Genomic DNA, 57,034 nt, shown 5'->3' on the forward strand with positions numbered 1-57,034 from the left:
AGATCGCCCAACTGCGCTGGGCTCGTCGTCGATGGATTGGGCTCTCCGCTTTGTGGTGGCGACTGACGCAAGGGCGCCACCTCGCTTTCCGAAAACTCGTTTGACATTGAATCCTCCCATGCATGGTTAACGGCGGCTGCCATATCCCGCGAACTATCGACTGGAAGATTTGTTCCTCCTCGGTGATATGGTTTGTGGAACCTCTCCCTGCGGCCCTTTCTGATCACGAAGCATCCTAAGGGGAACTCGTTGATCGAGCGATTTGAACTTGCATACTCTCCCTGCGCGATCATCAATGCCGCGCCCCCGCGCGGCACGCGAGCTGCTCCACGCGGCATTTAATTGCGTGGAAGCTCGTGGCAAGCATGCTAGATAGATCTTCCTCTGGATCGCTCCCGTCTCCGTGAGCTGAACCATGATCTCCTGCGATGGATGGCTTCGTCGCCATCAGGGTGTCAGTCACTCATGTGCAAGGAGACGAGCTCGCGGCCCCTCTCCTCTGACCGTCATAGCGCCATCGATTATAAGAGTGTCGATGAGCTGCATTGCTCCTCTCCCTTCCGCCGCAATTAAGCTACGCCAGGGTCCGCAAGAAAGCCCGGCGACAGCCGGGCTTTCGCAGATTCCCAAACCGGGAATCATGGTCCTCAATATCTCCATCACCGTCGGAGGATTTGCTTCCCCGCTGAAAGAGACAAGGCATATGGTCATCGCAGCAGGCCGGATTTCCTTTTGCCGCACCGGAGTTCCTGTGGCCTGATGGGGGCCCGCTGATCTGCCTATTACAATGATCGGCAAGGATAGCGCGGGCTGATATCCACCAGCCTGTTCAATCCGAGACTTTCCTGAAGCTGTAGGAACAAGTTCCCGGGTTCTTTGTTCGAATGGCTGCACAAAGGAGAAACCCGATGCGATCGATTGTTTTGATGGCCGCCGGTCTTATGGTGGCAACATCTGCCTTGGCGCAGTCTGCGGCGGAAAAATCTGGCGTCAATTCGGCGCTGGCAATCCCTCCCAAGACTGAGGACTTCGTCAAAGAAGTCTCGATGAGTGACATGTTCGAGATCGAGTCGAGCAAACTCGCGCTCGAGCGAGCGGATGAAGCCACGAAGGCGTTTGCTCAGCAAATGGTTCAGGATCACCAGAAGACGACAGCCGAGCTGAAGGGACTTATCGACAGTGGCAAAGTAAAGGCAATGCCAGCTACTGCTATGTCGGACGGTCAGCAGGAAACCCTTAACAAGCTCAAGAAACTTGAGGGAGCAGATTTCACGGAGCAATATCACGACGATCAGGTCGACGCGCACGAGGATGCTGTCGACGTCTTCAAGCGTTACGGGAATGAAGGCGACAACCCGGATTTGAAAGCCTGGGCCGCAAAGACCGTTCCCGCACTGGAACATCACCTTCAGATGGCCGAGGATCTGGAAAAGAAATGAAGATGCTTCACCTTTGACAATCACAAAAACAGCCGCCTCCAGGCGGCTGTTTACTGATGCATGGCCAAAGCAAACTTCCGACGCGACACCCCCCGTGGCGCAAGGCTGAAGCCAAATTGAACGCGGTGACGGTCACTAGGTCAACGATCGAGGTTCAGCTCCGTTCTCTAGATGAGATCCAAATGATGGGATGACGCTAGCGCTATTGTCGAACTAGCGGGACACCGCCGTAGAGCACTCGTTCCATGACGATACATTAGCCGAAACCAGCTTCGTCTCACCCATCGATTGACTTGCGTGAATTCAGAAGGCCCGCTCCGGTTCCGAAGTCGCTCTCCTGCGAAGGCGACAGGCACGCTAAATCCTCTCTCCCTGGCAGGATGAGGCACCGACTCTGGTCGGCGAATAACTGTAGGCAACCGCCGCATTTCCACGCGTCACTCACATCCAGGTAGGCTCAGTCGCCTGATGGATCGGCTGGGTCTATTCGATGCCGAAGGCAGGAGACTGGCGTTTCAGATAGGCCGAGCTGATTGCAGTCCGGGCGACGCGGAACGGCTATCCTGTTGCGGCGCATATCGCGCAACCATCTCATCGCAGAATTGGGCGAACTCCTCCGGGACCAAGGGGGGGCTCGTGTGGTGTGGCGCTATACCCCGATGTTCGGGTGTAAAACAGAATGTCGCCGTCACGTCAAAATCTTCGAGAGCACGCATCTGCCTGTCAAACCAGTCCAGCGCATTCGGACGAAAGCGGTCAGCCCACGACAAGCCGGTGCGAACAGATTTGACACCAAGGCGCTTCATCCAAGCGACAGCATTGTCAAGCCTCGGATCTTCGAAGCGGAACCATTGCACGAGACCCAGTTCGGGAGTGTGTTGGGCGAACTCATCGAGGGCGGGCTTTGGCGCACCGTCCTCGCGAAGAAGGCCCATATAGAAATGGCGATAATAGGAGGAGCCTTCCGCCTCGCGATGTCGTGTTGTTGCTTCCCAGGCTTTGGGAAGATCGTAGAGGCTGTACCATTGGCATCGCTCGACTTTGCCTTTCAACAATTCGGCCGTTCGCTTTAGCCCCCACAGCTGAACTTCCTCTGCCCCGAAGGTCGACACGCCGACCTCAGTGACCCAGATCGGGAGATCGGTAACACCTCGAATTGCATCGATCTTCTGGGGCCATTCGTGAATCTGCCACAGGTTCCAATCAAGCGGAAAGCCGTGGATTGCCACGGCATCGACATGGTCGAGCACGCCGTAATCTCTCATGCGCGTCATGAAGCCGGGATCAATTGGAGATAACCCGCCGAGGACTTTTGTGAGGGCCGGATTTCGTGTTGCGATCGCGTCGGCCGCAAGAATAGCCATTTGAGCGAAGCGGCTCCAATCCGGGTCGAATTCCGGATCCCAATGAGATTTGTTGTTCGGTTCGTTCCAGATCATTGCGGCCTCGATCATGTGTTTTTCCCCCGCTGCTCTAAGAGACGATTTCGTTGAGTGTCACGACCTTAGCGCCCCAGTCCCCAGCGACCACCACAGTGATGGACGCCGGCGCGATGTCGAATTTCGGCCAGGCGTCGACCGAAAGGCCAAGGACATGGCAGACTGCCGCTTTGATGACATCCGCATGCGAAACGAGAGCTATCCTGGGGCCATGCCCGCTGCTCGTCAGGGTTTCAATCAGTTCCAGAACTCGCCGCTGAACGTCCAGCATCGTTTCACCCCCGGGCGTGCGCACTAGGCTGCGAACGGTGTTCCATCGGCACCAGTGAGGATCCCCATCGAGCGCCTCGAATGTCTGCCCCGACCAGCTGCCGAAATTCACCTCATCTAGTGCTTCAGTGATCTGCGGTGGCCCGATGGCAGACGCTGATGCGATTGCCTCGGCCGTTTGCCGGGTGCGATCCCGCGGACTGGTGTAGATGGCGGTTAGATGCTCGCCTCTCATTCGCTCTCCGAGACGCCGAGCCTGCTCCAAGCCGGCAGCGCTGAGCGAAACGCCCTCGCATCTGCCGGCCAGAAAGCTTCCGACACTGTCGTGTGCCGCATGGCGCACCAAAAGAAACGTGGCGCTCATTGCGCGGCTCCGCGCAGAATATCCTCCTGATCGTCGATGAATTCCTGTGTCCGGCGATGCGCCTCATGGTCTGTGAATTGTTGAGGCGGAGATTTCATGAAGTAGCTCGCAGGGCCGGTCAGAACACCACCGATGCCGCGATCGAGCGCCAGCTTGGCGCATCGTACCGCGTCTATGACCACGCCGGCGGAGTTGGGAGAGTCCCAGACTTCCAGTTTGAGTTCGGCATTGAGGGGTACGCCACCGAAGGTCGTGCCTTCGACCCGGATATAGGCCAACTTCCTGTCTGCAAGCCACGGGACATAGTCGCTGGGCCCGACGTGCACGTCGTTGGCGGCAAGTGGAATATCAAGCTGGCTCGTCACGGCCTGTGTCTTTGAAATCTTCTTCGACTCCAGCCGTTCGCGTTCCAGCATGTTCAGGAAATCAGTGTTGCCACCGAAATTCAGCTGGTACGTCCGATCGACTCTGACGCCGCGTTCTCGGAAGAGATTTACGAGCGCCCGGTGGATGATTGTTGCTCCCACCTGGCTTTTTATATCGTCGCCAATGATCGGAAGGCCGCGATCGGCGAACTTCTGTTGCCATTCAGCCGTTGAAGCTATGAAGACCGGAATGCAGTTGATGAAGGCGCAACCAGCATCGAGGGCCTGCTCCGCGTACCACTTGGCAGCCTTTTGGGAACCGACGGGAAGGTAACATACGAGCACATCGGTTTCGTTTTCGCGAAGGATGTTAGCCACGTCGGCGACGGGTTCGCGGGCCTCTTCGACTATATCCTCCAGATACTTGCCAATTCCGTCCAGCGTTGGGCCGCGCCTCACTTCGACCCCTGTCGGAGCGATGTCCGCAAAACGCTCGGTATTGTTCGGTTCGGCATAGATTGCTTCCGCCACGTCGCGGCCCACCTTGGAGGCGGCGATATCAAAGGCGGCCGATATCTTGATGTCCCTCACATGGTAACCTCCAAGATCGACATGCATCAGGCCGGGCACCGGTTCATTGCCCAGTACATCGCGGTAATAGGTCAATCCTTGGACGAGCGACGACGCGCAATTACCAACCCCGACCAGACCGACACGAATTTCTCTCGAGCCCATGTCATACTCCAAGCATCTACAATGCTTGCCCAAACAGATTGCAGCGTCATCTGTTCCCAAAGACCTGATGGTTAATTCTGCGAACCGCCAACGACGATCATGTCAGGAGCTCGCAATGAGATGGAGAACCGTCCGATGCTGGTCTACGGCGATATCAGGCGCATTGAACGACCGGCGACAGTATGCGCCGCTCTTGCTGCTGCGATGGTTGCTTGCACAAGAATGCCGCCAGGATTGCAACGCCATGCAGCGCTGGTCAGAGCCTTCATCGCCACGGGCGAGCTGGTCCAGGGATTGGCCGATCAAGAGTTCGAGAGGAAAGGGGCCGATGATGTGTCGAAGGTCCAGGAAGCCGGCGCGAGGCTCTTGCTGACGCATGCTCAAGCCGTCATGCAATCGTGGCAAAACAATTTCGGCGGAGAATTGCTGCTTGCGAATGCCTGGAAAAGCCTTCTTGAGCACCTGGACAGCGGTGAACCCGTTCAGATGAAGGAGACCGAAGGTTTTGCCTTTTACGCTCTTTATCCAGAAAGCTACCTTCAAGCCGCTCTCAGCTCGCAACTCACATCTAACACGGTTGTCATCGGCCTTCGAAGCATCGGGGTCACCCTGGCTGCCCTGGTCGCCGCCGCCTTGGGCTCGGGCCCAGCTTTTTCATTGCGGCCGACTGGACATCCCTTTCAGCGGCGCATGCAGGTCACGGCGGAGCTTTCCGGCCGTATCCTCGCGGATCCGGAGAGCAATTTTGCCATCGTAGACGAAGGACCGGGCCTATCCGGAAGCTCGTTCGGGAGTGTCGCCGATTGGTTGGAAGCGCATGGAGTGAAACCTCACAGGCTTCATTTCTTCCCGAGTCACGCCGGGGAACCGGGGCCGCGGGCGAGTACAGACCAACGCCAGCGCTGGAGAGAACGGGCAAGATATGTTGTCAGCATGGACGATGTCATCATCCGGTCGCCGAAGCCAGTGCGAAACCTTCAGACATGGGTGAGCGAGCTTGTGGGGGTTGAAGGCGTTTCTTGGCAGGATCTATCGGGTGGGGTTTGGCGTGGCATCCACTATGCGAAGCCCGGCGATTGGCCGCCGAGCCATATCCAGATGGAGAAACGCAAATTCCTCATGCGGGCTGGGGACCAATCCTGGCTTATCAAATTTGCCGGCCTATCCGATGCGGGTTCGACCAAGGCGCGAAGAGGCACCTTGCTTAACGAGGCAGGATTCACACCCGATATCGTCGGTGCATGCTACGGATTTACAGTCGAAAGATGGGTGAGAGGAACGCCTGCGGATGCCGCTGACCTGGACAGATCGAACATCATCGATCAGCTGGCCCGGTATCTCGGTTTCCGCGCCCGCCATATGTCTGCCCCGAACAGCGGCGCGTCCCTCGATGAGCTATGCCATATGGCTGTTTTCAACGTCGAGAAAGCCCGTGATAGCGAAGCGGCGGGCAAGCTTCGTCAGCTGATCGGCAATCCGGATCGGCTGGTGCGTCGATTGCGCCGCATCGATAGCGACAATCGGTTTCACAGGTGGGAATGGCTGGTCACGGCAACCGGTCAGCTGCTGAAAACCGATGCTCTTGACCACAATTGCGCTCATGACATGATCGGTTGCCAGGACGTGGCTTGGGACGTCGCTGGCGCGTGCGTGGAATTTGACCTTTCAGCGGTTGAGCGCGACCGCCTTGCGGACATCGTTTCGCAGCATGCAGATTGTGACTTGAGAGATGATCTCCTCACCGCCTTTGAAGCCTGTTATCTCGCCTTCCAGATTGGCCTGTGGACGGGAGCACGAAATGGCATTCCCAGGGCTGAGACAGCGAGGATCGACAAAGCCGCGGAAAGCTATCTGCGGCGCTTGCAACTGTTACTTAGCGGCTAACCTTTCAGGTTCCTCTCCGCAGGTGTGGTTCAAGTTGTCGTTCCACTGGTTTGACCTCTGTGCTCCCGCCGGGACTTTCTGCTGGCGGACCGTATCAACTTGACCGAGGCTTTCCCAATTCCCGGGAGTTTCAGGAGATCCGCATCGCTCATGGATGCCGCCTCTGCCAATCGCCGGATACCATTCGCCGCAAGCGCCCGCGCCACCCACCCAGGAAGATAGCTGGTGACTGGAGGATCCCTATTATCCTTTTGACCGGTTTTCATACTGCTTTGAGACGACCGCGGCATGCTGATCATGCCTCACCAGCTAATGAACGAACCGAACAACCCAAGGGCCTATTGGTTCCCGCATTCCATTGAATACTTGCTGGCGCGGTTTCGGCACCGTCGAGGGCGGCGCGATCGGGCCGGATCAAAACCGTGCATAGCCCGAACCTACGGGGCGGGCGCCTCGACTTGCCGCCTGGCCGAGTGGCAGCAGACAGTCTCTGCGTAGCTGCTTCAAGTGAGAGCCTAACTCAAGCCTCACTCGATCATCACTATCGCACCCAGTTCCTAACGGCGTTATAACTTGGGTGGGCCTGCTGCTGCCAGTACCACGCGGCGAAGGTGACCGGTCGATGGCCTCCGGGGCTTCGCTGATCCAGCGGCGGGATCGTTGTGAAAGGTGCCAAGGTCTGAGGACGTGGAGGGTGGCGGCTCGTTCGCCATGTCGGCTGGAACTTTTGAGGGCGCAGGCGGTTCCGGCTAGGAAAGCGTAAAAATAGAGGAGAAGCAGATGAGCGGCTCGAAGACCACGACAAACCACGACGAGATTCGCAGGTGGGCAGAGGAGCGGGACGGACATCCCGCTGTCATCAGAACGAAAGGCAAGGGCGGAGTTCTTCGCATTGATTTCCGAGAGCCCGAAGAAGAATTCGACGAGATCGAATGGGATGAGTTCTTCAAGATATTCGATCAAAACAAACTCGCCTTCCTCTATCAGGAAAAAACGCAGGACGGGAGCACCAGCCGCTTCAACAAGTTTGTCGAACGCACCTGAGCCGCACGCGTGAGCGGACGAAATGAGCCCCTGGAAGTCGAACTCGGAACTGAGCTGTTCATATGCTCCACCAGGTTTGACGCAGGAAGCGCACCTGGACCGTTGTGGAGATAACGCCGACACGGGAGATTTCCCGGTCGGGAGGGGCCGACTTGTTGACCCGCTTCACTTGATGGAATTGGCGAAAAGGTCGCTAACGTCGACAAAATCTTACGCGATTTTCGGCGGTGGATCGGCCGCAAATGGGCGCTGGCCGCGACGTACGAGATAGACTTCGCGCTCGGGGTTTTGCTGGATGACAAAACCGGAACTGCGCAGCATGGCTTCGATCGCGGCCTTGTTTGGAATGAACCAGTTTGTCGGGTCGTTGGAAAACCGTTCCTCGACGAAGAAGAGCTTCGGATAACCCGGCTGCTCAAAGATTCGCCATTCGGAAAAGTCGTAATCGTGTTGCAGCTCCGGAATGGTCACATCGCCGCGCTGCAGGCACTGGAAGAGCATCGTGTCGCCGACGACATGCTCGTAAAGCAGGTCGAGTGCCAGCATCGGATGGCGCAGGTGATAGAGCACACCCATGAAGACAACGAGGTCGAAGCGCTGCCCAAGCTTGGCGACATCATAGACGGACATGAGCCGGAACTCGATTTCAACGCCGGCATGATCGGCCGCGAATTCCGCCTGGCGCAGATAATGAGGATCGGTGTCGATTGCGACGACCGTCCCTGCGTTGCGCTTTTTCATTTCCAGCGAGTAGAAGCCGGCGTTGCAGCCGATATCCAGCACGCTGCGCCCCTCCAGATCTTCCGGCAGGACGTGTTTGAAGCGAGCCCATTTGAACGCCGGATAATCGCCCAGGAAATGGTTGGGAGCCGTTTCGATGCCCCCTATACGCATGTTGTGGAACCAGGGGCCGAGTTCCTTGATCTCGCGCTCCAAATCGTCCTTTCTCGAAAATTTCACCTCCATGATGATGCCCCTGGCGCGACGGAGGCAGGTCGGGTGATATCCAGCCGTGGGCGCTTTATGTTCCTGCGCGCGGGGTGATTCGACAGGATGTGGCGGAACCAGGCAATAGTGTGCTCCAGCCCTTCAGCAAGCGGAATCTTCGGCTCCCAGCCGAGTAGTTGGCGGGCTCTTGTGATGTCCGGCCGGCGGCGCTGCGGATCATCGGCCGGCAGCGGCATGTGAATGAGCTTGGAACGTGTGGGAACCATCGACTGCACGAGGTCCGCGAGTTCCGCGATTGTGAATTCCCCGGGATTGCCGACATTGACCGGCACCCCCGGATTCGGCTGCACATTCATGAGTCGAGTGAGTCCATCCAGGAGATCGGAGATATAGCAGAACGATCGGGTCTGTTCGCCGCTGCCATAGATCGTCAAGGGCTCATTGCGCAAAGCCTGAACGATGAGGTTGGAGACGATTCGGCCATCGCTCGGCTGCATGCGCGGGCCATATGTGTTGAATATCCGGACGACACGGGCATCCACCTTTCCAGCCCTGAGGCTATCGAAGCAGAGCGCCTCGGCCGCACGCTTTCCTTCGTCATAGCAGGCACGCGGGCCCGTGCAATTGACATGACCCCAATAGTCTTCTCTCTGCGGGTGCACTTCGGGGTCGCCATAAACCTCGCTTGTCGACGCCTGCAGCAAGGATGCACCATCTCTTTCAGCGAGCCGAAGCAGATTTCCCGTTCCGCTGACGCTGGTCATCATGGTGTGGATCGGGTCTGCCTGATACTGCGGAGGAGACGCGGGGCAAGCGAGATTGTAGATCTGGTCCACCTTCTCGTCGATCGCGATCTCGTCGCAGATATCCTGCTCGATCATGGTGAAGGCGGGATGGTTGTGCAGGGGAAGGACATTAGCCGGGAAACCCGTCAGATAGCTATCGACGCAGATCACCCGGTCCCCGCGCGCAAGCAGCGCATCGCAGAGATGCGAGCCAACGAAGCCGGCGCCGCCGGCCACGACGACGGTTTTCCCCTCGAAAGCCTGTGTTTTATGCAGCATCCACCAATCTCCTCAATTTCAAACCGACACCCGTGGGCTCTTGAGCGGTGCTTCCCTGTCAAAGTGCAGCGCGTTGCCGAAAAGCGTGCGTGCGAATTCGCGCGCCCTGGCAACGCCGGTGTGGCTATTAATCACCCGACGGTACGCTTCGCTCGCAAGCGCACTCCTTGCCTTCGCATCCATGCCGCTCAATGCCGAGACGACATCGCTGGTCTGACAGGCAATGATGGCGGCTTGCCCGTGCGGCAGGAGTTCGTCCAAGCCGGGCCAGAAATCGCTGATGATTGGCGTTTCGCAGGCGGCGGCTTCGAAGAGACGGACGCTCGGCGACCATCCCGCCGCGATCATCGCGGCGCGGGTCACGTTCAGCGTAAAACGTTGGCGGCTATAGAAGCTCGCGTGCTCCTCAGGCGGCAGGTGCTCGATGCGCTCGACATTCGCCGGCCAATCGATCCCTTCCGGATATTGCGGTCCGGCAACGACGAAGCGCATCTGCGGCAGCTGCCGCGCCGGCTCGATCAACAGCTGCCGCAACGCCGGCTGACGGTCGGGGCTATAAGTGCCGAGATAACCAAGGTCCCACAAAGGCTCTTCGCCTGTGTTGCGGTAAAGCTCCGCATCAACTGAACAATAGAGCGCTCCCGCACGCCGGGCGCCGTAGCTCGTCTCCAGCCGGTCAAGGACCTTGCCGCCGGAGAAGGATAAATACATGTCGAAGAGCGGAATCTGACGTCGCGCCAGATATTCCTCGTCACCGCGATCGAGCTTGGCGAGCGTCACGGGCGTGTCTATGTCGTAGAAGCAGAGCTGCGCCGGATCGAGCGCCGCAACTGCATCGATGACCGCAACGCCTTCGGGCACATAGGAACCGATGATGACGGCATCGGCCCTGCGTAGCCGCTCAGCGAAATCCTCGATCAGTCCTTGCACACTGCTGTAATAGGCGAGCTCGCAGAAGTTGGGCTCGGGGAGATCACGATTGCCGGAATACCAGGGAACGTCCCGTTCAAGGAACAGGACATTGTGCCCTTCCGCCCTCATACCGCGGAGCAGTGCGCGAAACGTCGAGGCGTGACCGTTGCCCCAGGATGAGGAGAGTGAAAGGCCAAGGACGACAACGTTGAGCGAACGCGTCATTCGGCCGCCTCCGCTTTGTGGGTGCGCGACCGGAAGATGCGATCAGCCTCCTCGGCGCGGTGCCCGTAGGTGTGCTCTCTCAGCACCCGGGCGAGCGCCCGTTTGCCGATCTCCTGCGCTTGCGCTCGGGTGAGCGCCCTCAGGATTCCCGCAACCTCCTGGCCATCCCGGGCGACGAGGATCTCCTCATCGGGCTTCAGGAATAGCTCGATACCCTCCCAAAGATCGGTGATCAGGCAGGCCCCAGCCCCCGCCGCTTCAAAGACGCGTGTCGCTGGCGAAAAGCCGTTCTCTGCCATGCTGGCGCGCGAGATGTTCAGCACCGCCTTTGGGGTGACATTGAACGCATTGTGGTCGCGCGTGGGCACATGACCGACATAGTTGACGTTTTCGGGCCATGCCCTGTCCTGCCAACCTGACCCCCCAAGCAGGAAAGTGTGTCGAGACAGCCGCGCCGCCGGTTCCAGAAAGAAGGTTTCGACGCGCGCTTCGCGGTCCGGCAGCCGGTTGCCGAGAAAAGCGAGGTCGGCTTCAAAACGTCGATCGGCTGCGACGCGATGATGGGTTTCAGGGTCGAGGGCATTGTAGATCGCAATGCACTCCCGGGCGCCGAGGGAGCGATAAGCTTCGACCACGGGGTCGCCGCCACCATAGGTCAAGACCAGATCGAGCGCGGGAAGCGAGAGGCGCAAAGGATGGTCGGGTGCAGCGCGTAGTTCGGCGAGCGTCGCGGGGGCATCGACGTCCCAGAATATCTTGAGCGCCCCGGGGCGAGCCGAGTGCATCACCTCCTGCAGCAGCAATTCGTCTTCAAAACCAACGCCGCTCGCCTTGATGACGATGTCGGCAAGCCGGGCTTCTTCGGCAACATGCTTCAATGCGACAATGCTGCCCTCGTAGACCACGACGTTGCACCACTCAGGCGGATCGATGTCGCGGTTTTTCTGCCTGTCATAGACATCCGGCTCATAGAAGGTGATCTCATAACCTTTGGCTGCGAGAGCGCGCAGCAATCCGCGGTAATAGGTGGCTGCGCCGTTCCAATAGGCGGAGACGATGCTGGATCCGTAGAAGGCTATCTTCATTCTGCCTCCTCCCTAGAAAGGAGTTTGTTTCGAACACGGTCCGACCCCTCGGTGCCGAGAATCGCAAGAAGCTCATCGACGCGATGCCGGCAGGTGTGGCGTGCGCGAATTGTCTCAAGGCCGGATCGCACCAGTTCGTCGGCGAATGCCGGGTCGGAAAGCACATCCTTGAGCAACCGCGTCATCTGGGCGCCGTCGCGCGCAAAGAGAAAATCCTGATTGTCTCGGAAGAGGTTTTCGGCGTCGTCCCAGGGCGCGGAGATCAACGGGATTCCGCAGGCGAGCGCCTCGAATACCCGGATTGTCGGAATGCCGGGCAGCGCCTCAACGTAGGGTCGGCGAGGAATGTGGATGCTGACGCGATTTTCCGCAAAGGCTCGCGGAACCTCGGCATTGGCGATCCACCCGCCATAGTCGATCCTCGCGCGCTTCAATGCCTCGCGTGCGCTTTTAGGGTAGCGTACGCCTTGAACTGTTGTCTTAAGCTGCAGGGCCTGAGCAGGCTCGATCAGGAAATGACCAATCTCAGCGCTACGCTCGTCATCACCCCAGTTTCCGATCCAGATCAGATCGCCGCTCTTTTCGACCTCCGGCATCGGACGGAACAGCTCGGCGTCCGCAGCCTCGTGCCAGGTGAAAACGCGCCTTCCCCAACCCGCTCGAAGATATCGCCGTCGCAGCGCTTCGCCAAAAGCGAGGGTAAGATCGTAATCGGCAAGCTCAAGGCGGGCAATGTCGCGTTCGGCCGACACAGCCCGATGGTGCGTGTCGTGGAACAGCAGGGTGAAACTGCCCCCATTGCGCCGCACACGACCAAGCCGAGCAACGAGCTTCGGATCTGTCCATTCGTGCACGATCACGACATCTGCATTCGCTACGGCTTCCTCGTGATCGAAGTTCGTTCCGTAGATCGTCGATCGTAGAGTCGGGAAGCTTCTGTGGAATGCATCTACGGCACCAGGTCCCTCCTCAGCCATGAGGTGCTCGCGGCTCCAGGCGCCTTCGGGTTCCAAGGCGAATGCCTCATGGCCACGCCTCACGAGATCGCGCATCACGCCCCGCAGGAAATGCGCGTTGCCGTGGTTCCAGTCCGAAATCAGCGAGTGGGTATAGAAGAGAAACTTCATGTGCTAGCCCGCCGGGATACGTGTGTTGGCCATGGCTAGCGCGTAGACGCGCAAAATGGCTTCGCATTGGGCCGCAGGCGAAAACTGACCGGAGCGCCGCTGCGCAAGAAACCCGAGACCGGTCCGCATGTCCTCGTCTGCGGTCAAACAATCGATGGCATCTGCAAAGCTTGCCGGATCGTGCGGATCGGCAAAAAGCGCGGCTCCGTTCCATAACTCGCGGTAGATCGGAATGTCGGCAAGCACCAATGCAGCGCCCGTTCGCGCCGCTTCAAGCGCCGCCAGACCGAACGGCTCGTAGAGTGAGGGGGAAACGACAATCCCGGCGCGCGCCATCAGCGCTACCGTCTCGGGATAGGATCGTTCGCCGAGATGTTCGGCGTGGCCTATCGTAAGGTGTTGTCCTGCAGGGCCCTCAACCGGACCCGCCATGACGATACGGCGGTTGGTGATCGACGCGACCCGATCGAGCAATGCGCCGTTTTTGCCCTCGTCCCACCATCGGCCGGCGGCAAAGACGAAATTCTCCCTGGCGGTCGGCGCGGCCGAAAGCCACGTGCAGTTGTGCACGATTTCAAGGTTGGGGATCGCTCCGTAGCAGCGTGTCAACGCCCCCGCGTGGCTCCGGCTCGGTGCAATCACAATGTCCGCACAGTCAAATCCTCTCCGGTTTCGTTCCGCCTGCCACGACCAGTCAGCCGAGGGGCGAGTCCCGCGCATAGCCTCAAACCAGGTGACGACGCAGGAATGCGACACTGCAACGATAGGGACGTCGGAGACGAGACCCGCCGCCTGGGACGGGAGGTTCAGATGCAGGAGATCGACCATATGCTTGTCGGCCAGTTCCCTCAGGAGCCCGGGAATGACGTCGAGGTGGTCCTCGCGGTCCGTCATCCAGTCCAGCGGCGCGTCCAGCCAGATGCATGGCCCAATTGCGGTCGCCTCCCGCATCTGTTGCGTCGAGAGACGTGGTCCCAGACCGGCGAATACCGTCTCCACGTTCGCTTCCTTCAGCGCTCGAGCGAGGTCCATGGCATAACGCCGGAGCCCACCAATCGCATCAATCGTCATGAGAATGCGCCGGGGGCGCGGTCGCTGCTGGGACAAGCAAGGAACAAATCCTGGCAGCGGAGAGGTTCTGTCGTGCATCAATTCGGTCACGCCGTCAGCCTCCTTGCGCGCTCAGTTCGTGTCGCACCGAAACGATGTTCGACGAGCCAGTCGTGCAGGTCTCGCAAACCATCTACCCATGACGTCTGCGCTCTCCAGCCGAGCGTCTCGTGAAGCAACCGGGTATCGGCGACAAAAAACAATTGATCGCCAGCCCTCCATTGCCTGTGAGATGTCTTGAGCGCGCGCCCCGTCAGGAGTTCGATCTCGCGCAGAAGGATCTGGATGCTGACGGCATTGTGCGGACCGCCGCCGAGATTAAACGCCCTGCCCTTCACGCGGTTTATCGACGCCAGCAAGGCGCGGTAGGCAGCGACGGCATCGTCCACGTGGAGGATGTCCCGCATTTGTTTGCCGCTGCCGTAGATCGAGATCGGTTCGCCCTGCAGCGCGCGAATGAGGAAATGCGCCACCCAACCCTGATCCTCCGTGCCGAATTGCCGGGGGCCATAAATGCAGCTCATCCTTAGAACCGCCGTCGGCAGTCCGTAGGACTTCGCGTAGTCCAGCACATACTGGTCAGCGACACCCTTTGAGCAGCCGTAAGGCGTGCAGAAATCGAGGTTGCGTTCTTCGCTCACGCCGTACGCGCGAAGTTCCTCGTCAGCGGGGATATAGCGGTCGTTCAGCTCGATTATCGGCATGCCTTCGAGGCTGCCATAGACCTTGTTGGTGCTGGCGAAGATGACTGGAGCGTTGCGACCGGCCTTGCGGACGGCCTCCAGTACGTTGAGTGTTCCGCGGGCATTGGTCTCGAAGTCGTCGATCGGGTGAGCGAGGCTCGTAGTGACCGCCGTCTGTGCAGCGAAATGGAATACACATTTGGCATCCGCGAATGCCGCTTCGATGCTGCGCAAATCGCGAACATCCGCAAGCACGGGATGGACGCGATCCCCGTGGTGATCTTTAAGCCACTGCAGGTTCTGGTCGACACCCGGTCGGCTCAGATTGTCGAGCAGGATGACGTCCTCGCCGTCGTTCAGATAGCTGTCGGCAATGTTGCAGCCGATGAAGCCGCAGCCACCGACGACGAGGATCGGCGCGGCGTTGCCTGCCACCGACGGGGCGGCAAGCTGGTTGACCTGCTCTGGAGTATGCGGGTTCATGACACCAGTCCCCGCTCTTCGAGTTGCCGTTTCATCTCGGCACTGCGGTCAATCGCACCGCTGCTTCGGACCCATTCGGCAAAGGGGCCGAGCGAGTTCTCGAGCCGGTGTTGTGGCTCGAATCCCAGCAGCTCACGTGCCTTCGAAATATCGGCAAAGCAGTTGCGAATATCGCCTGAGCGTGCCTTACCTAGGATTTCCGGGACTATCTCGGGCAGGCCCATGGCCTCTGCCAGGAACGTGGCGACTTCGGTGATCGTGTAGGCTTGGCCGCTGCCGATGTTGATGACATGACCAGTCGCACGGGGCTGTTCCAGTGCGAGGCGGAAACTGCGAGCCACGTCGCGTACATGCACGAAATCGCGACCCTGCCGTCCGTCTTCGAAGATCATTGGCGGCTGCCGGTTGGCCAGTCTCGAGGCGAAATTGGCCAGGACTCCGGTATAGGGATTTGAAAGCGCCTGCCCGGCACCGAAGACGTTGAAAAGGCGAAGCGCCACCGCTTCGACGCCGTAGGCTTCGCCGAAGATCAGCACCTGACGCTCCTGAGCGAATTTCGTCAGGGCGTAGATGGAGGCAAGGTCCGCTGGCTTTTCCTCATCGGTCGCGACCGGCGTCAGCGTTTCGCCGTTTGGTCCAACCGGCTCCCATTTTCCGGCCTTGATCTGCGCGCCATTGCGGCGGATGAAGCCAAGGCGGTCACCATCCAGCGTGACATACGAGCCTTCGCCATAGACGCTCATCGAGGAGGCGACGACAATGCGCTTGACGGGCAGACCGATCATGGCCTCGAGAAGGACCGCGGTACCAAAATCGTTGCTGCCGACATAGCGGGCAATTTCATACATCGATTGGCCGACGCCTACCTCCGCAGCCAGATGGATGACGCCATCGACATCCTCCAGCGCCTCGCGGACTTTAGCCTTGTCGCGAATATCGGCGCATACCAGTTCGACCTGCTTGGGAATGGCTAGCTCGGCGTCGGCGTGAACCTGGTCAATCAGCGCGTCCAGCGCGCGAACATCATAAGAGTTGCTGAGCAATTCTTCTATGACATGGCGGCCTATAAATCCGCAGCCTCCCGTGACAAGAACTCGTCGCATGGCTCATCCTAGGGTGTGAAAGAGACGACATTCCCCGGCCGAACATCACACCCTAAGCTTTGTTCCTTCATCGAGGACATCTTTTTCAATGACATCATCAATGACATCTTTGAACTCGATGTCGGTGACCGTGGAACCTGTTATCCCGGTGGAAGTTCTCGATGGGAAAGCACGATCAGTCGGGAGACAGACCGATCGTCACAAACAAGACTTGGGGCCGTTTGCCGGCAAGACAAGCACGGGACGTATCGTCCCGCCTTGGCCGCAACAGGTTGCGACGCCGGTTTCTGCCAAACTGAGGGATTATCTTATTGCCCAGCGGGTCAGGATACAAAGCGGTGTACAATTGAGTGCCGGTTGAATTGCCGCAAAGCCGCAATAGGTGTTGCTCGAGGAGGATTGTCCATGAACATCGTGACATCGGCGCAACCCTCGCGGATGAAGGCTGCGGTGGTTACTGCTGCCGGCCAGATGAGAGTGGACACCCTGCCGCTTCCCGAACCGGCGTCTGGTCAGGTGCGCATAGCGCTCGAAGGCTGCGGTGTCTGCGCTTCGAACCTCACACCATGGGCCGGACCCGAATGGATGACGTTTCCGACAGAACCCGGCGGCCTGGGACACGAAGGTTGGGGCATCATCGACGCGGTCGGGGCGGATGTCGAAGATCTTTTCGTCGGGGATCGTGTCGCCGCGCTCAGCTATCACGGCTATGCGACCCACGACCTCGCCGATAAAAATGCCGTGGTGCGGCTGCCGGACCAACTGGCTGGTCAGCCCTTTCCGGGGGAACCGCTTGGCTGCGCGATGAACATCTTTAAACGCAGCCTCATCGGAGCCGGCCAGACCGTCGCGATCGTCGGGATCGGCTTCCTGGGTGCACTGCTGACGCAGCTCGCAGTCTTGGCCGGGGCGCGCGTGATCGCCATGTCCCGCCGGCAATTCTCGCTGGACCTGGCAAAGCGCATGGGTGCGTCAGAAACTATCCCCATCGATGATCATTGGCGAATCATCGAGGAGGTCAAGGCGCTTACCGGCGGCCGCTTCTGCGACTGCGTTATCGAGGCCGTCGGCAAGCAATGGCCGCTCGATCTCGCCGGCGAACTCACGAAAGAACGCGGAAGGCTCATTGTTGCCGGCTATCATCAGGACGGCCCGCGGCAGATCAACATGCAGCTTTGGAACTGGCGGGGACTTGACGTCATCAATGCTCATGAGCGCGACCCGGCCGTTTACGTGCAAGGGATCCGCGATGCCGTTAAAGCGGTTCAGGAGGGGCTGTTTGACCCCTCAGTTCTTTATACGCACCACTTTCCGCTGGAGCGGCTGGGCGAGGCGCTCGATATGACGCGCGACCGGCCCCATGGATTTCTCAAGGCATTGGTGATGTACGCGTGAATAAGATTTCAAAGGCCGAAAGGCTTCGCGGCGATACCCGCCCGACGCGTCTGGGATTTCTGGGCGTCGGCTGGATCGGCCGTCTCCGCATGAAGTCGCTTCTGGAAACTGGCCTGGTCGATGCCGTCGCAATTTGCGACCCATCGGCGGAGATGGCGGAGGAAGCACGCAAGCTGGCTAAATCGGCCGAGGTCGTTCCTTCTTGCAACGCTTTGCTGCAGCATGGCCTCGACGGAATGGTCATTGCAACCCCAAGTGCCTTGCATGCAGAGCAAGCGATCGAAGCCCTCAGTCGCGGCATCGCGGTCTTTTGCCAGAAGCCGCTCGGCCGCTCGAAAGACGAAGTGGCGGCAGTCATTGCAGCTGCACGAGCGGCCGACCGGTTGCTGGACGTCGATTTATCTTATCGCCACACAGCCGGCATGCGCCGCATTCGCGACATCATCCGGGCCGGAGAGCTGGGCAGCGTCTTCGCCGCCGACTTGGTATTTCACAATGCCTACGGACCGGACAAGGGATGGTTCTACGACAGGTCGCTCTCTGGCGGCGGTTGCCTGATGGATCTTGGGGTCCACCTGGCCGATCTTGGGCTTTGGACCTTGGATTTTCCAAGCGTCACGAAAGTCGAAGGCAGGTTGTTCCGCCAAGGACTGCCACTTCGCAAGGATGAAACGGAGGTCGAGGATTTTGCGGTCGGGACGATTGAACTTGCGATGGGTGCCGTTCTTCGATTGGCCTGCTCCTGGCGTTTGCATGCAGGATGCGATGCCGTCATAAGCGCGAGCTTCCATGGTACCGAGGGTGGCGCGGCCCTACGGAACGTCAACGGTTCCTTTTATGATTTCGTCGCCGAGCGCTACCATGGCACGAGGTCGGAAACTCTGTGTAATCCGCCTGACGATTGGGGGGGCAGAGCGGCGGTAAATTGGGCGCGGCAGCTGGCACAAGGGCACGGATTTGATCCTGCCTGCGAGAAACTCTTTGATGTGGCTGCCATTCTCGATGCAATTTTCGGCCGATAAGCCGCAGGTGTCGCGGCTCGAATCTTGCTTCATGATCGTTCCATCGAAGCCCACACGTTCTATTGGACAAAGTCCCACCCAAGGGAGCTAAGGGCGCTACGTGCCGACGATCTCAGGGAGGGAACAGAAAATGGGCAATGGCGACGATCGGCCCTCCGGGCACTCCGAGATCGGAAACATGCAGATCGCCTGCCGCCTCATCAACTCAGGAAGCTGGCCAGGAAAACGGTCGGTTTCCCGAGCTTCTCGACCGCGTCGTCAAGGTCAGGTACGCCGAGCGCACTTAGATCTGCGAGCTGCTCACAGGGAAGGGAACGCGAAATCACGTTGCGGAGGAAACGATCGATGTCTATGAATCGCACTCCATCTCGCACGCACCAGGAGAAGTTCAGTGGCCAACGGAACCGTCAAATTTTTCAACCAGGATAAGGGCTTCGGCTTCATCACGCCCGACGACGGCGGCCAGGATGTCTTCGTCCACGTAAGCGCCGTCCAAGGCTCCACTCTCCTGCGCGACGGACAGAAGGTCTCCTACGACCTCGGACAAGACCGGAAAACCGGGAAGTCGAAGGCCGAGAACGTCCGGGCAATCTAGCGGCATAGGCCGTGGCCCCAGGGATTGCGCGGGGTTTGCCTGGGCTTGATGCGGCGCGCAATGCAGCTCGCCTTCGGATCTTCAGAAAAGCCGAGGGCGCTCGACCCGGACACGGGGAGCGCCCCGTTTACCCGGACGGCCGCAGGCACGCGAAATCGTTTCGCGGCAGCGCAGGCTGTCGTGAGTTTGGGTGGTAGCGTTTAGATGAGGTTTCCGACGTCGATTGAGCTGGACGTGCTGCAGGTGATGCGGAAGCGAGCCTCGCCAGGCTGCGACGCGTATTCTTCTGCGGGCCTTCCCATTGTGGTGACTGGTCAGTCGTTCCGAGAGCGCCGTCTTTCGGTTTGTTCATGCCATGGCGAGTCCTCCCTCTGTAGGGAGAACCTTCGTCGAGGTTGCGAGTGCACGGCCCTGGGACGACGCTGCCGAAACGTCGGAACCATTCCGAGCGATCGACATTCCCTTCGCCGAGAGCGACCGTGTCAACCGGACATGACAGGGATAGTGAACGCGGCGATTTTTTCGGTTTCTCGCTGCGGCCAACGACACGGCAGACGAGCGCCCAACCTGTCCGGCACCGCACTCGACCCTTCGATGCTTCGGAGAGACGATGCCCGACGACCTGCAGTCGAAGAAGATCGCCTGGTTACGGTCGCTGCCGCCGGTCCTGCCCGCCGACATGATCGGCCTCTGGCGGGGCGTCGGCATTCCTTCCGGGCATCCACTGGACGGCGTCCTCGAGAACCTTCAATGGTTCGGGAAGCGATTCCACCCGGATCTGCGCGCAGACGCCTTGCTCTTCCAATGGCGGCCGGGACGTCTCGTGCCGATCGAGCCGGCGTTCGTTCCGGTCAGGACTGAGATCCGCCTCGCCCCCTTCGGGCGCACCTTGGTCGCCCGGAACTGGTTCTCATATCTGCAGAAGGTCTTCCGCGCACGGGGAACGACGGCGTCCGTCAAGCTCCGCATGATCGACGGCAAGGAGACGGCCGCGATGGTCTACGACCGCCAGCCGATCGTCGACTATTTCCGAAGGATCGACGACAACGCGTTTGCCGGCATGATGGTCGTCGAAGGCGACGAGCGGCGATACTTCTTCAGCCTTCGAAAGGTCGACCCTCCTCGCAGAGACGGCGACGCTTGAAGAAGGAAAAGCCGTTCTAGAGACGCCGGACGGCCGCTACATCGTGGTGAGCTTGCTAAACTCGCGTTCTAGTCGAGATCGGCTTTCGTCTGTCATTTTACGGCGAGTGTCGGTGCTGCACCGATCTACTACCTCGCACGGTGGCGGATGCACCTCGCCGCCACGCGGCTCCGCCGCGGCCGTGAGCCGATATCCTCTATAGCCGTTTCCCTGGATATGTTTCCGATCGCGCGTTCAGCGCCACCTTTCGCCGGATTATGGGCGTTTCTCCGACGCAGTATCGAGCAGAGCACGCCCGATTGTTCACGACGCCGCCAGGAGATGCTCTCCAGCGGGAAGGACTTGCTCAAGAGTGGCAGCCTGGGCACGGGAACGACTGGTGCGGAGATTTTTGAAACCGCGAGAGACGTCCGCTTCCCAGGCCCCGCCGGAGCTTTCAGTCGACCCTTAGCGCGAGCCCGGCTGGGCGATTGGCCGCTGATGGGGATCGCCACGCTCGTGGCGCTGGCCGTCGTTATCGAGAGCTTGGCAAAGCTGTTCGGCGTCTCCTAAAAGCGCATGTAAGCTGCCGCGGAAGTAATGCAAAACTTTGGTCCGATGTAACGGCGGACCAAAGCCCCAAGGCGGAACGCTTGATGGAAATACTCGTTGGGATGCCAAGAAACAATGGAATCCCGCCATGGCCGATAAAAATCCCACATCTTCCGTTTTCACCTTCTGGAACGCGTCGGTCCTTGCCTTGGTGATCGTACTCGCTTCCATGCTCTACGTCTTCGGAATAGCGATGTCCGGTGGCACGACGGACTTGACTGCAAGCGTTCATGGCGCAGACGTCAGGGATACGCGGGACGTCCCAGACTGACGCTCTCTGGTGAAGTGCCGCCGCCCGCTAAACCTTGATATTCAGCCACCGAGTTGCAGGGCGCGCCGTCCCGGCCATCCGCCGCGTGAGGTTTGGCTATGCTAAGGGACTGGGGTAGCTAGTGTTGAGGGGAGTGATACTTACCGCTCCCTTCCCTCATCAAATGGAAACCGCTTCGCCCAGAACTCCTTTAACGACTATCGCTACCAGATGATCGTCCCGACTCCTTCGGACCGAAGGCAAAGCGTGGAACCGTTTCCTCATCTCCTTCGTTGATCGTCCAACTGCAACGTGAGGAAAGAGCAATGAAAAGCTTCTGATTGTCATTACGGGCAGCCACGGTTATGCCGGAGGCGACCCGTCTAGATAAATCGGATCGTTGGATTGGGGGTGAAACATGAGAAAGCTTTTAATCGCAGCCGTCGTCGCGCTTACTGCATTGACCGGAACCGCAGCGCCAACGCTCGCTGAGACCGTTTTCCGGGTTGGACCAGGCGGGGCTTATGTCGGTCCCGGCTTCCACGGCTACTCGCGGTACCACCCTCGTTATTATCGCGACCGTGACCGGGCGCAGAAGGCATCCTGCCACCTAAAGAGAGAGCGATATTATAGCGAACGCCAGGATAGATGGGTCACGAGGTCGACCCGCGTTTGCTACCGGTAGAACTGCCCGCCCTTTGCAGCGCGGTTGAAGGATCCGCCGCTGCGACGAATAGAATTGCGCATCGCCCTGTGACGAGAAGGGCGATGCGCTTTTCGGATGCCGATCACCGCGAGCGCGCCGATGCCTTCCTCTTCCCACGCGTCTCTTGGGTCCCCGGTCCGGCGTCCGAAGCAGCTTCCGGTCAGTCGTTTGGCGATTCCTCGGCAGTCACAAAGGTCGTCTTCCTCGCCCCGGCGAGGCCTCCTTTGTCGTCGGCGGCGAGTTGATCATCGACGGCGGCATGAGCAAAATCTTTAAGGTCGAGGCGTCGATCGCGACAAGAAGTGAGCCATCCGAATGAACCCACGAAGGATAGCAACATCATGAGATCTCTGATGCGGTGATGACGGCATATATCCCTTGCACGAGTTCGGCCCATCCGCTCGGACGTGCTCAAGAAACCCTTGCCGGGCCAAAACGAGATTCTCATCAAAGTCTTCGCGGCTGGTGCCCTTGGGACGGCCGGCTCCGATCGGACAAGAGTGCATTGCCGCAGCCCCTGCCCTCACCTAGGATCGGATCTTTCCGGCGTGGTCGACGCCACCGGGCCTAACGTCGCCAGCGTTAGACCGGGCGAGACGTCTATGGCGTCACCAATCCGCGTTTCATTTCGCTTTTGAAGGTTCGACCCGCAGACCTATCAATTCGATTCCAGCGACATTGGTATATTATGGAATTAAGGGCTCGGACTGAGATTCCCACTCCCTCTTCTCCGCCTTGTCGTCGGCAACGTCCTCGACACAGTCGGCCTTTTCGGCAAGCCTTTTGCTCACCTCGCGGAGCTGCTGCTCGTCGAGCTTTTCGATGCCGACGAAGGTGTTCTGCGCCTGCGACGTCAGGATGAGTTCGTCGAGCTTGGCCTGTAGAGCCTTGCCGTCGCGGTTTTGCGAGTTCTGCAGGACGAAGACCATCAGGAAGGTGATGATCGTGGTGCCGGTATTGATGACCAGCTGCCACGTCTCGGAGAAGCCGAAGAACGGCCCGGAGATCGCCCACATCAGAACGAGTGCCGCCGCAATTACAAACGTGCCGGGCTTGCCGGACAGATCGGCTATGGCAGTGGCGAATCTGGAAAAGAATTTGGACCCGGTGTTTTCGTTCATGATTTCCTCACGTTACTCGAAGCGTTGATAACGCGATCTAGCGAACTCGGTTCCGTTCATCGTTTGCGACCAGCCCGCCGCGGCCGGAGGGAGAGGCGTGATTGGGCCAGAACGGAAGGGGCTTCGGCTGGGCTACGGTTCATCATGCCGCCGGGGCTCTGCGCATGCTTGGAAGCCAAGCCGCGAGGCTCTGTTCAATTTAGCCTCCGTCGTCGACGAGGACCTGCGCGTCGCAGCCACGCGGAACCTCTATTTCCCGCTAAAGCGAGACAATGAGTCCTGCGCTGCTGGAACATTCGATGCGCGGAGTGGTTGGGCGCGGCATGTCATATCTCATAGAAATTCTTCTCCCGAGGACGGGAGAAAGCAGTCGCGCCAACTTTGACGTCATTCGGTCGGAACTCACGGAGAATTTCGGAGGAGCGACCATGCACGTCAACGCACCTGCCGAAGGCTTATGGGAGGATGACGGTTCTATTGAGGAGGATCGTATCGTCGTCGTTGAAGTGATGATTGACGAGCTCGACCGCGCGTGGTGGACGTCCTACCGCAAAGATTTGGAGGTTCGCCTTCATCAGGAGGAGATTGTCATCCGGGCAACGAGGATCGAACGTCTCTAATATTCCTCGGAACATTATCGAATCGCGATGGTTTGCTGACCGGAAGGTGAAGCATCCATGCACGATGAAGAGCAAACGATACCTCTTGCCGAGGAACGGCTTTCTGTTGCCAACCGCGAGGTTCCTGACGGCGAAGTTCGCGTTCGCGGCAGGACGATCGTCGCGAACGAAGCCGTCAAGCGTCAACCTTCTCTCTGAAGAAGTCGAAGTCGAGCGCGTACCGTTCGAGACGGTGGTGGATGCAGCTCCTCAGATTCGGACGGAGGCGACGTGACTATCGTGCCCGTCCTCGAAGAGCGCCTGGTCATCGAGAAGAGGCTGGTGCTGGTCGAGGAGATCCGGATTAGGAAAAAGGGAACTTTCGATAGTGAACGCGTCGTGGCCAGTCAACAGCGGCTCCGTTCGGGTCCGCGCCTATACGGTCGAGCATCCCGTCCGCGAGGACGTGAGCCTTCGGGATGAGAATGTCGAGAGTGAACGCCGCGGCGTCGATCGCCCTTTGACGGACGCCGACCGCGCGTTCCAGGATCGTACGATCTCGGCCGAAGAGCATCACGAGGAAACCGTCGTCTCGAAGGAGGCCGGCGTTGTGAAGGAGGTTGGCATCCGCAAGACGGCTTCCGATCGCACCGAGACGATCGACGACAGCGTTCGGAAGAAGGAAGTCGAAGACACGCGAGGCGATCGTCAGACACGGTCTCAGAATGACATCTCGCAAAGCCAATCACACAAGGCCCCCCGGGATTAGCAGTGAAGACGCCAATCCTACCTCGTCGGGACGGCGGCCCTACGCCGTCTCGCGCCTTGGGTTGTGTAAAGGGAGGTGGACTCGTCCCAGTTCGTTGCAAAGCTGGAGATCAGCCCGCCTTGACGGTTGACTGGCCGGCCGGGTCACGCCGACTTCTTCCAAGAGAGCGCGAAGCTGACTTGCGGGTTCACGGTAGAAGGTGCTCTTATCGCCCTGCGCTAGCTTCTTCGCGACATACGCCATGGAAGGTCAATTCGTTGCTTAGCGGGTTACGTCGTCTGGCAAAATGCGCCGGGTCCCTCCAATCTCATCGTCCCCGGTTGCGGCGACGCCATCGGCTTGAGCAAAGTACGATAGGGTTTGAAGTAGAGTAGCGCGGCGCCGGAACAACGCTCGGGCAGAAACAGATCGTCGTCAGATAGACCGGGATCGCGCGTCTCTAGCTTTCGACGGGCTCGCCGAGATCTTCTCCATGGTGTCCAGCACCTGCTCCGGCGTCACGTCCTCCTGAAGTTCCGCAATCTCCTCCTTCTGGTCCAGATCGACGTCGAGCTTTTCGGCGATGGCGGAAACGATCGTAAGGATCTGGGTTGCCTCGTGCTCCGCAAGCAGCGAGATCTGCAGATTCAAGTCGGCGCGCTTGTCGTCTGTCTCCGCCATCCGATTCTGGCTGATCATGACAAAGGTCGAGATGAAAATCGCCTCGACGGATGCTACCATCGCGAGGATCACGAGGGATGGGTCGAATGCTGGCAGGACCGGCAGCAGCCCGACGTTGACTAAAATCCAGGCGCCGAAGACGATCGCGTGGATGTAGACGAAAGTCATCGACCCTGCGAAGCGGGTGATCTCAGCTGCGGCGCGCTCCTGAAGAGAAGCATGTCTCGCCTCCTCCTGCCGCCGCCTTAGGAGGGCCTCGATGTTCCGATCCAGGCGCCTGGAGACGCTGACGGAACGGGTGGAAGACGATGTTGGCATAGGTGGCTCCTTCCTGATGGCCTCCAACGTCTTCGACGCGGCGTTCGCGCGCCATCCCTCAGAAGTTGGAGATGCTAGAGGTGATGTGCTTGAACGCTGCGATCTGGGCGCTTAGCGCCGTGCCGTCCAGGCGTGCGACGCAGGAATCGTATGCTGCGATCGCCTGCTCGAGAGGATGAGGTCCTCCACCAGACCCTTTGCGGTCAGACTCCTTGCCTACCACGTTACCATTGTATCTCCCCTCCATTGTTTAGCGGGAAGCAAACCCGCAGTCCCGCCTCTTGTTCCGTTGTTTCGCCGTGGAACAAATAGCGATCCACACGGTTTCACGTCACGGATCGCCAGTGCGATCCTGCAAGAGAGGAAACCACCCATGAAGATGATAATTTTGGCTGCCGCCCTACTCGGCGCGTCAGCTCTGGCTACCCATGCGCAAACCGCGAAGCCTCCGACGTTGGAGGGCAACACGCCGGCAGTCGCGACGCCCGACAGCACAAATCCTACCGCTCCATTAGAAGGCGCCAACAGTTTTACCGAAAGCCAGGCCAAGGAACGGATCGAAAAGGCCGGCTACTCCGACGTCACGGGCCTAAAACTCGATGACAAAGGCATCTGGCAAGCGATGGCGATGAAAGACGGTAAATCCGTCTCGGTCGGTCTCGACTACCAGGGTAACGTCGTCGCGCAGTAGCGATCATTCACCAGAAGATAGGAGAACAGCATGCGAACTGTAACAGGACTCTTCGACGATTATGAAGATGCGCGCGCGGCGGTTGACGCGCTTGAGGCCGCCGGTGTCCCTTCGGATGACATCAGCATCATCTCCAACAATGTCTCGGGCGACCGCTCCAATGCCGCCGAAGGCGCCGGGACCGGCGCTGGCGTGGGTGCTGTCGTTGGAGGCGCTGGTGGATTACTGACCGGTCTCGGTCTTATGGCAATTCCCGGCGTGGGACCGGTCGTCGCGGCCGGTTGGTTGGTCGCGACTGCAGCAGGTGCAGCAGCGGGCGCTGTCGCGGGCGGCGCGGCAGGGGGCATCATTGGCGCTCTGACCTCGTCTGGAGTATCCGAAGAAGACGCCCATCTTTATGCCGAGGGCGTGCGTCGCGGTGGGACATTGGTCACCGCCAGGGTGAACGATGATTTCGCCTTGAAAGCCGATGCGATCTTGAAACAATCGAACTATGTCGACCCCGTTGAACGTCGCCGCGCCTACGGCGAGGAAGGCTGGACGCGCTTCGACCCGACGCTCGACCCGTACAGCGCTGCAGACGTTGATCGTGAGCGCGACCGTTGGCGCCAGCCACTGCCGTAAGCTGGCATAGCAGAGGGCTGATGATCAGCCCTCTGCTTGTAAACAGGCAAGAACAAGCACTCCTATCCCGTCGCTATGACGCGTCGCGAGCGCCGTTCGCGCTCGCTGGCGTCGGCGGATGCTTTGAAATTGGGCCGGCACCGAAATCCGCACCTTCGCGATTGTCACCTGCCCTGCAAATGAGTGGCTTCGATCCACGACCGCATGCCGGTTATTCTGCATCCAGAAGACTACCAGCGCTGGCTTTCGCCAGAGCGGATCCGGATGACCTGATGAAGCCATTCCCAACCGAGGTGATGACGATGTGGCCGATCGACAAGGTCGGATCTCCGAAGAACGACACACCCAACATCATTGAAGAGATCGACCACGATCCCGAACCGACACTGATCTGAAACTACCGACAGGCGCCACGGCCGCGTTTCACCAATTTTGGGCAATTGACCTCGCAAGGGAAAGGATGACGCATGCGCCAGTTAGTGGGAATGGATCGGACGCCCGGCTCTATTAACATCTGCCCCGATCACTTGGATATCGAGGTTGAATGCAAAGCCTGCGGGAAAACATGGGAGGGAGGTTTCAACATGAAGCTCTACCGATCTTATGCGGCAGGCGTTGATCGACGACTTGGAGAAGAGGCTGAGATGCGCCTCCCATGGAAAGAAGGCGGGCAAGCTGGTATTCGGCTATTACGTGAATGGGGAATAGATGAGCATAGAGGGTCGCATGCCGGCGCCGGGCGCGAACATCATCGAGGGTCATCCGTGGGACATGAGGACGCCGACAGCATCCGCCGCACGAAATGGGGCTGCTACGGCTTCGAGGAACGCAAGGCAATAATGCTCTTTGCCTGAAGCATCCGCCGCTGAACCATCGCGTGCTCGAAGCCGGTAGGCGCCAATCGACGAATAGGTGCGCTGCTGCTATCTCTGAAGCTGGCTGAAATGACGCCGCTTGCCTTGCATCATGTAGCGATCATCACACACGATCTAGGAAAGTCACTGCCTTTCTATCGAGGTGTATTCGGCCTCACGGAAATTCCGCGGCCAAATTTTCCAGTAGGCGGCGCCCTGTGGTGCCTGCAGGTACACCTTATGCTCTATCCCGAAGGTTCGTTCCGAAGAACTCCGCGATTGGCCGCAACGATTGTCACTTCGCGTTCCGCACCAATGACTTCCAACGCACAATCAGGCGATTGACAGCGCTCGGCTTCGGGAAGCGCCGCTAGACGATCCAAAGTGTTTTTTCTGGTTTTCCGCTCTGGCACAGCAGGCTACCCACAGCGTTATCTTCGTGACCCTGACTTAAATGTCGTGGACATCAACGGAGCTGCGGAGCTCAGCGCGGCTAAGTAATGAGCGATGACAATAGTTTCACCGGAGAGCCGCGGGAGCCGGATGGGGAATTTGGCTGCTGATCCGTCTGGGCTCGGAGCGATTGACGGCGTCATCGGCAGCCTGTCGGCTCTTTGGTCTTCTCGGCTGATGATCAGTGCGGCATATTAGTAGAATGGAACATTGCGGAACCCGGGTCGTTTGAACTGATGGACCGCGGCAGTTCGTCTGTTCAACGACCAGCGATAGCGCCTTTCATCCTGGTACCGCGCGGTCACCTCACACGCATCTTTGCGGAGGATTGCGTCATGAATGATCGCTCTTTCTGCAAGCCGTCGACTCCGCCGTATGGCAGGAGGATAAAGGCGCCGGCCGCCGCGGATCCCGCTTTCCTCTCGGCCTCTGCTGTCAGCCTGTCCACATCAGCGCTCTTTGCTTCATTGATCATGCATCTTGAGCAGAAGGGCGTTTTGTCCGCGCAGGACCAGCGCGAAATCTACGAGTTAGCAGCGGACTTGCTGCACAGTCACCCGGCCGAAGACGGTGGCATTACCGAGCTGGCATGCGAGGTGATCGAACAGCAGCTTCGGCGGGAATGGGGCCTCAGCCTTTGAAGTTGTCACACCGGTACGCTACCGCACCGGAATCGGAGCGCCCTCCAATGTTAGAATGTTGCTACAGGCAAACTTGGCTCGTTCCGGCGAGGCTTCTTTTTGCCCGCACGTTAGCGGGCCGGAACGCTTCGCCGAACCACACCCGTTATCAAGATCGCCGCGCGGCAGTCTTCCTGTCTCGTCCGCCAATGATCTCGCAGCCCCCATCCTGGTGCCGCGCGGTCAGCGTTCCCGAACAGCTTCGGGAGTGATCAATGATTGATCCTGATCGATATTCCGGCAGACCGCCAAGGCGGACTTTGGGTGTGTGGATACTGATAGCGTTGGCCGTCGCTCTGGCCTTTCTGCTCGCTTGGCTGTTCGGCTGGTTGGGCCCTCCGGTGTCGCATCCGACATTACACTAGCTTCTGGTGGTCCTCGAACAACAGCTGTCGGCCCGCTGAACTTCCTGTTCCGTACGCCATCAGACGCACGATTGCTGCTGGTAATAGTCAGGCGTATTCTTAGTCGTCGGTCTAGATATGCAACCGGGTATTGACCGCTTGACAGACAATCTGCTCTTGCCCCAAAGGAAGGAGCTGTCATGTCTCTTTTCGATCTGCTTTCCTACACTGACGAAGAAATAGAGCTCGTAACATCGGCGCTCAGTTGCTGGCTGAAGACAAACCACGTCGATCCCTCCTCTGAACGCGGCCGGGTCGCTCTGTCTAAGGCCATCCTGCTCGTTAGGTCGGGTGTCGCATCACCGGATGACATCCTGGCGGGACTTCACAGGGTGGGAGAACGGCCCTCCGCCAGTGCCTTTCCAGCGGCGACCATGGCCAAGCGTTTGGTCTTCAAGACAGCAGAAAGGCCACCTCGCCGCGCCGATGACGACCGTGGCACCACCGAACCGGCGCGAAATCGGAGAGCAGCTTCGGCCGAATTAAGTACGCTACCGAACCGAAACATTGCGCGTGCTTCTTCGTGAATTCGGATCGGCGGTGCGGTCCCTTAATCCTGAGGAAGCTGCCCTGCTTCGGCGGGACTTTTTCGGACGTACGGTAACCGCATTGCTGCAAGCGACGAGCAGGTCGGATCCATACTGAGCCAGCATAGGTGCCCATGCTGCGAGCAGGGCGGGATCCTTATACTGATTTCGCCTTTTCGAACTGCGCCACTCATCGCTTGCGCCGGTACCATCCGAATGCCACGGCTCGGTTGCATGCATATTAGACTGCGGGTCGACCGAGCCAATTGGCGAATGCCTGCCCATGATGGCGATTTCAGTTCGAGCAATTATCGTAGCGGCGCACGTTGCCATTTGCGGCACATAACCCACGGCATTCGAGAATTGGACCGGATGTATTGCGCAACGGCAGCCGCAGCGTTTCGGCCATCCGCCAGGACTATGTAGATAAAATTGAGCTCGTTCGAGCTCAAACCCCGCATTGTCTCCATGAAACCGTGCAGATCTTGGTAGACGATAGAAAGAGTATCTGGCGCACGGCGAATCGTGAGCCAGAGACCCGTCCACCGCGTAGCGTACAGGAGAGTCGGCCTACCGGTGATTTCAGCAACCTGATGCAGATACTTCCTATAGACACGGTCTATTCCCGCCCCACCCGGTAGAGCCAGTTCCGCCGCCGGTCTCATCCATGCCCTTCTGTATTTCGTTGCCGGTATCACCCAACTCGGCATCTACAGCATCCGGTCGTAGACGCGGAATGAACCGCACCCAGATCAGGCGATACGGCGCTCGTCGAAGCGTGACCTCCCTCGACCATATGCGCACGCTGCGTATTCCACCTCCAGCTGTCCGTGACCTTCTCGCGCTTGACCGCTCCCGATCCGATCACCTGCGCTGCCGTGTCTGAGGCAGACGAAGGTGGCGGTGCTAGGTCCTGCCGACTGCAAAGCCCCTCGAGCATGATGATGAAGTGGGAAAACCGCTCGTGATGGGAAATAAGCTGGCTATTTCACGCCACCCTATGCAATGTGAACCGTAAGGAGGATGCCATGCATCTCACCACCCGTGCCGTGCTTCTTTTGCTCACGGCCTTACCGCCCGACCATTGCTTTGCCCGGGATCCGGCTCAAGAGATTTGGCTCTCCACAGAAGACAACATCACCCTCATATCTGGACACGTGGACGGTCGGGAAACTCGCTCCTACCGTTTAAGGATCCCTGCCGCCCAGGTTATCACTTTTGCGGTAACTGCTGATAACACCGCATGTGGTTCAGAGATAAAGAAGACCAGCCAGCGAGGCATTCTGACCGTCATAGATCGTTTCCCGGCATCATTTTCCGATGGTGCTAAGTTCGGAGATCATTACATCATATCCTTCTTCCAGAGCCGCCTCGCGTGGCTTGATGGCGCAATTTGTAAGTTTTCGTTTTCCGTCAGCTCTTGAAAACAGGCAAGATCATTTCCAAGATCTTGCGCAAGCTTCAATCTAAGCTCGGCAGTGCACACTACAGCGTCAGTATTTCCACGATAAGGTGCCTCCACCGATGTACTATCTGGCGCGATAGCGAATGCGCACCCTCGGTGCCGCACGGCTGCGCCATGGCCGCGAACCAATATTCTCCATAGCCGCTTCGCTGGGCTACGTTTCCTATAGCGCCTTCAGGGAACAGCCGACATGAGCAGGAAGACTACGAATATCACCAGATGGATATGTCCTTGTAGCACCGTAGTGCGCCCGTACCGAGCGTTAAGGTTCCGACGAACAAGGTCAGCGCAAGCAGCGTCACATTGGCTGTCGTGATGCCAAGTGCAAGATGGTGGCCGAGGAGCAGCGAGACGACCGCCACTGCCGGAATGGTGAGCCCGATGCAGGCGATGGCAGAGCCAAGCGCCAGGTTGATGCTGTTCTGCAATTGATTCTTGAGCGCCGATTTCGCGGCCGCGATTCCCTCGGGCAACAGAACAACGGCGGCGACTACAACGCCGACGAAGGCATAGGGCAATCCGGCGGCCGCGACAGCTTGCTCCAGTGTCGGCGAGAGAAGTTTCGCCAGCAACACGACAGCGATGAGCGAAACGAGTAACAACACCAGGCTCACCATCGCGACGCTATCTGTCGGCTTCTCGAACTCGATCTCGGTGGCATCGGACGACGGATCGTCAACCAGTGGCAGATCGAGAAAATAGTCGCGATGCTTAATAGTTTGCACGAAGATGAAGGCGGTCCACAGGCAAAACGATGCGGCACCGATGACGATGAGCTGTGTGTTCGAGTAGGAGGGACCTGCGATAAAGGTGTAATTTGGCAAAATCAGCGCAAGCACTGCCAGAGTGCCCAGCACTGCCAACGCCGACGAGGCTCCCTTCAATTGAAACGTCTGCTGGAAATGCCGCCGTCCGCCCAAGACCAGACAGAGGCCGACAATTCCATTGAGCACGATCATCAATGCCGCGAACACGGTATCGCGAGCGACCACGTCACCACCCTCAACATCCGAGAGCATGATCGACACGATCAGAGCCACCATCAATGATGGTGACCGCGACGGCAAGCAAGATTGAGCCGAATGGCTCGCCGAGTTTGACCGCCAATAGTTCGGCATGATGGACGGCCGCAAAAACCGTTCCAAAGAGCAGCACTGCGGCGAGCGCGAGGAACGCGACTGCGTCAGGCTGAACGACGCCGACGAGCTTCGCTACCAGTAGGCCAGCACCGAACGCGGGTATAGCCCAACTCCAGGGAGGGTTAGAAACATGATGCTGATTGGCCACGGGCGGTTCTCCGGTTCGCGTGGACTTTGGAAACGGCAGAATTCGATCGTCGGATTGTCTTGCTCAAGCCTTTGGGGACAGCCGTGCCCGTAGCGACTGCCACCCTGTTCTCAAGTCTCATCGTGGTTCCTTCTCTTGGTCGTGTTCCCGGCCATGGGGCGCAACTACAATGCGGCGGTCATTTCCGCCGGCTTTTGCGGGATTTCGCTAGGAGCTACCCCCACGGCAATAGCCAACATGACGGCGGTCACTAAAATCCACGGAGCAGCGACCATCGCGTTCATCATCCTGCCGCTCGTCTCCGCATTCTTCATCGATCTGGCAAACGCAGCAGTGCTTGGGTTGCTTGTTCGGTGATTGATCCTGCGCCCTCTGTGCCGTGAATGTGAGGAGATTGCAATAGCCGGAGCAATCTCCGTGTCTGCACTCTCGGTGGCCTGTTGTATCGCCTCATCCTTCGCAAGGATGATTCGGCAGCGTCCAAGAAACTTCCCTTCGCTCGTCCATGGAATGCCTGGTCACAGAACAAGGCGGACAGGACAACGTGGGGGCAGAACATCGGTTACCAGCACCTCTCGCACAGCAACGGCAGAGGAGGAAATCCGCACTTGAAGCCGAACGTCACGAAGAACTCCGTGAGTCTGGGAAACGTGGCTGCTGCTAATGATGATAGTCGTGTTTGGAGCAATCGCCCGGCGTCGTCGCTAGGAAGCGTGCGGTACTATACCAGACCGGAACATTCGCAACCTGTAACTGTTTGAGGTTTGGGATCGCGGCAGTTTGTTGCTCCGCCCGTTTCTTGCCGATTCCGAAAGGGCCGCGATCTCATGGATCTTCGTGCATTGGTATATCGCGAAAGGAGGAGTGATCATGTTTATCAATGACGTCCCTTGGCGAGTTTCAGTCGCAGTCCACCTGCAATGCGGACTTGAACGCACATTTCATAGCGCCTTCGACGCCCTGGATTTTCTCGAAAATGAATGGCCTTTGCGTCATGGCGAGCGATATGATCGAGCAATCGACAAATGCCGTGGAGCGATCAGCCGGGCAGTTCCCGCAGAAGTGGCGCGCGAAGCCTTTATTGCGGCTTGCCTTGAGGCGGGGATGCCTGCTGTCGGGAGGGGCGTCGCCTCACGCACCGAAGCGCCGCCGAAAAGCGCGACCAGGGCTTAATCCGCCGTCGTGAGCAGCCAACGAGCGCAGTGACACCCTGAAGCTTGCGCGCGAACCGATCGAATAGCAGCTTCGATCGGATTAAGTCTGGATAGAACGGGTCAAAGTTCTTTCTCCCACGCGTCTGAACCGGAACCTAGCTGAATCTTGATCATTTGGGTCTTTTGGATCACGTGGGTACCTTACCGCCCGCATCAGCGTCTCTGCGCCGTTCCGACCCCGGGTAAGCCCGCGGCCCCGATAACCTCTCCCCAGGATCCTGGTCGCTTATCTGCCTTGCCGGCTCGGCGCCGTGGACTGTAGTGCTCTGTTATCACGAGGACGGCCCGAGATCCTCCAGCATTAAGGGGCTTATCAGTGTTAAACTCTTCTGTCCTGATGAGCGCGGTGGTCGGTTACCTGCAAGAGGCACGTGTGGCCGTGGCCAGATGCCACGGTCGGTTTTCGTAGGGTTTTCGTCCCGGAGAATCCGCCGATGCGCTTGAAACGATGGAAGCCACCTCTTTTATTTATCCAAGATGACGTTGCGAGGCATTCTTGCCGCCGACATTAAAGGCTGAGCAACCTGGTCCAGCAACTGTCCTGCATTCTGCTCCTCGCCCAGCGACAGGGTCAATAACCGGGCTATCACCGGCTGCTCAAGCTGCAGTGCCAAATTGCGAGCATTGGTGTAGGCGGCGATTTCGTAGTGCTCAACCCGCAATGCTGCTCCGATCAAGGCCAGATCTGCGGCAGCGTCCTCCTTTTTCTTGCCTTCCGCAATCACTTCCTCGCCTTCCTCTATCAAGCCCGCCATACCCTTGCAGGGCTTGGCGTGAGCTGCTGAACCAAGAATGCGGAGACTTTCGTTTAGGCGTTCCACCTGCTCTTCTGTCTCGTTGAAATGGTGCTGCAACAGCGTTTGGAGTTGCCTCGAGTGAGCAGCTTTCTGCATCTTCGGCAACGCCTTTAATAGCTGCTTTTCGGCATGCAGCAGGTCGCGGAGCTCGTCAACAAGCAGACCTTGAACCGCCTCTAGTCCTTCCGAAGGGGCACTCTGGGCGCGGATGGCTGGTCCTGTGTTCTCCGCTCCCCTGAGATCTTTAAAGGCCGGCGCCTCTACAAACTCCCAAGATTCTCCTTCATTCCATGGACCACGTGAATCGACTTCACCGAGATCACCTTGACCCGTGGAATCATTGAAGAATTGATCAACCAAGCCTGGGGTCGGCGCAATACTGCCAATGCTCAGAGATGGCTTGCCCATGCTTTCCAGAGCCAGTGAAAAGGCACGCATGTGCGTGATTTCTCGGGTCATCAGGAACTGCAGCGCATCCTTGGTGCCGGGATCACGGCAAAAATTGATCAAGCGCTCGTAAACGATCTTGGCGCGCGCTTCAGCAGCAATATTGCTTCTTAGATCCACATCCAATTCACCCGTAATCTTGAGGTAATCTGCCGTCCACGGATTTCCCATGGAATTGAACAGATTTACGCCGCCGCCGCCGGCAATGGCGATCAGCGGGTCCGCTTCCGCCTCCTCTCTGACCGACTTCAACGGTCTCAGGTGCATCCTTGCTAAGGTGCCCACAATCTCAAGGTGACTGAGCTCTTCTGTCCCGATATCCATCAGGAGGTCCTTGCGTCCAGGGTCCTCGCAGTTCAGGCCCTGAATCGAGTATTGCATGGCCGCCGCGAGTTCGCCGTTGGCGCCACCGAATTGCTCAAGCAACATGTTGCCGAACTTAGGATCAGGCTCGTCAACCCGAACGGTGTACATGAGCTTCTTCACGTGGTGATACATTGGACGTCCTCCCTGATCAGACGTCACCTAACCGGCTTGCCGGAGGAATGTTCCACCGTTTTTTCCCCATGCTTTCGGCCGATTACTCATCCGATCCATTCGCCGTTGTCGCTACCGGCCGCTGAGCGGCAGTCCCTATAGGAGCTGAACTTGACTGGTCGCGTAAGAAATTTGAGTACCGAGCTGGGTTTCGGAATTCGATGCTATCACCCGGCGGCCTGAACGGCATTTCCTCAACGTCGGCTCATCTTCCTTTAGGGCAAACGGTGATCGTATGGAGGCCGAGATCAATGAATTGCTGAAGCTTAGTGCCGGAGAGAAAGGGGAAGCTTTGATCGCCGCATTGGCAGCTACATGCGGACATATGGATACGCCAAGCCGCATGCACATGGTCAATAGCCATAAAGGAAGGCGGCGCCTTGCGCGCGCTGCTGCTCCTCCCAGTAATCCACTATAGCCACCGAAGCGCCACGGTTAATGCGCTCTCCCCCAACTCCGAAAGCGCCTGACCCGCTGCCTTTACTTGACCAACGTCGCTTCGAGCAGCGTTGCTACGTCATTAGCTGCCAGATTTCCTGATGCCCGCTGGCGCTGCGGCAGCCGTGACTACTTGTTGGGTCCAATGGCTGTGGGGCTTCGTTGGCCGAGTCCTGTCATTATGGCCGCCGCAAGTAAGAATGCGCACGCCCTGCGATTCGATGCAACGCCAAGCGCTAACCGTCGAGCTTGATCTCGTAGATCCGATCGGGGGCCTTTGGGCATCCTCCGCTTGAGAAGCGCAAGGCATGGCTCGGCGCGCTCCGGCATTGGATCGAATGGTTGGGTTGTTGAAGGATCGGGACGCTTGCGAGACGGGATTGAACCGGGGCGTCGGCATAGCTGAGATAGGCTTGGATTTCGGCGTTTCGCCGTACTCCAATCCACAGAGATTGCTTGAGGAGGCCACATTGACGTCTGGGATATCGTACCGCGAAAGGGTTGCGGTGTGGAAACGAAATGCTATCCGTTATCCTTGCGACGGGCATCCGTTGAAGGCGGCCCGAATACATAGCTCCACCGCTCACGCTTTCGTTGCAGAAGATTTCGCAACTCCCTGATCGTAACCTTCCACCTTCACTTGCCCCTGAGACCAAAACCTCGGCGGCAATAAACGGGTGCCTGCGGACCAATCTGCCGGCTGCCTTGAGACAGGCAGCGATCATGATACGCTCGATAGGTGTCTGGCCATAACGGCTAACGATGCTCTCGTACCAAGGGCCTTCTTTATGGACCAGTAATGGCTGGAGTCGTTCGGCCGGCGCTGCGGCTATCGAAGGTACTAGTGAACCACGCCGGCTTGGAGAGGGCGGTCCTTCGCGTCCTTGCGCTTGTTCTGTTTTGGCCGCATCTTCTTTGGCAAAGCATCACGCGCGCTGTCTTTGACAGCTGACACCGCCGCCTCAGTCGCACGAGAAATGGCCTCGCCGGCGATCCCAATCGCGCGTGCGCCTTTGCGGGTTCCCGTCGTCGCCGCATCTGCGATTTCGTCGCGGTCGCCAATGAGCACCGCGGCCGCAGCGGCGGCCCCAGCAGTAACGGCGTTCGCAAGAACGTTGCGACCAATGTCGCTCGCAAGTAAAGCCTTGATCATCGGCGACTTACGAACAGATCTCGGAATTTTGTAGCCGCCGGATTTTGTTTTTGGCCATAATTGTTCTCCTCTGCCCCTGAGAACTGTTATCCGAGAAGATCGTTCCCAAGGCCAGCTGTGAACTGAATATGACATTCGATAGCCAAGATATCACCATTCATTTTGCGAGCCGTTCAATATCTGCAGGTTTCTAGCGCATGGTCCCAATGAGCCGGGTGAACTCGCGTTCGGGAACACCATAGGCATCGCCGGCGAATGCCTCCAAAGCCTGACGGTTGCGTATGGTCACCTGACCCCTCTCGGCTACAATAAAGCGATGGCCCTCAAGAATATGGAGGGCTGTCGTCACGCTTGGACGTCTCACATTGAGCAGTCCAGCCAAGAAATCGTTCGTAACGGATAGCCGATCACCGGCGCTACGGTCGTGAACCATCAAAAGCGATCGAGCCAGCCGTTCGTCGACGCGGTGAGTGGCGTTTGCAAGGGCGGTGTAGGCCGTTTGCACGAACAGCGTTTGCGCGTAACGGCTCAGGAGCTTTCGCATCGGCCGGTTTTCTGATTTTCTCCAGGCGACAAGCTTAAAGTATTGCGGCGGGTGCCTTCTTTAAAACCCATTCGGGGCGTACCCTTTTTGTTGACAGCATTTGACGCGGGCGCTGCGCAAAAAGGTTCAGACCCTTCGCCCCCAGCAAAGGAGGACGTCGTGTCTTCCATATTCAATCATCCTCGCTTTTATCACGACACGGCAGCCAGAATGTTGGTCGTTTTCAGCGTCATCTTCATCCTGTTCCTGATTGTGGAGGGCTGGCTATGGTGACTTTTCGTTCACCTAGTGAAGCGAATGCTCCACGGGAACAACGCTCGGCGCTGCAGCGTGTTCTCAAGCGGGCAAACTATGCTACGTCCGACATGCAAGCCGCCGAAGGCGCTGATTATCAGGAGGAAGTCGTGATTATTCGACGCATCGAAGCGGGTACCATTTCTTCGGAGAAGTATCCCCCCTCGATCTGGCGCCGGCAAAACGCAGACTCGGAAGCGCTGGCGTCATGGGAGAACGAAGGCGGTGCACCAGCGCGACCCGGAGGCCCGCTCGAAGCCAAGGGACTGAAGTGATTTGACGTAGCGACGTTATCCGCAGGGACAGTCGTCTCAAACGCTGCGGGCCGGGACCAGCCAACGATCAGGTCCAGTCTATAACAGATGAAGAGAACTCCGCGACGCAAACAGCTTGCGGCTGCGCGCCGAGCGCGAAGAGCCGGCCGCTTTTCATTCAAGGACTGCATGTGTCGCAACGGCAGACGTCGAGCGCTCCGGCAATCTGAACGACTTCGAATGGAGAGTGTTTGATGCCGGCAAGTGCTTTCGTTCCGATCATCCCCTCCTTACCGACAACACCGGTTTCAATCTCTAACCGGCCGGGCATGCATGACGATCGAGCACACGACCAATCCCGGGAAATAGACGTAGTCAATTAGGCAGTTGGGACCTGTAGCTGTTCGTTGACTTTTGATCGATCCACTCGGATGCATTCAGAAAGGCCCAAGCCGTTTCTCCATCCATCGCTGCGATAAAGGTACTGGGTGTTGCGGTTGGGTCGGGCATTTTTCCGCTCCTCCCATAGGCGAGAGCAGATGTCTCTCAAGCGGTCCGCGCCGTTAATCATATATACCGACGCCACTACAAGAGGGCCAGAACAGACTTATTCTAGGCAATGAGGTGGCCGCACGCTTGATGGAAAACCGCGTTGGACCCTAAAGACATAACGGAATTGTGCCATGGCCGAGAGAAACCACACATCTTCCTTTTCTATCTTCTGGAATGGATCGGTGCTTGCCTTGGTGGTCGTCCTCGCCGCACTGATCTATGTCTTTGGGCTAGCGATGTCCGGCGACACGACGCAGTTGACCGGAAGCGTTCGTGGCGCAGTCCTCGATACGCGGGACGTTTCAAACTGACGTTCTCTGGTGAACACTCAGAAATGTCCCTTTACCGTTCCGCGCCTTGACGCCAACGGCTGAGCCACCGCGCCCTCGATGCCTCACAGAAGCCTACTCGATTATACTCGAAGTGCGCGATCGCAGAAAGTTGGACTTCGCGCCAATGCAACGCCGCTTATCGCGGACGTCCTGCCGCGAGGTCCTGTCAGGGCACGATCTCTTCCGAAGACGAATTAGCTAATTCTAAATAATAAGTTTGCGTCGCCCTTCCATTCGGCGCATGGTGCCGCCTCCAGCAGCAATCATCACGGGCGCTGCTGTTTAAGGGCCACCAAACCCTAGCCCCGACCGAAAAGAGGACTTTATGTCTTCCGCAATACCCACCAAAGACCTGACCAGCCAGAACTTCAGCTTGCTGCAACGGGTGCTGAGTGATGCCGGCTACACAGAAGATATTTTCTTTGATCAGCCCCGTCCCTTCAACGTCGCCGCCAAGCTTCTTATCCGGCTGTTCCAAGAGGGCATGACCGATCCCGCCGACCTGGCTGTTCAGCTCGAACGGCATTTCGGCAAGCCACCTGGTAAAAAAAGAGCCACTTTCTTAGCGCTACGCCTTGATCGCTATGCGATCCAGGGACTTCCGCAGACGCTACCCGTTACCTTTCACTGACGAAGGGCCACCAAAATGAAGACGCCAAGCTATGAGGTGGACAATGTTCAGCGGATCGGAGACTGTCAGCGAGTCTTCGATCAGTTGACGAAAGAAATCATCCTGGCTGCGGTAGAAGCGGGCTGGCGCGAAAACGAGGCGTCGATAGCGCTCGCAGATGCCGCTGACGGGTATGTGATGTATGTCGCGGCCGCGCCTTGCGTCTGCCAGGCTGCTAATGGCAATTTCGCGCGCAAGAGATGACTGCTGGTTCCGCTGCTCATTACCGTGCTTCGGTCAGGATTCTTTGGACCGTACGCTAGCGATCTGGAACGCTCGCTATCCTGATCGTTAATCAAGGTGGCCACGCGGTAGACTTCCTTACCTCAGCCTGTGATGATGGGCTCTCATCCGGAGCCGGGCGGTCTCCATATCCTACCTGCCTTTGCGGGGCTCTTTTTGTTATCGAAGAGTTGCGGAGCGCAACGATCAGCCGTTCGGCTCGTTGATTTGGCGGATGTCTTCGGCTCACCCTGCGAGCGCGTCCGGCTATCGACGCTAGGCCACCCGGCCCGCACCCGCCTGCGGGGTCTCTCTGTCCGCTGGCGTACGGGAACACCGGTCGACTCACTAAGTTGGAAGCTTGGCCGCGCGGCAGTGTTCCAAACCCAATACCAGCGATGACGCGCACACATCTGGTACCGCGCGGTCACCGTTTTTCCAAAACCCTCAAGGGCAAGCTCTTCGTGAAGTTCTGCGCAACCTTCGTTCTCCTGAAGATCAATCGAATAGCGAAGGCTCACCTGTGGCGCCGAGAGATCCCCCGACGTGTTCATGCGTCCGCTGCACGCGCGATCCCTCGCCAGTCATCGGGTCACGTTTCGTTTGGGCCCACGCACCTGGCCCCGCGGGCAGATTCGATTCGACTCGGAACAATCAGGCGAGTGATTCGGTTGACTCGCGTTGGTTGCGTCAGGAGTCCGCGTCGATGGTTGCGCCCCGAGCGAATTGGAAAGGCTATGTCAAGTTTGGTGAGGTCGCGTTTCCAATCGCACTTTATACGGCCGCATCATCCTCGGAACGGATCGCCTTCAATACCTTGAACCGAAAGACCGGGAACCGGGTCCGCCGCGAGTTCGTCGACAGCGAGACCGGAGATCCGGTCGACCGCGAAGGCCAGGTCAAGGGGTTCGAAATCGAGGATGGACGATATGTCGTCCTCGAGCCCGAAGAGGTCGCCGCAGCCATTCCCGACAGTGACAAGACGCTGAGGATCGACGCCTTCATTCCCTGCGTCGAAGTCGACGATGTTTACTTCGACAAACCGTACTACATCGCGCCGGACAAGATGGGCGGAGACGCCTTCAAGCTGCTGCGCGACGGCATGAACAAAGCCAAGGTGGCGGCGATTGCCCGGACCGTTCTGTTCCGGCGGCTGCGCACCGTCCTCATCCGTCCCCACGGCAAGGGCCTGGTCGGCTCCACGTTGAACTACGACTACGAGGTCCGTTCGTCCGAGGAGGCGTTTGATGAAATTCCGGACCTGCAGATCGGAGGCGAGATGCTGGAACTTGCCAAGCACATCATCAACACCAAGAAGGGTGGATTCGATCCCAGTACGTTCGACGACCGTTACGAGGCGGCCGTGGCCGAACTGGTGAAAGCAAAGATCGAGGGCCGGACACTGCCGAAGAAGAGGGCGCCGTCGGCGTCGAAGCCGAACGATCTCCTACAGGCTTTGCGGGAGAGCGCGGGCATGTCGGGACCCGCCAGGACCAAACGCGCGGCCGGTAACGTCAATGCGGGCGCGGACCGGCAGAAGGCAGCAAGCCCGTCCGCAGGGCCGAATTCTCGCAGCTCCAGCGGCGCCAAGCGGCGCCGTGCCGGCTGAGCGGAGGTCCCCCATGGCGCTCCGTCCGTACTGGAAAGGATACCTCAAGCTATCACTCGTTACCTGCCCCGTGCAGATGATGCCGGCGACCACCGAAAACGAGAAGGTCCGCTTCCACACCTTGAACCGGGAAACCCAGAATCGCGTCGTCAGCCACTACGTGGATTCAGTCACCGGCAAGGAGGTCGAAAACGAGGACGAAGTGAAAGGATACCAGCGCGGCGAGAATGAGTACGTCCTCCTCGAGGACGAGGAACTCGAGAACGTGGCGCTCGACAGCACCAAGACGATCGACATTGAGGTCTTCGCGCCGCGCGGGACCGTCGAGTGGATCTGGCTCGACACCCCGTATTATCTGTCGCCTGACGACCCGGTCGGCCAAGAAGCCTTCTCGGTGATCCGCGACGCGATGGCCGCCGAGGAGATGGTCGGCATTTCGCGGCTGGTGATCTCTAGGCGCGAGCGAGCCGTCATGCTGGAGCCGCGCGGCAAGGGTATCGTGGTTTGGACACTGCGCTATGGTGACGAGATCCGCGACGAGGGCGCCTATTTCGACAAAGTGGATGACGAACCGGCCGACCGCGAGATGATGCCGCTGGTCCAGCAGCTGATCAGGAAGCAGACGCAGCACTGGAACCCGACAATGGTTTCCGACCCGGTTCAGGATAAGCTGCTCGACATCATCGAGGCGAAGAAAAAGCAGATGAAGAAGCCGGCCAAGGCGAAGCCCAAGGGGAAGGAAAAGATGGAACCAGCTCTAAGCAACGTCATCAATATCATGGATGCGCTGCGCAAGTCGGTCGAAGTCGAAAAACGATCCGGGAGGCACTAGCATCCATCATGATGCGCCCGCGCCGCCCCTCTTTGCCCCTGCTCGACGAATCTGGGTCAACGCTGCAGTCGCGGCCGATTCGCAAGCGCGATCCTGATCAGCCAAGCCTCCCCTTCGATCCCATGCCATTGAGAGTCGAGCCTTGCCTCGCGCTGCTGAAGCCCACCGTGCCTCTTGGGCCTGATTGGCTCTACGAAGTGAAGTGGGACGGATATCGCCTTGCCATCCACGTCGAGCAGAAAGCTATTCGCATCATAACCCGCGGTGGTCACGACTGGACTGCCCGCTTCCCCGCGGTGGCCGCGGCTGCAACTCAGTTGGGCGTAACGACCGCCATACTGGATGGGGAAGCCGTGGTCCTGGACGGGCACGGGCGATCAGATTTCGGCGCGTTGCAGCGGTCGCTAGGAGGTCGAGGCGGGAAGCGGGTTTCGGCCGAATCCATGCTATACGCTTTCGATCTGCTCTATCTCGACGGGCACGACCTGACCGGCACCGACCTTTCGGTTCGGCGCCACCTGCTTGAGGATCTGATTCCGGAGCCAGGGTCCGGTGCCATCCGGCTTTCCGAAGAGCTGCAGTTCGACGCAAAAACGCTTCTCGAACACGCCTGCCACCGTGGTCTGGAAGGCATCATCGCCAAGCATCGCGACCGGCCTTATCGCAGTGGCCGCACCGGTGATTGGCTGAAGATTAAGTGTGTCCAGTCGGAGAGCTTTATGATCGTCGGCTACGAGCAGTCGGCATCTGCCCGCGGCGGCATCGGCAGTCTGCTGCTCGCCGGCAGCCAAGGCTATGACTGGATCTACGTCGGATCAGTCGGGACGGGTTTCAGTGCAAAGGACGCCGAGTCCCTGAAGAGCGCGCTCGACCGGTTGAAGACGAGCCGGCCGGTGGTCCCCGTGAAGGGCAAGCGCCTTGTCTTCGTCCAGCCGACCCTGATTGCCGAGATCGAGTTCCGTGCTTGGACGGACGACGGCAATCTCCGCCACGCGTCTTACAAGGGGCTTCGGGAGGTCCAGGACAATGCAGCTGTCTTCGACATGGCTCGCCTGGTTCGCAGGTGACGGTTCGGATCTGCATCGGGCGGAACATCTCAGCGCGCCATCAGGCTTTCGCGCGGGGTGCGGAACGCGAGAAGAGCCGTAGGCACGAGATGCCCGTGAGCCTCGCCCTTGCCTTGGTGCCGTAGGGGTAAAATCGCATCGAAGTTACGCGATGCAACGGGATCTCGCCGGGGCGGCGAGCGGATGGTACGGCGTTGTTGTATCCGCATGACCTGAGGACCTTGAGGGAGCCGATCGGTTTCCAACCTAGTCGCGGGTCGTCGTTTATATAACTGACGTTTTGTCCTTTTATTTGATCTCACGTTCTGATATATGATAGTCAAGCTGAATATATGCACGGTGTCTCCAATGGCGCGTCCGACTCCAGATAGTTCAATCCGATACCCGCTGAACTCCGTCTTGGGGGCAGAGTCGAATATACGTCTCCTGAGGGAGCTCTGCCTGCATGGAGGATATGTTTCGGCCACGCATCTTACCGAGAGAACCGGACTGGTCAGGAATAGCACCTGGAATGCACTGAATAGTCTACGGCAATATGGTTTGGTAATCGAGGAAGGAACGGACAGGTCGCGCCTCTTCCGAATCAACTGGGGGCATCCGTTGGCCGATTCGATCGGCGAGCTCTTCAGGGCAGAAAGCGAAAGGCTTCATAACATCTTCGAAGAAATAAAGGCCGGCGGCAAAAAGCTGAACGGTCGTATTGCCAGCATGTGGCTTTACGGAAGCGTCGCCCGTCGAGAGGATCACGCCGGCAGCGACGTTGACGTTGGTCTGATCGCAAGACCGGACGATCTGGCAGAGATCGTCGAGGCGGCTCGCGAACATCTCCGCGAGGCAGGCGAGCGTCTTTTCTTCCTGCCGAATGTTGTCGGACTCGATTTCAACGACGTAGAGAGAATGGCTCGTGATGACGATCCGTGGTGGAAAAGTTGCCTCGCAGATGCGGTTGTTTTGTTAGGGAAACATCCGGAAGACGTGGCACAAGAATTGTTGAGAGGGAGCCAGGATGGTCAGAAAAGGGCCGAGTAAAAGGCGCGACGAAACGTTCGTCAGGGGAAGGCTCGTGCTCGCCAGAGGCTTCTTGAAGGATGCGAGAAATAGCAACGCCATGGCGGACCCGGGCGACATAGGCAATCCGTCCATGTCAACGATCATCAATTGCGCCATTGCATTCACCGACGTCATCACCGCCAGGTACATCGGCGAGACCAACAAAGGCGATCACCAAGCGGTATTGAAGTTGCTTCGGGGGGCTTTAGGAAACCGACTACTCGAAGGCCAAGCGAGAAACCTTGCATCGCTTCTGGAACAAAAGGATGAAGTTCAATACGGGTCTCGAGCCAAGACCAGAGGAGATGCTGACAGAGCGTTGGAGCGGCTGGAAGAATATGTGGAATGGGCCGAACGAGTAATCGCCGAGTGATCCTGAGCACCGGAAGCCCGCGGCCGAATCTTGGTCGTACCTCATAAGCCACTGGTGTGCCTTGGCAGAACTGGAACATCGCCCACTCGACTCGCTAATTCGGTGGATTGCGCATTGCCTCTCCTACCAGCGCATCCAGCCAAGCGCTACTGGCGACCTGACCCCCGCAACCACTCTTCAAAGAACTTGAGATTTAGGTGGACCATGTTGATTAAGTCATGCGGCTGTCGGTGAGCCTGGATGGATGACCTCTCCGTTCTGAATTCCTCAGTGGGAGACTTCTCCTTTCATTGCAACGGGAGCCGACGGCTCTCCGCTTTGTCCGCTTACTCGTCCTGACGAGCTAGCTCAAGGAAAGGTTCTGGAACTTTTCAAGCGGATGGCGGTTCCCTGTCTCGAGCGCGGGTCGTGTCAACCGGACGCGACAGGGACGGTGAACATGGCGGTTTTTCCGGTTTCCCTCCATGGCCAACGAAATGGCAGTCGAGCGCCCCACCTGTCCGAACACCGCGCGACCTCGCCGGAGTTCAACTGAAGATCGTCACCTACACCGTGAGCGACATCAACGGCCGGCGGGACATCCTGCTGCGGTGGCTAAAAGAAGATCGGCCGGATTATCCTCTGTCTACAGGAGCTGATCGCGAAGCCGCATAGGTCTAAGCGGGGCATAATCTTCATGTCTGGCGGATCCGTCTCGGCCAAGGCTCATTCCGCTCCTCCGCTGGAATGAAGACTTTGCCTCCTTCAATGCCGATCCGTGCCCCAACGCCTGGCCCGATAACCTTACGCAGCCTTGACGCCTTTGCCGAGACGTTTGATGGCCTGGTCCAATGGCCGTAGTCCGTCACAATAGTCTTCCCATGCGGACGATTTCGATAAAAGCGCCGGCACAGTGTGAATGGTGAAGCGTTTGGGGTCGAGGTCCGATTTGACCTGGCCCCACGTCAGAGGCATCGAGACCGTGGCACCCGGCCGGGCACGCGGCGACAGAGGCGCCACCGCCGTCGCCATGCGGTCGTTGCGCAGGTAGTCGAGGAAGATGCGCCTGTTCCGGAGGCTCTTCGTCATCTTGATCAGGTAAAGCTCGGGGTTGTCGCGCGCCATCTGCTGGCAGACGTCGTGCGCGAAGCCCTTCGCTCCAGCCCACGAGAGCGGCTTGCGCTTGTTGATCGCAAGCGGTGTGACGACGTGAAGCCCCTTGCCGCCCGTGGTTTTGCAGAAACTGATCAGGCCGAGTTCCTCGAGGCGATCACGCATCTCTCGTGCGGCGGCAACAACTGTGGAGAACGGGACGTCCGGCCCAGGGTCGAGGTCGAAGACCAGCCGGCCCGGCACCTCAGGCGTGTTCGGCTCGCAGTTCCACGGGTGTAGTTCCACGCCGCCGATCTGCGCGATGGCCGCCAGACCCTCGATGCGATCGATCTGCAGGTACGGCTTCTTGTCGCCGAAAACCTTGACCAGTTCGAGCAGGTTCGAGGTGCCGGGCATGGCGTGGCGCTGGAAGAATTGCTCGCCTCCGATGCCATCCGGCGTCCTTATGATGGAGCACGGGCGGCCCTTGATGTGATTGATCAACCAGGACCCCACGGCCTCGTAATACCGCGCGAGCTCTTCCTTGGTGATGGGTTCGCCATCGTTGGCACCCGGCCAGAGCGGCTTGTCCGGATTGGAAATCAGCACGCCCATAACCTCGGCCTTCCCGCCCTTGCGCCGAGCCAGCTTCGCCATCGGTGCAGCCGGCGCTGGTTCGGGCACTTCTGCTTTCGAAGGGTTGGCCGGCCGCTCGATCTCGACCTCCTTGGCCGGCTTGTCTTCCCGCAGGCCCTTGAACGCGGCTTGACGGACGAGACCGTCGGCCGTCCAGCCCGCGAATTCGATCTCCGCCACGAGCTCGGGCTTCAGCCAGGTGACATCCGCTGCCTTCTTCGGTGCACCTAACCCGGTGAAGGGCGACTTCGGGGCCTCCAGTGTCTTGAGCTTCGGGAGCAGCGTCTCCACTTTCTGCGCGCCGTAACCAGTCCCAACGCGGCCGACATAGACGAAGTGGTCGCCGCGATAGACGCCGACCAGAAGGGATCGGAACTTGCCGTTGGTCCTGGCGTAGGCACCGATCACCACCTCGTGGCCAGCGCGGCATTTCGATTTGGCCCAGGTTTCCGTGCGGCCGGACTGATACGGTGCATCCGCCTGCTTGGAGACAATGCCTTCCAGGGACAGTTTACAGGCAGACCGAAGAACCGCGTCGCCGCCAGTCTCGAAGTGTTCGACAAAGCGGATGCGCGGATCGTTGCCGGCCTCGGAAAAAAGGCTCTGAAGCCGCGCCTTGCGATCGACAAGCGGTAGAGACCTCAAGTCCTCACCACCTTCAAAGAGAAGATCGAAAGCGAAGTAGACCAGGTCTTTGGTCTTGCCCTCCGACAGGGCCGCCTGCAGAGCCGCAAAATCGGGGGCACCATTCTCGTCGAGCGCACAGATCTCGCCGTCGATAATGGCATCGGGCAGCGCGGAGGCGGTCTCGGCGATCTCGGGATACTTTGCGGTCCAGTCAAGGCCCTTGCGGGTCTTGAGGGTAGCGTCGCCGTCGAGCACCCGCATCTGGATCCGGTAGCCGTCGAACTTGATCTCGTGGATCCAGCCGCTACCGGCCGGCGGGCGCCCGAGCGTCTGGCAGAGCTGGGGTTCGATGAAGTCCGGAAGATCGACTGGCGTTATGCTCTTCGGAAGCTGGTCGTCCGTTGCACCTTCCTTGCGCTCGTCGGCGGCAAGCCCATGATTGCTGTCCCAGACGGCATCGGCCTGAACGTCGCCGCCTTGCACCATGAACGGCTTCGGCTTGCGGCCTTTGCCGGCGGCGATCACATCCATGGGTCGGCCCGAGGCAACCGAGGTGTCGTTGTCCTCCAAGACCGCTGCGCCGTTTTCTTCGACGGAAAACTCATCATGGTGCTTGATCAGCAGCCAGTTCGTCCGCTTGCCGCGTTCGCGGTCGTTGCGCATGCGCACCAGGACGAAACTGCCGTGCAGCCGCTCGCCTTCCAGCGTGAACTTGAAATCGCCTTTTGCCAGCGCCTGCTCCGGGCTCTTCTTCCCCTCCGGCTCCCAGTACCCCCGATCCCAGAGCATCACGGTGCCGCCGCCATACTGTCCTTTCGGGATGGTGCCTTCGAAGTCGCCGTAGTCGAGAGGATGGTCTTCAACCTCAACCGCCAGCCGCTTGTCATGCGGATCGAGAGATGGCCCTTTCGTCACCGCCCAGGATTTGAAGACGCCGTCGAGTTCGAGGCGCAGATCGTAGTGGAGGCGGGTCGCATCGTGCTTCTGGACTACGAAGCGACGGCGATTGCTGCGGGCGATCCCCGTTTCGCCGCTGGGTTCCGCCGTCTTTTGAAAGTCGCGCTTCGACCGATAGGTCGATAGTTTGTCACTGGCCATGGTCTTCCCCGAAGCAACTCCGATAACGGAATGCCGTCCGATGGTCGGAAGTTCCATGACGGTATTCCAAAAGGCAGGTCCGAGAGCACGCGCGCTTATGTCAACCTCGCCTCATCGGATGCGACGCCGGCGTTGATCCGTCAGGTACCGGCTAATCGTGCTGGCCGCACCGGATGGAGAGCGAGCTTCGGTTTCACGGAGCAATGACAGTAGGCATGCCGGCTTTGAGGCAAGCAGCCAAGAACGCATCGCGCGCGACCAGGGCCGGTAGGCGCCCGTTCAGGGCGCCGCAGCAGGCCTTCACCGCTCGCTCATGCCGTTCTCCGTGGCGCAGCGGCCATTCGTTTTCGAGAAAATCCAAAACCTTCGAATGACCTGGGAGAAATCAGAGCCTCCGGGCTTTGTTGTCGCCTCAATGGAAATTGCGCGCTTTCACCTTGAGGGTGTCGATGTGCAGATCCGGGATGAAGATGTCCCTGGGCTTTGCGGCGGCCACCTTGTCTCGCGAGTCCGCACTTCCCGGCGAGCCATGGGCGAACTCGTCTCCACGGCCGGTTGCCAGCTTGAAGGCCGCGTCGCGGTCCGCCAGCCCGGAAAGATCTCCGGAAAGGTCGAAGAGTTGCTGGGCAACGAGATGGACGACGTCGCCCTCGCGTTGAATGCGGCCGTTGATCGCCATCATGGAAGACCCTAGGACGATGCGACGACGACGTTCGAACAGACTGGGCCAGACGACCACGTTGGCCGGATCGGTCTCGTCTTCGATGGTCAGGAACATGCCCCCTTTGCCGAGCCCGGCTTCTGCCGGACGAGGACGAGACCAGCCGTCATCAGCCAGCGTCCGTCGCGCGCGCTCATGGCCTCCAAACAGGTGACGATCCGCCGTTCGTTCAGGTCCTTGCGAAGAAAGGCGATTGGGTGCTCGCGGAGGGTCAGCCCGGTGTGCCCGTAGTCTTCGACGACGTTGTGGCCTTCCGTCATCTGGCGGAGCGTCACCGTCGGCTCCCGCTGCTCGGCCACCGCCCTCGCCTTGCGCTGGGCCGCGGCGGCGAAGAGAGGCAGGGGTTCGTCGCGGAGCGCCTTGATGGCCCAAAGGGCGTCACGGCGTTGGAGCTTGAGCGACGGCAGGAAGGCGTCGGCTTCCGCGAGCTCGACCAGTGAGGCCGCCGGGACCGCTGATCGTCGCCACATGTCGTCGACGCTCGCGAATGGATCGTCCATGCGGGCCGCGACCATACGAGCCGCGTCGACCGCGGCAAGACCCCGCACCATGCGCATACCCAGCCGGACATCATGACGCGCGCTGCCGTCGATCGGCTCAAGAGTACAATCCCATCGCGAGTGGTTGACGCAAACCGGACGGACCTCGACACCGTGTTTGCGCGCGTCGCCGACGATCCGGGCGGGCGCGTAGAAGCCCATCGGCTGGGAGTTCAGCAAGGCTGCACAGAAGACATCTGGATAATGGCACTTGATGAAGTTGCTCGCGTAGGCAATCAAGGCAAATGACGCCGCATGGGACTCCGGAAAACCATAGCTTCCGAATCCCTCAAGCTGAGAGAACGTCTTTTCGGCAAATTCGGCGGCGTATCCATTTGTGATCATGCCGGAGACCAGCTTGTCCTTGAAACGGCTGACCCCGCCCGTGAACTTGAACGTCGCCATCGACTTGCGGAGCTAGTCGGCCTCGCCACCGGTGAATCCGGCGCAGACCATCGCCACCTTCATCGCGGACTCCTGAAACAGCGGGACGCCCATGGTTTTGCCGAGGACTGCCTCGAGTTCCGGGGTCGGATACTCGACCTTCTCCTTGCCTTCGCGGCGGCGCGATGGCCGATATGTCACGTCGGGCGATAGAGGGTCCGAGAAGGCTAAGCACTCAACAGCGCGCCGCCCGCGATCGAAATCGCACCGAATGCTCCGAATTTCTGCAGCCTTCGCATGTCCCTCTCCTCCTGTTTGCGGCAGCGCCCAACCTTCAGCCCCGGTCAATGTTCCAGAAGAAAGCGATTAGCAGGAATCGTGGCGCACTATTGCAGGGAGACTGCAGGTTTCATCGGACGCCTGAGACACTTTTGCATTCAGTTTGTTTTTCCAGCGCACTGAGAACCATCCAGTCTCAGCGGTCGTTCGGCCGAGATTGGCTGCGAACGAAAGACCCCGAACTCGAGCATGAAACTCGTAGCGGTCTTCCTTCGCTCGTGCTCGCGGCCGCTAGGTGTGGTCTATGGCGATATCGGCACCAGTCCCCTCTACGCCTTCAGGGAAGCGCTCATGCGACGGCCGGTTCGGGTTCGCATCGTGACAACCTGCTGGGATTCCTATCACTCATCGTCTGGGCTCTGACGATCGTCGTGACAATAAAGTACGTCAGCTTCGTCCTGAAGGCCGACAATCGCGGCGAAGGAGGAACTCTCTCCCTGGACCCTCGCGCGCGCGCCTGCAGTCCTGTTCTTCGTCCAGCGGTTCGGAACGGGCGGCGTCGCGTCGGTGTTCATCCTTTGACGATTAAGACGGTCCCCTTGGCGAGGCTCAAAACCTTTGATGCTTGGCTTCCGAGGATGAGTCGATTGATCCCACGGTATCCATGCGATACCATCGGCAGGGCTCGCGCTCTCGACCGCGACCGTATCGACGTCACCCGTGCATAGCTTCGCAGCCGCTTGGAGTGTCTTCTTGCTTTGCTCCGCATTGCCCTTCGCGATGTCTTCGTACATGAGGGGCGACCAAACGTCTGGTGCGAAGAACATTGAGGGGATTGAACTCACGGTTACGATCGTGATTTTTGCTTTGAGTATTTGAGCTAGCTCGGAAGCCTGCTTCACTGCATTCGTCGCAAGATCAGACCCGTCTGTTGCGACAAGGATGTGCTTGAATATCGTCGTACTCCTGTTCGCTTGCGCGAACCGAACATAAACCACAGTCGAAGGTAGAGTCTATCGACGGCCGGTTTGCGACAGAACCCGTTGTTCATAATTATCGCGTAACGCGGTCTGATGCCAAATCTACGGTGGAAAGCACGGCTTAGGGCCGTTTCGGACTGGTATCCGACTTCGGCGGCAACTTGGCGATGGAATCTGCCGAGTCGAGCAGCCCCCGCCTTGCAGCGTCACGCCGATGGTATAGCCCCTCAAGCGCGGACCTCTGGACGCTGTAGAAGGTGCTGCCAGGGGCTCTAGCTCAAGCTCTTCGGGAAGCCTTGGCAGATCAGCCGATTATGAACGTGCGTCGATCCGACAATTGCGCCTGCCACATTTACCGCAAGCTCGTCATCTCCATGGCATCGAACGAATCCCTCAAGGATGAGGAAATTTCCAAGCATCGAAACTGTGATCCGCGAGGCATCTAATTCCGATGCTGCTTCTAGCGCACATTTGACGGCGGCCTTGGTCGCTGCCGAGCAATGTCCGGCTTCGATGCCGTACCGCGATGACTCTTGGCCGTCCAATCGTAGGATCATTTTCACTTCCTCCAAAAACATGGGAGGCTACAGTTCTTTATATTAGGAGTCTATAAACTAAGACATGCGCTCCAGGGGTTTCATTGATGGCACGCTCAGCCACCGTCACATGCGGTAGGCGTCTATTTGGGTGATGCGGCTCGTAGCCCTCATCGCGGAGGTGACAGCTTACCGCCACGCAGGAAAAACCAGCGTTGGTTCTTTCGTGAAAATTCGTCGACTTCACCTTGAGCGTGTCGATGTGCAAGTCCGCGGTGTAGATATCCCTCGCCGTTACCTACGCTGTTCGTTCCCGTGAATCTAGGGTTCCCCGGCGACCATGGGCGATCTCGTCAGCCCGGTCGGTCGAAAGCAGGATAGCTCGAAGACTTGCTGGACAACGAGATAAACGACATCTCCTTCCCGCTGGATGCGACCATTGATTGAGATCATCGATGCCCGAGCGATCCGCCTCGACCGTGCGAAGAGGTTCGGCCAGACAACGACATTGGCGATGCCGATCTCGTCTTCCAATGTTATGAACACGACGCCCTTGGCCGAGGCCGGCCGTCGACGCACAAGCGCCAAACCCGCCGCCATGAGCCAGCGGCCATCGCGAGCGACATTGCCTCGCAACAGGTCACGATCCGCCACGGGTGAGATCGCGCCGTAGAAAGCCGAGTGGGTGCTCGCGCAACGACAGCCCAGTGTGGCCAGAGTCCTCGACGACGTTAAGACCCGCCGTCAGCGCCGGAGTTCAACCTCAGGCTCCCGTTGCTCGGCAATCGTCCTGCCCCGTTCGGCATGCTGTCGCAAACCAGGGACGGGTGGCGCGCGGACCAAACAGGAAGCTTGGATGTCGGCAAATATTCAAGCAATTGCCATTCGGCGCATTCTCCAGCGATAGTTGCATGTAGCCTTGATTTATATCACTGTGTAGTCGTGACGGAGAGCTGAAGTGATGGACCAAAAGAAACCGAATCCGATCGATATCCATGTTGGCGCAAGGATCAGATTGAGACGCACGATGCTGAGGATGTCTCAGGAGAAGCTTGCGGCCGGTTTGGGAATTACCTTTCAACAGGTCCAGAAATACGAGAAAGGCAGCAATCGTGTCGGCGCAAGCCGTCTTCAGCAGATTGCAACTATCTTAAATGTGCCTGTCAGCTATTTCTTCGCCGAAGCGCCAGACGGCTCACCACTGAGCGGTCGCAAGCCGTTTCTACCGGAGGAAGAAGCAGTTTCCGCCTTCCTGGCGACCCGTGAAGGACTGGAGCTCAATCGTGCGTTTCAAAGGGTGGCGGACGCAAAGCTTCGCCAAAATATCCTTCAGCTCGTCACATCGCTAGGCCGCACGTCAGAGCCGGAACACCACCAAGCCGACTCGGGCGTGGCGCGTTAGTGGATCGTTTCTGTGCTCCGGCTTTTGACATTTGGAGGGCTCCAGCTTGCCGAGGACGGACGAGGAACAGTGCCACTGCCGCAGAAGGCAGTGTTTGCTCTGACTTATATGTTGGCCAGCGCTGAATTCGAACTCCCACGCGACTATCTCGCAAGGCTGCTTTGGACCGCCGATCCAAACGCCGCGAAGACTAACTTCCGCAAGATGATCGAGCGGGTGCGCAAATGCGCCGCCGAGGGCTGGCTCGTCCCACTTGAATTCACCGCCTCGACGGCGCGTCTATCCGCGGAACCGATCGAAGCAGACTTTTCCATTTTTTCCGGCGACCTTGAAGCACTGCCGCGACTAGCTGCGGCGTCGAAATTGCTGACGCGGCAGTTCCTGGACGAAGCCAATTTGCCGGTCGGGCTGAAATCATGGGTCGAAAAGCAGAGGTCGGCCCAGCGGAAGAGTTTTCGGGAGATGTTCTTCAAGGCGCGCGAGCTGGCCGCCAATCGGTCCGATTGGGTCGACATCAAGGATAGCGCAAGACAGCTCCTGGAGCATGATCCGGGTGATGTTGCTGTTCGGGAGGTGCTGCTTGAAGCACATCGCCAGACAAGTCGAATCGGCGCCGTTGCGCGATCCACTGGTGGCGCCGAGCTCGCCCTGCCCCCCGGGACTGCAGCTACGCTCCTGGCGGTGCCGACAGAACTTCCCCGGCTGGTTTTACTTCCGCCACAGGGGGCCGAAGAAAATTCCGCCTGTCCAACCCGCGCCTTGCTGGAAGACATTACGATTAGCCTGTGCTCATTGAGAACGGTGGCGGTCGTGGCCCCCTATACGGCCGTCCGCATTCGCCAAGATGCAAATAAGATCGCCCAGTTGGAGAGACATTCCATCTCCTACGTCATCGATACGAACATCAGTGGCGAAGGTCTCTTCATCCAGATGATCTTCCTTCCGTCCGACAGTGTCTTGTGGGCGGAGCGCTTTCGCCTGAAGCCGAGCTCGCTTGCGTCACATCGAAAGCAAGTTGCGCAAATGATCGTGGCGGCGATCAGCAGTCATCTTCAGCATACGGAGATCATGCTCGCCGATTATCGCGCTTACCCTGATGTCTATCGATCCTATCTCGCAAGCATACAGCATCTCAACAAGTTCACGCTCCCAGATGTCCGTCGGGCGCGCAACGCATTCAGAGAAACCCTGAAGATGCGCAGCGATTTCGCACCGGCCTTGGCCGGCCTGTCCCGCACCTACGCCTGGGAATGGGTGTTGACCGCACGAGGTGAAGCCGAACTCCTTGTCCAAGCGCAAGAGACCGCGAGAAGAGCGGTGGCGCTGGAGCCTGAGCTGGCTTCGGCGCATCGGGAGCTTGGGTTGTCGAGACTCTATATCGGTGATGTTGACGGAAGCCTCGACGCCTTTGACCGCGCGGAAGGGCTGAGCCCACATCTTGCCGACGCGGTCTGCGGATATGCCGATGCGCTGGTTCACGCTTCTAGGCCCGCCGACGGGCTGGCAAAAATCGAGAAGGCGATCCAGTTGAATCCGATCTGCCCTGACGACTACTTCTGGATAGCGGCGGGCGCCAGTTACTTCCTGGGCCAATTTCGACAGGCGATCAGTTATATCGATCAAATGGACGATTCCTCATCAGCCCAGCGATTGCTTGCGGCAAGTTATGCGATGGCCGGCGATGCTGCGAAGGCGCGCATGCATCGCCGCAAGGCCCACGAGCTCAATCCGCATTTCGACCTGGACAAGTGGCTGTCCGTGCTTCCTGTAAAAGAGCAATGGCAGAAAGACCTCTACCGCGAGGGTCTACTCAAAGCTGGATTCTAGATTTTTAAGTACCGGAACCTAAGGAGGGAACATGGCAAGAGTTGTTGTAATTGGGCTGCCCGGAGACGATCAGCTTTATGTGGCGGACTTGGACGCGGGAACCGTACAGCCGATGCAGTCACCCGCTTCCGGCCCGCTCGCTGCCGCGAACAGTCTCAGAAATGCGGGCGGAACAGTTATCAAGGACGTCAATCTTGCCGTCGCTGTCTCCTCCTCTGAACAGGCTTTTTCGGGCGTCTTCGATGGCTAAGCTGATGACTGCGTGACGTCATGGAGCGCATATGCTCCCCAAACGAGACCTATGAGCGGGTGCGTCCCTTACTAAAAACGTTTGGGATCACCCGTATAGGCCGCCAAACCGGACTTGATCAGATCGGCGTACCAGTCTGGTGTGCCTACATGCCCAACGCCAGGTCGATCGCCGTTGCTCAAGGCAAAGGGCTGACCGACGCTGATGCGAGAACATCCGCGGTTATGGAGGCTCTCGAGCGAGCCGTCGCGAGCGCCCCGTTCCTGTCTACGAGGAACACGTCTGCGCTAGCTCTTCGTGATGCCGGACAACGTGTCGACCTGCTCGTTCCGCTCCTCGCCCGAAACCAACCCCTTCCGCGTGATACCGAGATCACGGCGTTTGCGGCAGGGGTGGATCTAATGACGGGTGACCGCGTCCACGTTCCCAGTGGGGCCGTGCTGCTTGATCGAACCCTGTCGGACTGCCGGTACTGGCAGTCTTCCGACGGCCTCGCATCGGGCAACACCTATGACGAGGCAGTTTCTCACGCTCTTCTCGAGCGCATCGAACGCGACGCCCACGTCTTGTGGCAGGTAAGTCCGGAAACGAAGCAGCACACCCTGTGCATGGATCCCAGCGCTTTTGACGACGAGAACGTCAAGTCGCTCGTCATGCGGATCGAGAATGCCGGCATCGCGCTGCGGTTGTTCGACATCACAAGCGATATCGGCATCCCATGCATCGCCGCATTTCTTGCGACCAAAACCGCCTTGGCAACCAGCGCCGCCCGTTATGTGGACGTGACATTTGGCTGCGGCGCCCATCCTTCTCCCGAACGCGCTGCGATACGAGCGCTGACGGAGGCGGCTCAGTCTCGCGTTACCTACATCAGCGGCGCCCGGGACGACGTGTTTCATGAAACCTACAGGCAACCATTGCCCGAGCGGTTGCGACGGCTGTTTTACGCCGAGCCTTCCCGCCATGTGCCCGCACCCGGCCCGCGGGATCTCGAAGGAATTTTGATGCGCCTAAAGCAGACAGGTATCACGCAAGCAATCGCCATTCGATTGAGCCAGCGGGAATTGCCCTTCTCGGTCGTCAAGATACTGGTGCCTGAATTGGAAAACCCAGAGGGGGAGCGACGGCAAAGGTTTGGCAACAGGGCGATCGCAGCATCGTTTGCGTCATGAAAGTGGTCTTCGTCGGCCCAAGCCTTCCGGATGCAAGGCGCTTCGTTGCGGAAGGTATCATCATAAAGCCGCCAGCGGTGCAGGGTGACGTGCGTCAGGCGGTCGACGACGGTGCTCGCGCCATAGGATTGATTGATGGCGCCTTCGAGAATGTCGCGCCCGTCTGGCACAAGGAAATTCTCTATGGACTCACGAAGGGCGTAGCGCTCTTCGGAGCAGCGAGCATGGGCGCGTTGCGGGCCGCGGAGTGCCACGCGTTCGGCATGATCGGTGTCGGGAAGATCTACAAGGCCTACGCGGACGAAAGCCTGGTCGACGATGCGGATGTGGCTTTGCTGCACGGGCCCGAGGAACTGGGATATGTTACAATCACTATTCCGATGGTCAACGTTTCTGCAACCGTCGCATGGTGTCGTCTCCACGGTCTTGTCTCGACCCAGGAAGCGCGGTGGCTCGAGGAAAGCGCGCGTTGCTTGTTTTTCAAAGCTCGCACCTGGAAATCGGTCATTGCAAACTACCCGGGGATCAGCGCCGCGCGTGCTGATGAACTGCTCCAAATTCTTCACGACAACTACGTTGATCAGAAGAGAGCGGACGCAATAGCCCTGATCGATGTCCTACATCAGGCTGATGAATGTTCCCCTCCACCGAGCTTCGCATTCAGCCGAACATCTCTCTGGCGTATGGCCTGA

The 57,034-nt window shown here is 58.8% G+C and carries 51 protein-coding genes and 9 pseudogenes; 37 read left to right on the top strand and 23 right to left on the bottom strand.

All coding sequences use genetic code 11. From position 1 onward, the window contains the following. The first annotated feature begins 908 nt into the window (after positions 1-908). On the top strand, positions 909-1,439 hold the full coding sequence (locus ACPYOI_RS00005; protein WP_481418015.1) for a DUF4142 domain-containing protein: 531 nt from the start codon (positions 909-911) through the stop codon (positions 1,437-1,439). 515 nt (positions 1,440-1,954) lie between these two features. Here ACPYOI_RS00005 and ACPYOI_RS00010 read toward each other — a convergent pair. From ACPYOI_RS00010 to ACPYOI_RS00020, 3 genes are read right to left on the bottom strand one after another with little or no spacing between them, the layout of a single operon-like run. Next, on the bottom strand, positions 1,955-2,893 hold the full coding sequence (locus tag ACPYOI_RS00010; protein WP_481418014.1) for a beta-xylosidase: 939 nt from the start codon (positions 2,891-2,893) through the stop codon (positions 1,955-1,957). Between the two features lie 19 nt (positions 2,894-2,912). Beyond that, positions 2,913-3,512 carry a histidine phosphatase family protein gene (locus ACPYOI_RS00015; RefSeq protein WP_481418013.1) on the bottom strand — a complete coding sequence of 200 codons (600 nt, stop codon included), beginning with the start codon at positions 3,510-3,512 and terminating at the stop codon, positions 2,913-2,915. Next, positions 3,509-4,612, bottom strand: coding sequence for an inositol-3-phosphate synthase (locus ACPYOI_RS00020; RefSeq protein ID WP_481418012.1), 1,104 nt, complete (start codon positions 4,610-4,612; stop codon positions 3,509-3,511). Before ACPYOI_RS00020 ends, ACPYOI_RS00015 begins: the two co-directional genes overlap by 4 nt. Positions 4,613-6,016: 1,404 nt before the next feature. On the opposite strand from ACPYOI_RS00020, the gene ACPYOI_RS00025 reads away from it, so the two are divergent. Beyond that, entirely contained in the window at positions 6,017-6,496 is a 480-nt protein-coding gene (locus tag ACPYOI_RS00025) for a hypothetical protein (RefSeq protein ID WP_481418011.1), read from the top strand. Between the two features lie 29 nt (positions 6,497-6,525). On the opposite strand, the gene ACPYOI_RS00030 is transcribed toward ACPYOI_RS00025, so the two are convergent. Further along, positions 6,526-6,795 (bottom strand): helix-hairpin-helix domain-containing protein, encoded by a 270-nt coding sequence (locus ACPYOI_RS00030; RefSeq protein WP_481422349.1) that lies wholly within the window; start codon positions 6,793-6,795, stop codon positions 6,526-6,528. Positions 6,796-7,276: 481 nt separating this feature from the next. Here ACPYOI_RS00030 and ACPYOI_RS00035 point away from each other — a divergent pair, with 481 nt between their 5' ends. After that, positions 7,277-7,540: a hypothetical protein gene (locus ACPYOI_RS00035; protein WP_481418010.1), complete on the top strand. Its 264-nt coding sequence runs from the start codon at positions 7,277-7,279 to the stop codon at positions 7,538-7,540. Positions 7,541-7,750: 210 nt separating this feature from the next. Here ACPYOI_RS00035 and ACPYOI_RS00040 read toward each other — a convergent pair whose 3' ends face one another. The 8 genes and pseudogenes from ACPYOI_RS00040 to ACPYOI_RS00075 form a co-directional block, all read right to left on the bottom strand. Next, complete coding sequence (locus tag ACPYOI_RS00040) at positions 7,751-8,506, bottom strand: TIGR04290 family methyltransferase (RefSeq protein WP_481422350.1); 756 nt, start codon at positions 8,504-8,506, stop codon at positions 7,751-7,753. Next, the gene (locus ACPYOI_RS00045) at positions 8,497-9,552 is read right to left on the bottom strand and encodes a UDP-glucuronic acid decarboxylase family protein (protein WP_481418009.1); all 1,056 of its coding nucleotides are present in this window, start codon (positions 9,550-9,552) and stop codon (positions 8,497-8,499) included. The genes ACPYOI_RS00040 and ACPYOI_RS00045 overlap by 10 nt, the downstream gene beginning before the upstream one ends. Positions 9,553-9,570: 18 nt before the next feature. Then, a complete protein-coding gene (locus ACPYOI_RS00050; protein ID WP_481422351.1) occupies positions 9,571-10,689 on the bottom strand; it encodes a CgeB family protein in 1,119 nt (372 codons plus the stop codon). Continuing rightward, a complete protein-coding gene (locus tag ACPYOI_RS00055; RefSeq protein WP_481418007.1) occupies positions 10,686-11,774 on the bottom strand; it encodes a CgeB family protein in 1,089 nt (362 codons plus the stop codon). Before ACPYOI_RS00055 ends, ACPYOI_RS00050 begins: the two co-directional genes overlap by 4 nt. Then, positions 11,771-12,901 (bottom strand): CgeB family protein, encoded by a 1,131-nt coding sequence (locus tag ACPYOI_RS00060; RefSeq protein WP_481418006.1) that lies wholly within the window; start codon positions 12,899-12,901, stop codon positions 11,771-11,773. Before ACPYOI_RS00060 ends, ACPYOI_RS00055 begins: the two co-directional genes overlap by 4 nt. 3 nt (positions 12,902-12,904) lie before the next feature. Continuing rightward, on the bottom strand, positions 12,905-13,972 hold the full coding sequence (locus ACPYOI_RS00065) for a glycosyltransferase family 4 protein (RefSeq protein WP_481422352.1): 1,068 nt from the start codon (positions 13,970-13,972) through the stop codon (positions 12,905-12,907). Between the two features lie 86 nt (positions 13,973-14,058). Next, a pseudogene (locus ACPYOI_RS00070) lies at positions 14,059-15,159 on the bottom strand (NAD-dependent epimerase/dehydratase family protein); the annotation flags it as partial. Between the two features lie 14 nt (positions 15,160-15,173). Next, positions 15,174-16,280, bottom strand: coding sequence for an NAD-dependent epimerase/dehydratase family protein (locus ACPYOI_RS00075; protein ID WP_481422354.1), 1,107 nt, complete (start codon positions 16,278-16,280; stop codon positions 15,174-15,176). 405 nt (positions 16,281-16,685) lie between these two features. Between ACPYOI_RS00075 and ACPYOI_RS00080 the strand changes: the two genes are divergently transcribed. The 6 genes from ACPYOI_RS00080 (at position 16,686) to ACPYOI_RS00105 (ending at position 22,621) form a co-directional block, all read left to right on the top strand. Beyond that, the gene (locus ACPYOI_RS00080; RefSeq protein ID WP_481419980.1) at positions 16,686-17,675 is read left to right on the top strand and encodes an MDR/zinc-dependent alcohol dehydrogenase-like family protein; all 990 of its coding nucleotides are present in this window, start codon (positions 16,686-16,688) and stop codon (positions 17,673-17,675) included. Beyond that, entirely contained in the window at positions 17,672-18,697 is a 1,026-nt protein-coding gene (locus ACPYOI_RS00085) for a Gfo/Idh/MocA family protein (RefSeq protein WP_481419979.1), read from the top strand. Before ACPYOI_RS00080 ends, ACPYOI_RS00085 begins: the two co-directional genes overlap by 4 nt. A gap of 391 nt (positions 18,698-19,088) precedes the next feature. Next, positions 19,089-19,292 (top strand): cold-shock protein, encoded by a 204-nt coding sequence (locus ACPYOI_RS00090; protein WP_481419978.1) that lies wholly within the window; start codon positions 19,089-19,091, stop codon positions 19,290-19,292. 610 nt (positions 19,293-19,902) lie between these two features. Then, the gene (locus ACPYOI_RS00095; protein ID WP_481419977.1) at positions 19,903-20,436 is read left to right on the top strand and encodes a DUF4334 domain-containing protein; all 534 of its coding nucleotides are present in this window, start codon (positions 19,903-19,905) and stop codon (positions 20,434-20,436) included. Positions 20,437-21,115: 679 nt separating this feature from the next. Next, entirely contained in the window at positions 21,116-21,298 is a 183-nt protein-coding gene (locus tag ACPYOI_RS00100) for a hypothetical protein (RefSeq protein WP_481419976.1), read from the top strand. A gap of 1,092 nt (positions 21,299-22,390) precedes the next feature. Further along, complete coding sequence (locus tag ACPYOI_RS00105) at positions 22,391-22,621, top strand: alcohol dehydrogenase catalytic domain-containing protein (protein ID WP_481419975.1); 231 nt, start codon at positions 22,391-22,393, stop codon at positions 22,619-22,621. A 48-nt stretch (positions 22,622-22,669) separates the two neighbouring features. Here ACPYOI_RS00105 and ACPYOI_RS00110 read toward each other — a convergent pair whose 3' ends face one another. Beyond that, the gene (locus tag ACPYOI_RS00110; RefSeq protein WP_168832342.1) at positions 22,670-23,104 is read right to left on the bottom strand and encodes a low affinity iron permease family protein; all 435 of its coding nucleotides are present in this window, start codon (positions 23,102-23,104) and stop codon (positions 22,670-22,672) included. A gap of 272 nt (positions 23,105-23,376) precedes the next feature. Between ACPYOI_RS00110 and ACPYOI_RS00115 the strand changes: the two genes are divergently transcribed. From ACPYOI_RS00115 to ACPYOI_RS00125, 3 genes are all read left to right on the top strand, one after another. Continuing rightward, entirely contained in the window at positions 23,377-23,724 is a 348-nt protein-coding gene (locus tag ACPYOI_RS00115) for a hypothetical protein (RefSeq protein ID WP_481422356.1), read from the top strand. Between the two features lie 57 nt (positions 23,725-23,781). Then, positions 23,782-23,922 (top strand): hypothetical protein, encoded by a 141-nt coding sequence (locus tag ACPYOI_RS00120; protein WP_481419973.1) that lies wholly within the window; start codon positions 23,782-23,784, stop codon positions 23,920-23,922. Between the two features lie 169 nt (positions 23,923-24,091). Continuing rightward, positions 24,092-24,472: a YsnF/AvaK domain-containing protein gene (locus ACPYOI_RS00125; RefSeq protein WP_481422358.1), complete on the top strand. Its 381-nt coding sequence runs from the start codon at positions 24,092-24,094 to the stop codon at positions 24,470-24,472. Between the two features lie 414 nt (positions 24,473-24,886). On the opposite strand, the gene ACPYOI_RS00130 is transcribed toward ACPYOI_RS00125, so the two are convergent. Next, the gene (locus ACPYOI_RS00130) at positions 24,887-25,450 is read right to left on the bottom strand and encodes a DUF1003 domain-containing protein (RefSeq protein ID WP_481422359.1); all 564 of its coding nucleotides are present in this window, start codon (positions 25,448-25,450) and stop codon (positions 24,887-24,889) included. Between ACPYOI_RS00130 and ACPYOI_RS00135 the strand changes: the two genes are divergently transcribed. The 8 genes and pseudogenes from ACPYOI_RS00135 (at position 25,392) to ACPYOI_RS00170 (ending at position 31,107) form a co-directional block, all read left to right on the top strand. Continuing rightward, on the top strand, positions 25,392-25,565 hold the full coding sequence (locus ACPYOI_RS00135; protein ID WP_481422405.1) for a hypothetical protein: 174 nt from the start codon (positions 25,392-25,394) through the stop codon (positions 25,563-25,565). The two genes, ACPYOI_RS00130 and ACPYOI_RS00135, sit on opposite strands and share 59 nt — an antisense overlap. A gap of 258 nt (positions 25,566-25,823) precedes the next feature. Beyond that, on the top strand, positions 25,824-26,141 hold the full coding sequence (locus tag ACPYOI_RS00140; protein WP_168832339.1) for a PepSY domain-containing protein: 318 nt from the start codon (positions 25,824-25,826) through the stop codon (positions 26,139-26,141). A 30-nt stretch (positions 26,142-26,171) separates the two neighbouring features. Beyond that, positions 26,172-26,765, top strand: a complete 594-nt coding sequence (locus tag ACPYOI_RS00145) for a general stress protein (protein WP_168832338.1) — start codon at positions 26,172-26,174, stop codon at positions 26,763-26,765. A 42-nt stretch (positions 26,766-26,807) separates the two neighbouring features. Further along, positions 26,808-27,160 (top strand): annotated as a pseudogene (locus ACPYOI_RS00150) (SOS response-associated peptidase); the annotation flags it as partial. Positions 27,161-27,232: 72 nt separating this feature from the next. Beyond that, positions 27,233-27,619 carry a hypothetical protein gene (locus ACPYOI_RS00155; protein WP_481422361.1) on the top strand — a complete coding sequence of 129 codons (387 nt, stop codon included), beginning with the start codon at positions 27,233-27,235 and terminating at the stop codon, positions 27,617-27,619. A 90-nt stretch (positions 27,620-27,709) separates the two neighbouring features. Beyond that, entirely contained in the window at positions 27,710-27,964 is a 255-nt protein-coding gene (locus ACPYOI_RS00160) for a VOC family protein (protein ID WP_481422362.1), read from the top strand. A 443-nt stretch (positions 27,965-28,407) separates the two neighbouring features. Further along, positions 28,408-28,713 carry a hypothetical protein gene (locus tag ACPYOI_RS00165; protein ID WP_481422363.1) on the top strand — a complete coding sequence of 102 codons (306 nt, stop codon included), beginning with the start codon at positions 28,408-28,410 and terminating at the stop codon, positions 28,711-28,713. Between the two features lie 1,998 nt (positions 28,714-30,711). Further along, positions 30,712-31,107 (top strand): hypothetical protein, encoded by a 396-nt coding sequence (locus ACPYOI_RS00170; RefSeq protein ID WP_168832334.1) that lies wholly within the window; start codon positions 30,712-30,714, stop codon positions 31,105-31,107. A 215-nt stretch (positions 31,108-31,322) separates the two neighbouring features. Here the strand turns inward: ACPYOI_RS00170 and ACPYOI_RS00175 are convergent. Continuing rightward, positions 31,323-32,435 (bottom strand): annotated as a pseudogene (locus ACPYOI_RS00175) (calcium:cation antiporter). A gap of 126 nt (positions 32,436-32,561) precedes the next feature. Between ACPYOI_RS00175 and ACPYOI_RS00180 the strand changes: the two are divergent. Together ACPYOI_RS00180 and ACPYOI_RS00185 are read left to right on the top strand one after the other, a co-directional pair. Continuing rightward, positions 32,562-32,792, top strand: a pseudogene (locus ACPYOI_RS00180) (sodium/glutamate symporter); the annotation flags it as partial. Between the two features lie 513 nt (positions 32,793-33,305). After that, the gene (locus tag ACPYOI_RS00185) at positions 33,306-33,608 is read left to right on the top strand and encodes a DUF982 domain-containing protein (protein ID WP_481422364.1); all 303 of its coding nucleotides are present in this window, start codon (positions 33,306-33,308) and stop codon (positions 33,606-33,608) included. Positions 33,609-34,113: 505 nt separating this feature from the next. On the opposite strand, the gene ACPYOI_RS00190 is transcribed toward ACPYOI_RS00185, so the two are convergent. The 3 genes from ACPYOI_RS00190 to ACPYOI_RS00200 all read right to left on the bottom strand — a co-directional run bounded on the left by ACPYOI_RS00190 (position 34,114) and on the right by ACPYOI_RS00200 (position 37,565). After that, positions 34,114-35,391 carry a DUF892 family protein gene (locus ACPYOI_RS00190; RefSeq protein ID WP_481415599.1) on the bottom strand — a complete coding sequence of 426 codons (1,278 nt, stop codon included), beginning with the start codon at positions 35,389-35,391 and terminating at the stop codon, positions 34,114-34,116. A gap of 1,318 nt (positions 35,392-36,709) precedes the next feature. After that, positions 36,710-37,156: a hypothetical protein gene (locus ACPYOI_RS00195; RefSeq protein WP_481422365.1), complete on the bottom strand. Its 447-nt coding sequence runs from the start codon at positions 37,154-37,156 to the stop codon at positions 36,710-36,712. Positions 37,157-37,211: 55 nt separating this feature from the next. After that, a complete protein-coding gene (locus ACPYOI_RS00200) occupies positions 37,212-37,565 on the bottom strand; it encodes a Crp/Fnr family transcriptional regulator (protein WP_481415597.1) in 354 nt (117 codons plus the stop codon). Positions 37,566-37,831: 266 nt separating this feature from the next. Here ACPYOI_RS00200 and ACPYOI_RS00205 point away from each other — a divergent pair, with 266 nt between their 5' ends. From ACPYOI_RS00205 to ACPYOI_RS00245, 9 genes are all read left to right on the top strand, one after another. Beyond that, positions 37,832-38,134 (top strand): hypothetical protein, encoded by a 303-nt coding sequence (locus tag ACPYOI_RS00205; RefSeq protein ID WP_481415596.1) that lies wholly within the window; start codon positions 37,832-37,834, stop codon positions 38,132-38,134. A gap of 662 nt (positions 38,135-38,796) precedes the next feature. Then, on the top strand, positions 38,797-38,976 hold the full coding sequence (locus ACPYOI_RS00210) for a hypothetical protein (protein WP_481422367.1): 180 nt from the start codon (positions 38,797-38,799) through the stop codon (positions 38,974-38,976). Between the two features lie 346 nt (positions 38,977-39,322). Further along, positions 39,323-39,628, top strand: a complete 306-nt coding sequence (locus ACPYOI_RS00215) for a hypothetical protein (RefSeq protein ID WP_481415594.1) — start codon at positions 39,323-39,325, stop codon at positions 39,626-39,628. Between the two features lie 15 nt (positions 39,629-39,643). Beyond that, the gene (locus tag ACPYOI_RS00220; RefSeq protein ID WP_481422368.1) at positions 39,644-39,871 is read left to right on the top strand and encodes a hypothetical protein; all 228 of its coding nucleotides are present in this window, start codon (positions 39,644-39,646) and stop codon (positions 39,869-39,871) included. Positions 39,872-40,595: 724 nt separating this feature from the next. Continuing rightward, positions 40,596-41,498 (top strand): non-homologous end joining protein Ku, encoded by a 903-nt coding sequence (gene ku / locus ACPYOI_RS00225; RefSeq protein ID WP_481415592.1) that lies wholly within the window; start codon positions 40,596-40,598, stop codon positions 41,496-41,498. Between the two features lie 13 nt (positions 41,499-41,511). Next, positions 41,512-42,330: a non-homologous end joining protein Ku gene (gene ku / locus ACPYOI_RS00230; protein WP_481415591.1), complete on the top strand. Its 819-nt coding sequence runs from the start codon at positions 41,512-41,514 to the stop codon at positions 42,328-42,330. 8 nt (positions 42,331-42,338) lie between these two features. After that, entirely contained in the window at positions 42,339-43,397 is a 1,059-nt protein-coding gene (gene ligD, locus ACPYOI_RS00235; RefSeq protein ID WP_481422369.1) for a non-homologous end-joining DNA ligase, read from the top strand. Between the two features lie 600 nt (positions 43,398-43,997). After that, positions 43,998-44,426, top strand: a complete 429-nt coding sequence (locus ACPYOI_RS00240) for a nucleotidyltransferase domain-containing protein (protein WP_481415589.1) — start codon at positions 43,998-44,000, stop codon at positions 44,424-44,426. 34 nt (positions 44,427-44,460) lie between these two features. Next, on the top strand, positions 44,461-44,820 hold the full coding sequence (locus ACPYOI_RS00245) for a hypothetical protein (RefSeq protein ID WP_481415588.1): 360 nt from the start codon (positions 44,461-44,463) through the stop codon (positions 44,818-44,820). A 783-nt stretch (positions 44,821-45,603) separates the two neighbouring features. Here ACPYOI_RS00245 and ligD (ACPYOI_RS00250) read toward each other — a convergent pair. The 3 genes and pseudogenes from ligD (ACPYOI_RS00250) to ACPYOI_RS00260 form a co-directional block, all read right to left on the bottom strand. After that, positions 45,604-48,252 carry a DNA ligase D gene (gene ligD / locus ACPYOI_RS00250; protein ID WP_481422370.1) on the bottom strand — a complete coding sequence of 883 codons (2,649 nt, stop codon included), beginning with the start codon at positions 48,250-48,252 and terminating at the stop codon, positions 45,604-45,606. 140 nt (positions 48,253-48,392) lie between these two features. Further along, a pseudogene (locus ACPYOI_RS00255) lies at positions 48,393-48,619 on the bottom strand (DUF982 domain-containing protein); the annotation flags it as partial. Positions 48,620-48,664: 45 nt separating this feature from the next. Continuing rightward, positions 48,665-50,082 (bottom strand): annotated as a pseudogene (locus ACPYOI_RS00260) (helix-hairpin-helix domain-containing protein); the annotation flags it as partial. Between the two features lie 342 nt (positions 50,083-50,424). Between ACPYOI_RS00260 and ACPYOI_RS00265 the strand changes: the two are divergent. Then, positions 50,425-50,675: pseudogene (locus ACPYOI_RS00265) on the top strand (KUP/HAK/KT family potassium transporter); the annotation flags it as partial. Between the two features lie 71 nt (positions 50,676-50,746). Here ACPYOI_RS00265 and ACPYOI_RS00270 read toward each other — a convergent pair. After that, positions 50,747-51,173, bottom strand: a pseudogene (locus ACPYOI_RS00270) (universal stress protein). Between the two features lie 744 nt (positions 51,174-51,917). Continuing rightward, positions 51,918-52,531: pseudogene (locus ACPYOI_RS00275) on the bottom strand (OB-fold nucleic acid binding domain-containing protein); the annotation flags it as partial. 121 nt (positions 52,532-52,652) lie between these two features. Here ACPYOI_RS00275 and ACPYOI_RS00280 point away from each other — a divergent pair. From ACPYOI_RS00280 to ACPYOI_RS00300, 5 genes are all read left to right on the top strand, one after another. Continuing rightward, complete coding sequence (locus tag ACPYOI_RS00280) at positions 52,653-53,093, top strand: helix-turn-helix domain-containing protein (protein WP_481415609.1); 441 nt, start codon at positions 52,653-52,655, stop codon at positions 53,091-53,093. Between the two features lie 69 nt (positions 53,094-53,162). Continuing rightward, positions 53,163-54,920, top strand: a complete 1,758-nt coding sequence (locus tag ACPYOI_RS00285; protein WP_481422371.1) for a hypothetical protein — start codon at positions 53,163-53,165, stop codon at positions 54,918-54,920. A 31-nt stretch (positions 54,921-54,951) separates the two neighbouring features. Beyond that, positions 54,952-55,170 (top strand): hypothetical protein, encoded by a 219-nt coding sequence (locus ACPYOI_RS00290; protein WP_481415585.1) that lies wholly within the window; start codon positions 54,952-54,954, stop codon positions 55,168-55,170. Positions 55,171-55,190: 20 nt separating this feature from the next. Then, positions 55,191-56,342 (top strand): YcaO-like family protein, encoded by a 1,152-nt coding sequence (locus ACPYOI_RS00295; protein ID WP_481415584.1) that lies wholly within the window; start codon positions 55,191-55,193, stop codon positions 56,340-56,342. Positions 56,343-56,431: 89 nt separating this feature from the next. After that, positions 56,432-57,034: a TfuA-like protein gene (locus ACPYOI_RS00300; protein WP_481422373.1), complete on the top strand. Its 603-nt coding sequence runs from the start codon at positions 56,432-56,434 to the stop codon at positions 57,032-57,034.

The sequence above is a fragment of the Rhizobium sp. SVR5-2C genome (genome assembly GCF_056755115.1).

Coding starts and splice junctions, on each gene's coding strand:
- ACPYOI_RS00005 (WP_481418015.1), top strand. CDS start 909: ATGCGATCGATTGTTTTGATGGCCGCCGGTCTTATGGTGGCAACATCT.
- ACPYOI_RS00010 (WP_481418014.1), bottom strand. CDS start 2,893: ATGATCGAGGCCGCAATGATCTGGAACGAACCGAACAACAAATCTCAT.
- ACPYOI_RS00015 (WP_481418013.1), bottom strand. CDS start 3,512: ATGAGCGCCACGTTTCTTTTGGTGCGCCATGCGGCACACGACAGTGTC.
- ACPYOI_RS00020 (WP_481418012.1), bottom strand. CDS start 4,612: ATGGGCTCGAGAGAAATTCGTGTCGGTCTGGTCGGGGTTGGTAATTGC.
- ACPYOI_RS00025 (WP_481418011.1), top strand. CDS start 6,017: ATGGCTGTTTTCAACGTCGAGAAAGCCCGTGATAGCGAAGCGGCGGGC.
- ACPYOI_RS00030 (WP_481422349.1), bottom strand. CDS start 6,795: ATGATCAGCATGCCGCGGTCGTCTCAAAGCAGTATGAAAACCGGTCAA.
- ACPYOI_RS00035 (WP_481418010.1), top strand. CDS start 7,277: ATGAGCGGCTCGAAGACCACGACAAACCACGACGAGATTCGCAGGTGG.
- ACPYOI_RS00040 (WP_481422350.1), bottom strand. CDS start 8,506: ATGGAGGTGAAATTTTCGAGAAAGGACGATTTGGAGCGCGAGATCAAG.
- ACPYOI_RS00045 (WP_481418009.1), bottom strand. CDS start 9,552: ATGCTGCATAAAACACAGGCTTTCGAGGGGAAAACCGTCGTCGTGGCC.
- ACPYOI_RS00050 (WP_481422351.1), bottom strand. CDS start 10,689: ATGACGCGTTCGCTCAACGTTGTCGTCCTTGGCCTTTCACTCTCCTCA.
- ACPYOI_RS00055 (WP_481418007.1), bottom strand. CDS start 11,774: ATGAAGATAGCCTTCTACGGATCCAGCATCGTCTCCGCCTATTGGAAC.
- ACPYOI_RS00060 (WP_481418006.1), bottom strand. CDS start 12,901: ATGAAGTTTCTCTTCTATACCCACTCGCTGATTTCGGACTGGAACCAC.
- ACPYOI_RS00065 (WP_481422352.1), bottom strand. CDS start 13,972: ATGACGATTGATGCGATTGGTGGGCTCCGGCGTTATGCCATGGACCTC.
- ACPYOI_RS00075 (WP_481422354.1), bottom strand. CDS start 16,280: ATGCGACGAGTTCTTGTCACGGGAGGCTGCGGATTTATAGGCCGCCAT.
- ACPYOI_RS00080 (WP_481419980.1), top strand. CDS start 16,686: ATGAACATCGTGACATCGGCGCAACCCTCGCGGATGAAGGCTGCGGTG.
- ACPYOI_RS00095 (WP_481419977.1), top strand. CDS start 19,903: ATGCCCGACGACCTGCAGTCGAAGAAGATCGCCTGGTTACGGTCGCTG.
- ACPYOI_RS00100 (WP_481419976.1), top strand. CDS start 21,116: ATGGCCGATAAAAATCCCACATCTTCCGTTTTCACCTTCTGGAACGCG.
- ACPYOI_RS00110 (WP_168832342.1), bottom strand. CDS start 23,104: ATGAACGAAAACACCGGGTCCAAATTCTTTTCCAGATTCGCCACTGCC.
- ACPYOI_RS00115 (WP_481422356.1), top strand. CDS start 23,377: ATGAGTCCTGCGCTGCTGGAACATTCGATGCGCGGAGTGGTTGGGCGC.
- ACPYOI_RS00120 (WP_481419973.1), top strand. CDS start 23,782: ATGCACGATGAAGAGCAAACGATACCTCTTGCCGAGGAACGGCTTTCT.
- ACPYOI_RS00135 (WP_481422405.1), top strand. CDS start 25,392: ATGTTCCGATCCAGGCGCCTGGAGACGCTGACGGAACGGGTGGAAGAC.
- ACPYOI_RS00130 (WP_481422359.1), bottom strand. CDS start 25,450: ATGCCAACATCGTCTTCCACCCGTTCCGTCAGCGTCTCCAGGCGCCTG.
- ACPYOI_RS00140 (WP_168832339.1), top strand. CDS start 25,824: ATGAAGATGATAATTTTGGCTGCCGCCCTACTCGGCGCGTCAGCTCTG.
- ACPYOI_RS00145 (WP_168832338.1), top strand. CDS start 26,172: ATGCGAACTGTAACAGGACTCTTCGACGATTATGAAGATGCGCGCGCG.
- ACPYOI_RS00155 (WP_481422361.1), top strand. CDS start 27,233: ATGCGCCAGTTAGTGGGAATGGATCGGACGCCCGGCTCTATTAACATC.
- ACPYOI_RS00160 (WP_481422362.1), top strand. CDS start 27,710: ATGACGCCGCTTGCCTTGCATCATGTAGCGATCATCACACACGATCTA.
- ACPYOI_RS00165 (WP_481422363.1), top strand. CDS start 28,408: ATGAATGATCGCTCTTTCTGCAAGCCGTCGACTCCGCCGTATGGCAGG.
- ACPYOI_RS00170 (WP_168832334.1), top strand. CDS start 30,712: ATGCATCTCACCACCCGTGCCGTGCTTCTTTTGCTCACGGCCTTACCG.
- ACPYOI_RS00185 (WP_481422364.1), top strand. CDS start 33,306: ATGTTTATCAATGACGTCCCTTGGCGAGTTTCAGTCGCAGTCCACCTG.
- ACPYOI_RS00190 (WP_481415599.1), bottom strand. CDS start 35,391: ATGTATCACCACGTGAAGAAGCTCATGTACACCGTTCGGGTTGACGAG.
- ACPYOI_RS00195 (WP_481422365.1), bottom strand. CDS start 37,156: ATGTCATATTCAGTTCACAGCTGGCCTTGGGAACGATCTTCTCGGATA.
- ACPYOI_RS00200 (WP_481415597.1), bottom strand. CDS start 37,565: ATGCGAAAGCTCCTGAGCCGTTACGCGCAAACGCTGTTCGTGCAAACG.
- ACPYOI_RS00205 (WP_481415596.1), top strand. CDS start 37,832: ATGGTGACTTTTCGTTCACCTAGTGAAGCGAATGCTCCACGGGAACAA.
- ACPYOI_RS00210 (WP_481422367.1), top strand. CDS start 38,797: ATGGCCGAGAGAAACCACACATCTTCCTTTTCTATCTTCTGGAATGGA.
- ACPYOI_RS00215 (WP_481415594.1), top strand. CDS start 39,323: ATGTCTTCCGCAATACCCACCAAAGACCTGACCAGCCAGAACTTCAGC.
- ACPYOI_RS00220 (WP_481422368.1), top strand. CDS start 39,644: ATGAAGACGCCAAGCTATGAGGTGGACAATGTTCAGCGGATCGGAGAC.
- ku (WP_481415592.1), top strand. CDS start 40,596: ATGGTTGCGCCCCGAGCGAATTGGAAAGGCTATGTCAAGTTTGGTGAG.
- ku (WP_481415591.1), top strand. CDS start 41,512: ATGGCGCTCCGTCCGTACTGGAAAGGATACCTCAAGCTATCACTCGTT.
- ligD (WP_481422369.1), top strand. CDS start 42,339: ATGATGCGCCCGCGCCGCCCCTCTTTGCCCCTGCTCGACGAATCTGGG.
- ligD (WP_481422370.1), bottom strand. CDS start 48,252: ATGGCCAGTGACAAACTATCGACCTATCGGTCGAAGCGCGACTTTCAA.
- ACPYOI_RS00280 (WP_481415609.1), top strand. CDS start 52,653: ATGGACCAAAAGAAACCGAATCCGATCGATATCCATGTTGGCGCAAGG.
- ACPYOI_RS00290 (WP_481415585.1), top strand. CDS start 54,952: ATGGCAAGAGTTGTTGTAATTGGGCTGCCCGGAGACGATCAGCTTTAT.
- ACPYOI_RS00295 (WP_481415584.1), top strand. CDS start 55,191: ATGGAGCGCATATGCTCCCCAAACGAGACCTATGAGCGGGTGCGTCCC.